The sequence below is a fragment of the Janthinobacterium sp. BHSEK genome (genome assembly GCF_056174685.1).
Genome location: NZ_JBWBYV010000051.1, coordinates 1 through 53,827, shown reverse-complemented (window position 1 = coordinate 53,827; position 53,827 = coordinate 1). Strand labels below are relative to the sequence as shown.

Annotated in this window: 47 protein-coding genes; 26 read left to right on the top strand and 21 right to left on the bottom strand. The window is 65.0% G+C overall.

What is annotated here, in order from left to right:
* Window positions 1-169: 169 nt before the first annotated feature.
* The gene (locus tag AC0V2Y_RS18385; RefSeq protein WP_475416420.1) at window positions 170-1,093 is read right to left on the bottom strand and encodes a LysR family transcriptional regulator; all 924 of its coding nucleotides are present in this window, start codon (window positions 1,091-1,093) and stop codon (window positions 170-172) included.
* A 151-nt stretch (window positions 1,094-1,244) separates the two neighbouring features.
* Here AC0V2Y_RS18385 and AC0V2Y_RS18380 point away from each other — a divergent pair, with 151 nt between their 5' ends.
* From AC0V2Y_RS18380 to dcd, 4 genes are all read left to right on the top strand, one after another.
* Complete coding sequence (locus AC0V2Y_RS18380; RefSeq protein WP_475416481.1) at window positions 1,245-2,006, top strand: sulfite exporter TauE/SafE family protein; 762 nt, start codon at window positions 1,245-1,247, stop codon at window positions 2,004-2,006.
* A gap of 20 nt (window positions 2,007-2,026) precedes the next feature.
* Complete coding sequence (locus AC0V2Y_RS18375) at window positions 2,027-2,722, top strand: HAD family hydrolase (RefSeq protein ID WP_475416421.1); 696 nt, start codon at window positions 2,027-2,029, stop codon at window positions 2,720-2,722.
* Between the two features lie 58 nt (window positions 2,723-2,780).
* Complete coding sequence (locus AC0V2Y_RS18370) at window positions 2,781-3,581, top strand: alpha/beta fold hydrolase (RefSeq protein ID WP_475416422.1); 801 nt, start codon at window positions 2,781-2,783, stop codon at window positions 3,579-3,581.
* A 132-nt stretch (window positions 3,582-3,713) separates the two neighbouring features.
* On the top strand, window positions 3,714-4,283 hold the full coding sequence (dcd, locus tag AC0V2Y_RS18365) for a dCTP deaminase (RefSeq protein WP_034755486.1): 570 nt from the start codon (window positions 3,714-3,716) through the stop codon (window positions 4,281-4,283).
* Between the two features lie 34 nt (window positions 4,284-4,317).
* On the opposite strand, the gene AC0V2Y_RS18360 is transcribed toward dcd, so the two are convergent.
* Window positions 4,318-5,556 carry a PrpF domain-containing protein gene (locus tag AC0V2Y_RS18360; protein ID WP_475416423.1) on the bottom strand — a complete coding sequence of 413 codons (1,239 nt, stop codon included), beginning with the start codon at window positions 5,554-5,556 and terminating at the stop codon, window positions 4,318-4,320.
* A 168-nt stretch (window positions 5,557-5,724) separates the two neighbouring features.
* Between AC0V2Y_RS18360 and AC0V2Y_RS18355 the strand changes: the two genes are divergently transcribed.
* Window positions 5,725-6,075, top strand: a complete 351-nt coding sequence (locus AC0V2Y_RS18355; RefSeq protein WP_475416424.1) for a FlxA-like family protein — start codon at window positions 5,725-5,727, stop codon at window positions 6,073-6,075.
* Window positions 6,076-6,115: 40 nt separating this feature from the next.
* On the opposite strand, the gene AC0V2Y_RS18350 is transcribed toward AC0V2Y_RS18355, so the two are convergent.
* Complete coding sequence (locus AC0V2Y_RS18350) at window positions 6,116-7,606, bottom strand: sensor histidine kinase (RefSeq protein ID WP_475416425.1); 1,491 nt, start codon at window positions 7,604-7,606, stop codon at window positions 6,116-6,118.
* Window positions 7,607-7,608: 2 nt separating this feature from the next.
* Window positions 7,609-8,298: a response regulator transcription factor gene (locus AC0V2Y_RS18345; RefSeq protein ID WP_475416426.1), complete on the bottom strand. Its 690-nt coding sequence runs from the start codon at window positions 8,296-8,298 to the stop codon at window positions 7,609-7,611.
* Between the two features lie 192 nt (window positions 8,299-8,490).
* Between AC0V2Y_RS18345 and AC0V2Y_RS18340 the strand changes: the two genes are divergently transcribed.
* Genes AC0V2Y_RS18340 through AC0V2Y_RS18330 form a run of 3 tightly spaced genes read left to right on the top strand, consistent with a single transcriptional unit; the run spans window position 8,491 to window position 9,944 of the window.
* Window positions 8,491-8,946, top strand: a complete 456-nt coding sequence (locus tag AC0V2Y_RS18340) for a Spy/CpxP family protein refolding chaperone (RefSeq protein WP_475416427.1) — start codon at window positions 8,491-8,493, stop codon at window positions 8,944-8,946.
* Between the two features lie 30 nt (window positions 8,947-8,976).
* Complete coding sequence (locus AC0V2Y_RS18335) at window positions 8,977-9,147, top strand: hypothetical protein (protein ID WP_191909705.1); 171 nt, start codon at window positions 8,977-8,979, stop codon at window positions 9,145-9,147.
* Complete coding sequence (locus tag AC0V2Y_RS18330) at window positions 9,105-9,944, top strand: dioxygenase family protein (protein WP_475416428.1); 840 nt, start codon at window positions 9,105-9,107, stop codon at window positions 9,942-9,944. Before AC0V2Y_RS18335 ends, AC0V2Y_RS18330 begins: the two co-directional genes overlap by 43 nt.
* Here the strand turns inward: AC0V2Y_RS18330 and AC0V2Y_RS18325 are convergent.
* Together AC0V2Y_RS18325 and AC0V2Y_RS18320 are read right to left on the bottom strand one after the other, a co-directional pair.
* Complete coding sequence (locus AC0V2Y_RS18325) at window positions 9,941-11,380, bottom strand: DUF1501 domain-containing protein (protein ID WP_475416429.1); 1,440 nt, start codon at window positions 11,378-11,380, stop codon at window positions 9,941-9,943. The genes AC0V2Y_RS18330 and AC0V2Y_RS18325 overlap by 4 nt on opposite strands.
* Before the next feature lie 10 nt (window positions 11,381-11,390).
* Window positions 11,391-13,196 carry a DUF1800 domain-containing protein gene (locus tag AC0V2Y_RS18320; RefSeq protein WP_475416430.1) on the bottom strand — a complete coding sequence of 602 codons (1,806 nt, stop codon included), beginning with the start codon at window positions 13,194-13,196 and terminating at the stop codon, window positions 11,391-11,393.
* 413 nt (window positions 13,197-13,609) lie between these two features.
* Between AC0V2Y_RS18320 and AC0V2Y_RS18315 the strand changes: the two genes are divergently transcribed.
* The 8 genes from AC0V2Y_RS18315 to AC0V2Y_RS18280 all read left to right on the top strand — a co-directional run bounded on the left by AC0V2Y_RS18315 (window position 13,610) and on the right by AC0V2Y_RS18280 (window position 21,832).
* Entirely contained in the window at window positions 13,610-14,176 is a 567-nt protein-coding gene (locus AC0V2Y_RS18315; RefSeq protein WP_475416431.1) for a hypothetical protein, read from the top strand.
* Window positions 14,177-14,239: 63 nt separating this feature from the next.
* Window positions 14,240-14,971 (top strand): hypothetical protein, encoded by a 732-nt coding sequence (locus tag AC0V2Y_RS18310; RefSeq protein ID WP_475416432.1) that lies wholly within the window; start codon window positions 14,240-14,242, stop codon window positions 14,969-14,971.
* Between the two features lie 4 nt (window positions 14,972-14,975).
* Entirely contained in the window at window positions 14,976-16,331 is a 1,356-nt protein-coding gene (locus tag AC0V2Y_RS18305) for a hypothetical protein (protein ID WP_475416433.1), read from the top strand.
* 10 nt (window positions 16,332-16,341) lie between these two features.
* Window positions 16,342-18,492 (top strand): hypothetical protein, encoded by a 2,151-nt coding sequence (locus AC0V2Y_RS18300; RefSeq protein ID WP_475416434.1) that lies wholly within the window; start codon window positions 16,342-16,344, stop codon window positions 18,490-18,492.
* 20 nt (window positions 18,493-18,512) lie between these two features.
* Entirely contained in the window at window positions 18,513-19,559 is a 1,047-nt protein-coding gene (locus AC0V2Y_RS18295; protein ID WP_475416435.1) for a PLP-dependent aminotransferase family protein, read from the top strand.
* Complete coding sequence (locus tag AC0V2Y_RS18290) at window positions 19,543-20,397, top strand: hypothetical protein (protein ID WP_475416436.1); 855 nt, start codon at window positions 19,543-19,545, stop codon at window positions 20,395-20,397. The genes AC0V2Y_RS18295 and AC0V2Y_RS18290 overlap by 17 nt, the downstream gene beginning before the upstream one ends.
* A 46-nt stretch (window positions 20,398-20,443) precedes the next feature.
* The gene (locus AC0V2Y_RS18285; RefSeq protein ID WP_475416437.1) at window positions 20,444-21,094 is read left to right on the top strand and encodes a hypothetical protein; all 651 of its coding nucleotides are present in this window, start codon (window positions 20,444-20,446) and stop codon (window positions 21,092-21,094) included.
* 9 nt (window positions 21,095-21,103) lie between these two features.
* Window positions 21,104-21,832 carry an amidohydrolase family protein gene (locus tag AC0V2Y_RS18280; protein ID WP_475416438.1) on the top strand — a complete coding sequence of 243 codons (729 nt, stop codon included), beginning with the start codon at window positions 21,104-21,106 and terminating at the stop codon, window positions 21,830-21,832.
* A 6-nt stretch (window positions 21,833-21,838) separates the two neighbouring features.
* Here AC0V2Y_RS18280 and AC0V2Y_RS18275 read toward each other — a convergent pair whose 3' ends face one another.
* From AC0V2Y_RS18275 to AC0V2Y_RS18260, 4 genes are all read right to left on the bottom strand, one after another.
* Window positions 21,839-23,227 (bottom strand): sigma-54-dependent transcriptional regulator, encoded by a 1,389-nt coding sequence (locus tag AC0V2Y_RS18275; RefSeq protein WP_475416439.1) that lies wholly within the window; start codon window positions 23,225-23,227, stop codon window positions 21,839-21,841.
* Window positions 23,228-23,481: 254 nt separating this feature from the next.
* Complete coding sequence (locus tag AC0V2Y_RS18270; protein ID WP_475416440.1) at window positions 23,482-25,737, bottom strand: Orn/Lys/Arg family decarboxylase; 2,256 nt, start codon at window positions 25,735-25,737, stop codon at window positions 23,482-23,484.
* A 238-nt stretch (window positions 25,738-25,975) separates the two neighbouring features.
* On the bottom strand, window positions 25,976-26,461 hold the full coding sequence (locus AC0V2Y_RS18265; protein WP_475416441.1) for a dihydrofolate reductase: 486 nt from the start codon (window positions 26,459-26,461) through the stop codon (window positions 25,976-25,978).
* Window positions 26,462-26,469: 8 nt separating this feature from the next.
* Window positions 26,470-27,228 (bottom strand): alpha/beta fold hydrolase, encoded by a 759-nt coding sequence (locus tag AC0V2Y_RS18260; RefSeq protein ID WP_475416442.1) that lies wholly within the window; start codon window positions 27,226-27,228, stop codon window positions 26,470-26,472.
* A gap of 224 nt (window positions 27,229-27,452) precedes the next feature.
* Here AC0V2Y_RS18260 and AC0V2Y_RS18255 point away from each other — a divergent pair, with 224 nt between their 5' ends.
* From AC0V2Y_RS18255 to AC0V2Y_RS18240, 4 genes are all read left to right on the top strand, one after another.
* Window positions 27,453-28,028, top strand: a complete 576-nt coding sequence (locus tag AC0V2Y_RS18255) for a TerD family protein (RefSeq protein ID WP_034784423.1) — start codon at window positions 27,453-27,455, stop codon at window positions 28,026-28,028.
* 79 nt (window positions 28,029-28,107) lie between these two features.
* Window positions 28,108-29,361 (top strand): TerD family protein, encoded by a 1,254-nt coding sequence (locus tag AC0V2Y_RS18250; protein ID WP_475416443.1) that lies wholly within the window; start codon window positions 28,108-28,110, stop codon window positions 29,359-29,361.
* Window positions 29,362-29,370: 9 nt separating this feature from the next.
* Window positions 29,371-30,708, top strand: coding sequence for a VWA domain-containing protein (locus AC0V2Y_RS18245; protein WP_475416444.1), 1,338 nt, complete (start codon window positions 29,371-29,373; stop codon window positions 30,706-30,708).
* A gap of 197 nt (window positions 30,709-30,905) precedes the next feature.
* Window positions 30,906-33,176, top strand: coding sequence for a TonB-dependent receptor domain-containing protein (locus tag AC0V2Y_RS18240; RefSeq protein ID WP_475416445.1), 2,271 nt, complete (start codon window positions 30,906-30,908; stop codon window positions 33,174-33,176).
* Here the strand turns inward: AC0V2Y_RS18240 and AC0V2Y_RS18235 are convergent.
* Both AC0V2Y_RS18235 and AC0V2Y_RS18230 read right to left on the bottom strand, forming a co-directional pair.
* Window positions 33,173-34,213 carry an SMI1/KNR4 family protein gene (locus AC0V2Y_RS18235; RefSeq protein WP_475416446.1) on the bottom strand — a complete coding sequence of 347 codons (1,041 nt, stop codon included), beginning with the start codon at window positions 34,211-34,213 and terminating at the stop codon, window positions 33,173-33,175. The two genes, AC0V2Y_RS18240 and AC0V2Y_RS18235, sit on opposite strands and share 4 nt — an antisense overlap.
* On the bottom strand, window positions 34,213-35,187 hold the full coding sequence (locus AC0V2Y_RS18230) for a thymidylate synthase (RefSeq protein ID WP_475416447.1): 975 nt from the start codon (window positions 35,185-35,187) through the stop codon (window positions 34,213-34,215). The genes AC0V2Y_RS18235 and AC0V2Y_RS18230 overlap by 1 nt, the downstream gene beginning before the upstream one ends.
* A 263-nt stretch (window positions 35,188-35,450) precedes the next feature.
* Here AC0V2Y_RS18230 and AC0V2Y_RS18225 point away from each other — a divergent pair, with 263 nt between their 5' ends.
* From AC0V2Y_RS18225 to AC0V2Y_RS18210, 4 genes are all read left to right on the top strand, one after another.
* Window positions 35,451-38,156, top strand: a complete 2,706-nt coding sequence (locus AC0V2Y_RS18225; protein WP_475416448.1) for a bifunctional diguanylate cyclase/phosphodiesterase — start codon at window positions 35,451-35,453, stop codon at window positions 38,154-38,156.
* A gap of 198 nt (window positions 38,157-38,354) precedes the next feature.
* Window positions 38,355-39,797, top strand: a complete 1,443-nt coding sequence (locus AC0V2Y_RS18220; protein WP_475416449.1) for an OmpP1/FadL family transporter — start codon at window positions 38,355-38,357, stop codon at window positions 39,795-39,797.
* A gap of 275 nt (window positions 39,798-40,072) precedes the next feature.
* Complete coding sequence (locus AC0V2Y_RS18215; RefSeq protein ID WP_475416450.1) at window positions 40,073-40,408, top strand: phage tail protein; 336 nt, start codon at window positions 40,073-40,075, stop codon at window positions 40,406-40,408.
* 49 nt (window positions 40,409-40,457) lie between these two features.
* The gene (locus AC0V2Y_RS18210) at window positions 40,458-41,075 is read left to right on the top strand and encodes a glycoside hydrolase family 25 protein (protein ID WP_475416451.1); all 618 of its coding nucleotides are present in this window, start codon (window positions 40,458-40,460) and stop codon (window positions 41,073-41,075) included.
* A gap of 25 nt (window positions 41,076-41,100) precedes the next feature.
* Here AC0V2Y_RS18210 and AC0V2Y_RS18205 read toward each other — a convergent pair whose 3' ends face one another.
* The 9 genes from AC0V2Y_RS18205 to wrbA are packed head-to-tail and all read right to left on the bottom strand — an operon-like array spanning window position 41,101 to window position 51,308.
* Window positions 41,101-42,186 (bottom strand): threonine aldolase family protein, encoded by a 1,086-nt coding sequence (locus AC0V2Y_RS18205; RefSeq protein WP_475416452.1) that lies wholly within the window; start codon window positions 42,184-42,186, stop codon window positions 41,101-41,103.
* A 10-nt stretch (window positions 42,187-42,196) separates the two neighbouring features.
* Window positions 42,197-42,871 carry a leucine efflux protein LeuE gene (leuE, locus tag AC0V2Y_RS18200; RefSeq protein ID WP_326456075.1) on the bottom strand — a complete coding sequence of 225 codons (675 nt, stop codon included), beginning with the start codon at window positions 42,869-42,871 and terminating at the stop codon, window positions 42,197-42,199.
* Between the two features lie 2 nt (window positions 42,872-42,873).
* Window positions 42,874-44,745, bottom strand: a complete 1,872-nt coding sequence (locus AC0V2Y_RS18195) for an ABC transporter transmembrane domain-containing protein (RefSeq protein ID WP_475416453.1) — start codon at window positions 44,743-44,745, stop codon at window positions 42,874-42,876.
* Between the two features lie 46 nt (window positions 44,746-44,791).
* On the bottom strand, window positions 44,792-45,868 hold the full coding sequence (locus AC0V2Y_RS18190; RefSeq protein ID WP_475416454.1) for a lipocalin-like domain-containing protein: 1,077 nt from the start codon (window positions 45,866-45,868) through the stop codon (window positions 44,792-44,794).
* Window positions 45,868-48,456 carry an FtsX-like permease family protein gene (locus tag AC0V2Y_RS18185; protein WP_475416455.1) on the bottom strand — a complete coding sequence of 863 codons (2,589 nt, stop codon included), beginning with the start codon at window positions 48,454-48,456 and terminating at the stop codon, window positions 45,868-45,870. The genes AC0V2Y_RS18190 and AC0V2Y_RS18185 overlap by 1 nt, the downstream gene beginning before the upstream one ends.
* Entirely contained in the window at window positions 48,444-48,866 is a 423-nt protein-coding gene (locus AC0V2Y_RS18180) for a DUF4124 domain-containing protein (RefSeq protein ID WP_475416456.1), read from the bottom strand. Before AC0V2Y_RS18180 ends, AC0V2Y_RS18185 begins: the two co-directional genes overlap by 13 nt.
* A complete protein-coding gene (locus tag AC0V2Y_RS18175; RefSeq protein ID WP_475416457.1) occupies window positions 48,863-50,293 on the bottom strand; it encodes an FAD-binding oxidoreductase in 1,431 nt (476 codons plus the stop codon). Before AC0V2Y_RS18175 ends, AC0V2Y_RS18180 begins: the two co-directional genes overlap by 4 nt.
* On the bottom strand, window positions 50,290-50,703 hold the full coding sequence (locus AC0V2Y_RS18170; protein ID WP_475416458.1) for a DUF2069 domain-containing protein: 414 nt from the start codon (window positions 50,701-50,703) through the stop codon (window positions 50,290-50,292). Before AC0V2Y_RS18170 ends, AC0V2Y_RS18175 begins: the two co-directional genes overlap by 4 nt.
* Window positions 50,700-51,308 (bottom strand): NAD(P)H:quinone oxidoreductase, encoded by a 609-nt coding sequence (gene wrbA / locus AC0V2Y_RS18165; RefSeq protein ID WP_475416482.1) that lies wholly within the window; start codon window positions 51,306-51,308, stop codon window positions 50,700-50,702. Before wrbA ends, AC0V2Y_RS18170 begins: the two co-directional genes overlap by 4 nt.
* Before the next feature lie 67 nt (window positions 51,309-51,375).
* Between wrbA and AC0V2Y_RS18160 the strand changes: the two genes are divergently transcribed.
* Window positions 51,376-52,752, top strand: coding sequence for a YihY family inner membrane protein (locus tag AC0V2Y_RS18160; protein WP_475416459.1), 1,377 nt, complete (start codon window positions 51,376-51,378; stop codon window positions 52,750-52,752).
* A 120-nt stretch (window positions 52,753-52,872) separates the two neighbouring features.
* A partial coding sequence (locus AC0V2Y_RS18155) for an esterase-like activity of phytase family protein (RefSeq protein ID WP_475418354.1) occupies window positions 52,873-53,827 on the top strand: 955 nt, incomplete at its 3' end.

Here is a 53,827-nt window from a genome sequence, read left to right as displayed (position 1 = left end):
GGTTCCTCGGGTTATGTGGAAACCTTTATTTTGCATGGCACCGTGACGCCGCTGGAGCTCATCGCGATATCGTTTCGTGGCAACGCGCCCATCTATGATGTGGCGTGGGTCCTGGGCACGCCTGTTTCTGTGCGCATCGGGCCATAGCGGCCGTTCACGGGTGCAGGCGTCAGCTGTGCCGCTCGTCCGGTATCTCCATGCCCCGCTGCCGCACGTATTCCAGGAACAGCCTTGCCCCCTTGGCCATGCGTGACGTGCCGTACACGGCATGGATGCTGGGATCGAGCTCCTTTGACGAAGTCAGCCGGTACGCCGTGCAGACGCGGCGCAAGGTGCCTGCAGCTACGGCCGGTTCCGCCAGCCAGCTGGCCAGGCGCACGATGCCGGCGCCTTCCAGGGCCGCCTGGAAGGTGGCGATGCCGGAAGTAAAGCGGAAACGGGGCTGCACCTGGTAGCGCACGTTGCGCGTAGCCGAGACGAAATGCCAGTCGCGCAGGATGCGGGGAGCCGAGTGCATGATGATGTCGTGGCCGGCCAGCTCTTCCGGTTCGTCCGGCGCGCCCATGCGGGCGATATAGCCGGGCGAGGCGTACATGTAGCGGCGGTAATTCCACAGGGGATAACCGATCAGCTCGCTCGACTGGGGGAAGGCGCCGCGGATGGCAAAGTCCAGCTTTTCCTGGATGGGGTCGATCGATTTGTCCGAGAAATGGATGTCCACCGACACATTCGGGTAGTCGCGCGAAAATTGCGCCACCACTTTCGGCAGGAAGCCCAGCGACAGGATTTCCGGCGCCGAGATGCGCACCCAGCCTTGCGGCGAGTTGCTCAATTCCGCCAATTGCTCTTCCGCCTCGGCCTGCGTTTCCAGCAAGTGCCTGGCCGACGCGTAATACGTTTCGCCGGCCGTCGTCAGGGTGAACTGCTTTTGCGTGCGCAGGATCAGCTCGGCGCCGATGGCGTCTTCGAGGAACTGGATGGCGCGCGTGACGGCCGACGGCGAGCGTCCCAGCATGCGCGCCGCGTGGATGAAGCTGCGCTTTTCCACCACGGTGCAAAAGGCGCGGATCTCCCACATCAGTTTCATCGACATCGCGTCACTCCCGGCAAAAGAGGCCAGTAGACCGCACGGGGCGCATTCCGTCAAGCGTTACGCCTGATTGCGTTTTCCGCAATTTGAAGTTGCATCGGAAAAAATGCCTGACGCCTATACTGCCGCTGTCGCCCATTCCCCACTGTCTATCATGCTGACCATCTCGCTGCTGTGTTTATTTGCCTTCTTTGCCGGCCTGATCGATGCCGCCGTGGGCGGGGGCGGGCTGATACAGCTGCCGGCCCTGTTCAACCTGATGCCGAACATGGCGTCGACCTCCCTGCTGGGCACGAATAAACTGGCGTCCGCCTGCGGCACCACATTTGCCGCCCGCTCCTTCGTTGGCAAGGTGCACATCCCCTGGCTGCTGGTGCTGCCCGCCGTGGCCAGCGCCTTCGTCATGTCCTTCATCGGCGCGGCCGCCGTGTCCTACGTACCGCAGCAGGTGGTGCGCCCCATGGTGCTGGTATTGATCATCATCATGGCGATTTATACCTTCATGAAGAAGGATTTCGGCACGACGCGCGAAGCGCGCCCCATCGGCCCCCGCGAACGCATCCTGGCCATCGTCATCGGCGGCGCCATCGGTTTTTATGACGGCCTGTTCGGGCCGGGCACGGGCAGCTTCCTGATTTTCCTGTTCATCCGCGTCTTCGGCTTCGATTTCATCCTCGCCTCGGCCTGTTCGAAACTGGTGAATATCGCCACCAACGTGGCCGCGCTGGCCTTCTTCATTCCCGCCGGCCACGTGGTCTACGCCGTGGCCGCACCGATGGCCGTGTGCAATATCCTGGGCGCCCTGACGGGTACCTGGATCGCCGTGCGCCGCGGCGCCGCCTTCGTGCGCATCCTCTTCCTCGTGCTGCTGGTGTTGCTGATCGTGAAATTGTCCTACGACATCTTCTTCAAGTAAGTTTTTGAACGACACTAGCCATGAAAACCATCCAGGGCGTGCTGTGGGACAACGATGGCGTGCTGGTCGATACCGAACAGCTGTTTTACGAAAGCAACCGCGACTTGCTCTTGCCTTATGGCATAGAGCTGACGCCGAAGCAATTCTTTGACTGGTTCCTGGACAATAACTACGGCGCCTGGCATCTGCTGCTGGGGCAGGGCCATGCCATCGAACTGGTCGAGCGCCTGCGCGCCGAGCGCACCGTGCTGTTTGCGCAACGCCTGCGCCAGGCGCGCCAGCTGGCCATCCCCGGCATCGCACCGGTGCTGGCGGCGCTGCGCCCGCACGTGGCCATGGGCGTCGTCACCAGCGCCTATGAGCAACACTTCCGCATCAGCCATGCGGCCACGGGCTTGCTCAGCCATTTCGACTTCGTGCTGACGCGCGAAATGTATGGCGAAAGCAAACCGGCGCCCGACGGCTACCAGCTGGGCTTGCAGCGCCTGGGCCTGGCCGCCGCCGACTGCGTGGCCGTGGAAGACTCGCCGCGCGGCTTGCGCGCCGCGAATGCGGCCGGGCTGGAATGCATCGTCGTGCGCAATCCCATGAACCGTCACCACGCGTTTGACGAAGCGTTTTGCGTGGTCGATTCCAACGCCGAGCTGGGCGAAGTGCTGGCCTCGTTCGTGCCCGGCATGGCGCCAGCGCGGCGGCAATTAGAGGCCTTCCTCTGATCCGTCTTGCCGGCATGCCATTACAATTGCCTATCGCATTCACCGGCACCGTTCCACGATGACCCTCCCGCAACTGCACTTTGCCCACGCCAACAGCTATCCTGCCGGCACCTACCGCAAGCTGTTCGGCTTGCTGGGCCAGCACTACACCGTGCAGGCGCTCGACATGCATGCGCACGACCCGGATTACCCCGTCAGCACGGGCTGGCCCGAGCTGGTGCGCGAGTACATCGACGAGCTGGAGCGCCGCTACAGCGCGCCCGTGATCCTCGTCGGCCATTCGCTGGGCGGCATGCTCAGCGTGATGGTGGCCAAGCAGCGGCCGGACCTGGTGCGCTGCGTGGTCTTGCTCGATTCGCCCGTGGTGGCGGGCTGGCGCGCCTTGCTGGTACGCCTGGCGCGCAACACGGCGCTGGGCGAGCGGTTTTCACCCTCGCGTTTTTCCGCCCGGCGGCGCAAGCTGTGGCCCGATGCGCAAGCCGCGTATGAACACTTCGCGGCCAAGGACATGTTCGCCATCTGGGCCCCGCAAGTCTTGCGCGACTACATCGACAGCGGCCTGGTCCCCCATCCGGAGGGGGTGCAGCTGCGTTTTACGCGCGAAGTGGAAACGCAGGTCTACCGCAGCCTGCCGCACCATATCGGCGGCCTCGTCAAGGATGGTTTGCCGGTGCCCATCGGCTTTATCGGCGGCACGGAATCGGTGGAATGCCGCCAGGCGGGCTTGACGGCCACGCGCAAGCTGGTCGGCAAGTTTTTCCGCCAAGTGCCGGGCGGCCATCTATTTCCCATGGAAAACCCGGAACTGACGGCGCAAGTGGTGCGCGAGATGATCACGGCATTGTTGGCGAAACAATAGCCTTCCGCCAAGGATTTTCAGGGGATGGGGGCCAGCAGCGGCGGATTTTCGCGTAAAATCCTGCCATTCGGGCCGCGCCTGCACCTGGCGCGCCGCCCCAGCCATTCGATATTCTAGAAAGATACCCCTGCGATGACGATTAAAAGCGATAAATGGATACGCCGCATGGCGGAAACAACGGGCATGATCGAGCCGTTCGAACCGGGCCAGGTCAAGGAACGCGACGGCAACCGCATCGTTTCCTACGGCACTTCCAGCTATGGCTATGACATCCGCTGCGCCGACGAGTTCAAGTTGTTTACCAACATTAACACCACCATCGTCGACCCGAAGGATTTTGACGCGAATAACTTCGTCGACGTATCGGGCAAGGGCTATTGCATCATCCCGCCGAATTCGTTCGCGCTGGCCCGCACGGTCGAGTATTTCCGCATTCCCCGCAACGTCTTGACGATTTGCCTGGGCAAGAGCACGTATGCACGTTGCGGCATCATCGTCAACGTCACCCCGTTCGAACCGGAATGGGAAGGCTATGTGACCCTGGAGTTTTCGAATACGACACCGTTGCCAGCGAAAATCTATGCCAACGAAGGCGTGGCGCAAGTGCTGTTCTTCGAATCCGACGAAGTGTGCGAAACCTCGTACAAGGACCGCGGCGGCAAGTACCAGGGCCAGGTGGGCGTGACCCTGCCGAAGACCTGATGATTGCTTGAACGGGCGGGGCGCCAGTCCTGCTCTAACATTGTTTCAGCAGCCACGCCTTCAGCGCCGTTGACGGCTGGTACAGGGGAACATGGCCGCGCAGCAAGATTTGCGCGCTGCGCCGGTAGGCCGCGCCGTCGATGGCGATGTTGCCAGTCGCCCCGTCCTGGCGCGCCACGATGGTGGTATCCAGGATGCCGGCCGGGTTGGCTATGCCCAGTTCAATCTCCGTATCGGTCTGCCCGACAGGCGGCAAGCCGCTTGCCAGCGCATGCGCCACCGTGCCCGGTATCAGGCAGGCGGCCGCCAGGCAGCAGCCGCCCGAAACGGCCAGCGAGGCGTGGCCCGATTGCGGCGTGAAGTAACGCACCGCAATATTTCCCTCTCCCACGGCTGGTCCCACGATGCAGAACTTGGGGATGGTTTCGCTGCGTTCCAGCTCTTCCAAGGTCATCAACCGGCCATCGCGCTTGCGCAAGCCCATCAGCAGTCCCGCCGCGCTCCACACCTGGCGGATCGCCTGCATGAACGCGGTATCCGCTTCCAGTTCCGCGATGGACTCGTGCGCCGTCTTGCCGAACTGGCTCGCCAGCGCGATGACCATGGGCACGGCCACGTCCACGCACGAGACCGCATAGCCGTGCACCACATCCTGCGCATTGCCTGTTGGTAGTAATTTGCCCGTCTTGGCGCCGGCCGGCTGCCGCAGGAACAGGTCCACGCGGGGGAAGCTGCCGGTCACGCCAGGAATGCTGGCGGCCGTAAAGCTGCCATCGAGTTCGCGCGCCATGCGCGAGGTGGTGATGACGCCCGTGTTGGTGTTGCGGATATCGACGTCGTGCGCGCCGATGGCCAGGGCCTCGATCACGCCGCTGTCCAGTCCCCACAGTTGCAGCGCGGACGACATATTGCCGCAGTTCACGCTCCAGTCGATATCGCCGTGCTCGCCCGCCAGCTGCGCCAGGGCGCTGACCAGGCGCGGCTGGCCCGCATGCTGTTCCACCCCGGCGAGGAAGACCTTGTTGCTGGTGGGCGCGCCCCGTCCCAGGCCCGTGATTTGCCGGTTGCCCGGCTGCCGGCCGGACTGGGGCGCACCCATCAGGTGGCGCAGCAATTCCTCGCGCAGCGTCTGTTCGGCCGGCACGGAAGCTGCATGTAAGACCAGGCCCGTCGATGTGCCGCCGCGCATGTGGTGGACAGGAAACTCGATCATGCCGCAGCGCAGGCGGGGCACGAGGTCGGGCAGGGCGGGCAGCAGGGGCGTCATCATCATGGATCGTGGTCAAGGCAGGAAGCGCCAGTGTGCCAGTTTTTCTTGCTGGTGTGCAATCGGATGGTGTGCGCGGCGTCTTTACATGCCTTTACCCGCCTTTACACTTGCCGCCCTGTATTGAGTACCTTGCGCGCCGATAATAAGGTATTGAATGATCAAGGAGGCAGTATGGTAGCGGCAATCGGTTCAGGCAGCGCAGTCGGTACAGTCGGTGCGGCCGCCAGCGCCAGTGCGGGCAGCAGTGCGCAGATCGCGGCGCTGCAAAAGCAGATCACGGCGGCGCAAAAGCAGTTGACGGAGTCACAGAAGGGCGAGCAGACGGAGGCGTCGCAAAAGCTGCAGCAGCAGCTGGCGCAGCAAATCCAGGCCTTGCAGGCGCAAATTGCTCAGTTGCAAGCTGCTGCCGCGCAGCAGGCGGCGCAAGACGATTCTCAGGCGGCCAGCAGCGCCGAGTCGGCGTCCAGTCCCGCCAGGTCAAGCGCGTCGACCCTGGGCAGCATCATCGATACCCAGGCGTAGGCAGGTCGCCGGCAATTCCCGTCGGCAGGCTCGCGGCAGCTCAGCCTGGCGTTTTGACGGGCAACAACATTTCCACGCACAGCCCGCCACCGCTGCGCAAGCTGGCGCCGATGCGGCCGCCATGGGCGCCGATGACGTGCTGGGCGATGGCCAGGCCCAGGCCGTGGCCGTCCGTGCTGTGCTGGGTGTTGCTGGCGCGGAAGAAGGGTTCAAAAATGCTGGCCAGGTCGGCGCTGGCCACGCCGGGGCCGCGGTCCAGCACGGCGATGCGCAGCAGATCCTGCCTGCCGTCATGCAGGCGCGACAGCTTTACTTCCACCGTGCCGCCATCGGGACTATGCTTGACGGCATTGCGCACCACGTTCTCCACGGCGCGCGCCAGCAGTTCGGGCCGGCCCGTGACAGCGGCGTCGGCGCTGGCTGCGTCGCCCTCCAGGGCGATGTCCACCTGGCGCGCCTTCGCTTCGTAGCGGGCGTCTTCCAGAATGTCGTGCAGCAGCTCGGCAATGTCGACGTCTTCGCTGAGCGGGGAGCCGGCACCGGCTTCCAGCCGCGACAGGGTCAGCAGCTCGCCGATCAGCTTGTCCATGCGTTCGCTTTCGCGTTCGATGCGCTGCATCGAGGCGTCCATCTTGTCCGGCTGCTGGTGCGCCAGGCCGATGGCGGCCTGCAGGCGCGCCAGCGGCGAGCGCAGTTCGTGCGACACGTCATGCAGCAAGCGCGTCTGGCTCTCCATGAGATGGCGCAAACGGCCCGTCATGCGGTCGAAATCGCGGCCCAGGTCCGTCAACTCGTCGCCGCGCTTGCCGCTGGCGTGAAAACGGGGCGCCAGGTTGCCGTGCGAGGCGGCCTCGAACGCCTGCCGCAGGTCGCGGATGGGGCGCGCAAAATACCAGGCCAGCAAGAAGGCGAACAGCAGGCTGGCGGCGATGGCGGCGCCGAGGGGAATGAAGGTGCGGTAGGGAGTGTCCATGCGCGGGCCGGGCGGCATGCCGCGGCCGAATTCGCCGCGTGGCGGCGCAGTGCCCGCTTCGCTGGGCCGTGGACCGGGTCCCATGGCGCGCGGGCCGCTCAGGGTGACGGCATTGAGGGTGTCGCGCGCGGCGCCTGCCTCGGCATTGCGGAAGCGTTCGGACGAGGGCAGGAACAGCAGATAGCGCTGGCCGTCGCTGCCGGTGACCGTGCGCACGACGGGATGGGGCTGGCTCTGCTCCAGCATGGCGCGCGCCTTGCTCAGCATGGCGGGATGCACCGCGCGGCCCATCAGTTCGTGTCCGCGCGCATCGACGGCAAACACGCGCATGCGCTCGAGCTTGCCCAGAAATTGCCGCAAGGCCTCGCTGCCGCCCGCTTCCAGGGTGGCGCTGGCGGCCTCGATGATCATTTGCGCGGGCGGACTGGTGTCGATGTCGAGCGCCCGCTCCTGCTGCGCCGCCCGGTTTTTCAGCCAGAACGTGCCGCCGATGCCGATGGTGGCCGTCACCTGCGCCAGCATGATGCACAGAAAGAACTTCCAGAACAGGCGCCCCACGCTTACTCCTTGATCAGCTGGTAGCCGAGACGGTACACGGTCTGCAGGCAGGAGCGGCCGTCGGCCAGGGTGCCCAGTTTGCGGCGCAGGCTGCTCAAGTGCACGTCGATATTGCGGTCGAAGCGGGCCATGGGCCGGCCCAGGCCCAGTTCGGACAGTTGATTCTTGCTCACGGGCTTGCCGGCATGGCGCACCAGCACTTCCAGCAGGTTGAATTCCGTGCTCGTCAGCTCCAGGTGCGTGCCGGCCCAGGAAACGCGGCGCTGTTCCGGCCACATCGTCAATTGCCCCACGGTCAGCGGCGCCATGCCCGAGTTGTCGTGCGGCGCCGCCTGCGAACGGCGCAGGATGGCGCGGATGCGCGCCGTCAGCTCGCGCGGCGTGCACGGTTTCGTGACGTAATCGTCGGCGCCCAGCTCCAGCCCCACGATGCGGTCCGTGTCGTCGCCGCGCGCCGTCAGCATCAGGATGGGCAGGTTGCTGCCGGCGCGGATGCGGCGCAGGGTTTCCAGGCCATTCATGCGCGGCATCATGACGTCGAGGATGGCGATGGCGTACAGGCCCGTCAGCGCTTCGGCCGCGCCGCTTTCGCCGTCATGCACGGCGCGGGCGTCAAAACCTTCCTGCGTCAGGTATTCCTGGAACATGCCGACCAGTTCCACGTCGTCATCGATTAACAAAACCTTGCTCATGCCTGTGCTTTTTCGGGTGAATATCGCCCGATGATAGCAGTCAACAGGGGCGCTTCAGGGCCCTTTTACCCGCTTTTACATACGTCCGCTTACATTTGCGCAGCTTCCTTTACACGCTTTTACGCGGCCCTAACGTTGCTTTACACGCCAGACGCCGACAATCAGGGCTGATCGCCACGAAAGGAAAGCCCGATGAAACACCTGAGTATTGTCCTGTCCCTGTTGCTGCTGTCCGCCTGCAGCATGCCGCTGGTCGCCCTGGCCCAGCAGGAATTCGCCCCGGACGGCCCGCCGCCGCGCGCCATGCCGGGGCCGCCGCCGTTCCTGCACGGCATCGCGCTGAGCGAAGCGCAGCAGGACAAGGTCTTCGCCGCCACCTACGCCCAGGCACCCTTGCTGCGGGAACAGGAAAAGATCGCCTTCCAGGCCCACGCGCAGCTGCGCGCGCTGGCCGCATCCGATGCCTACGACGATGCCAAGGCCAGCGCGCTGGCCAGCACGGCGGCGCAAGCCCTGGCGGCGATCAGCTTGCAGCAGGCGCGGCTGGAGCAGCAATTGCTGGCCGTGCTGACGCCGGAACAGCGCAAGCAGGCGCGGCAGCGGCGCGACAGCCGCCAGGGTCCGCGCGACCTCCAGCGCTCCGAGTAAGCGGCAGGCGCGAACACAGGGAGAGTCAGCATGCGCATCCATGCCTTGCGTCCGGGCAGCAGCTTGCAGGCGCTCTCGCGCCATGCGACACAGGCGCTGTTCCTGTGCGCCAGCCTGAGCCCCGCCTTGGCGGGCTTGCCCCACTTGATGGAGTATGTATGGAATTACATGATCACGGTCTGGCATCCGACCTCGAAATGATGCGGCAGGCGGCCGAGCGGCGGCAAGTCCTGCGCTGGCTGCTGGCCGGCGCCGCCACCTTGCCTTTGATGAGCTGCGGCGGCGGGTCGGACCCCAGCGGCGCGGCCGCAGGCAGCGGTGCCGCTGCGGGCGCGACACCCAGCACGGGCGCCTGCACGGTGATTCCCGAGGAAACGGGCGGGCCGTATCCGGCCGACGGCACGAACACGCATGGCGGCAGCATCATCAACGTGCTGAACCAGTCGGGCGTGGTGCGCAGCGATATCCGCGCCAGTTTCAACGGCGCCACGGGCGTGGCGGCGGGCGTGCCGCTCACCATCAAATTGCAGCTGCTCAATGCCAGCGGCGGCTGCGCCAGCCTGGCTGGCTATGCCGTCTACCTGTGGCATTGCGACCGCGAAGGCCTGTATTCGCTGTATTCGAGCGGCGTGACGGCGCAAAATTACCTGCGCGGCGTGCAGGAAACGGATAGCGCCGGCAACCTTTCCTTTACGACCATCTTTCCCGGCTGTTACGCGGGGCGCATGCCGCATGTGCATGTCGAGGTCTATCCCAGCCTGGCCAAGGCGGCCAGCGCCGCGAGCCGCATCAAGACCTCGCAGTTTACCTTCCCGATGGCAACGTTGAACGAGGCCTATACGGCCAGCGGCTACACGGCCAGCGTGCGCAACCTGGCGCAGATCAGCTATGCCGCCGACAATGTCTTCAGCGACGGCACCAGCCTGCAGATGGCCACCGTGACGGGCAACGCCACGGATGGCTACGTCGTCACCCTGACGATCGCCGTGAACGGTTAAGCTGCCGTCATGAAACCCAGGTCGCGCCGGCTGAAGTTGCCGATGTTCGGGAAGACCTCGGCCAGTTGGCTGTCGGCCACGCCGAACCACTTGGCCAGGGTGGCGCCATACTGGTCGACGGAGGTGGTCGGCAGCAGGGCGCCGGAACCGACGTCCAGCTCATGGCCCACGCCCGTGACGGGGAAGGCGCCGTAGATGTCGCGGCCCTTCACGGCGCCGCCCACGACAAAGTGGTGGGCGCCCCAGCCGTGATCCGTGCCGTCGCCGTTGCTGCTGAAGGTGCGGCCGAAGTCCGACGCCGTAAACGTCGTCACCTGGCGCCGCAGGTCGGCGCCCTGCAGGGCCGCCAGGGTCGTGTCGAAGTAGGCGAGCGCATGGGCCAGGCGCGCCATCAGGTCGGCGTGCAGCACTTTTTGCCTGTCATGCGTGTCGAAGCTGCCCAGGGTCACATAAAACACTTGCCGTTTCGCCCCCAGGGGGCCGCGTCCGCCGATGATGCGCGCCACCGTCTGCAATTGCACGGCCAGCGGATTGACGCCGGATACGCCCGTGTTCGGATTGACATAGGGCGGGGGATTGGGCACGCCGCCCGCGCCGGCCGCCAGCATGGCGCCGCTGAGGATGCTCTGGCTGGAAATGGCGCGCTGGACCACGGCCACGTGTTCCTGTTCGATCAGATCGCTGCCCGCATCGTTGATGATGGCTTGCAGCGCGCCCGCGCCGCCCGTGCTGCCATACAGGCTGCCGCTCAGGCCGCGGATCGGCACGGCGCCCGACTGGCCCACCTGGAACTGGCGCACCTGGCGCCCGCTGAGGAAGACGGTATTGCCCGCGGCGGAAATGGCCGTGAACATGGCATTCGTATTGCCCGCGCCGGCCACGTCGCCGATGCGCCCGCCCCAGCCCGTGCTGGCCCCTTCCGGCGAACCCGATTGCCACGTCGATTGCTGGTCGTTGTGCGAAAACAGCTTGGGCGGCAAGGCCACGCTGCCGGCCTTGTACTGCGCCAGGGTGGCGGGCTGGATCAGGGTGCCGACATTGGCCACGACGGCGGCGCGGCCATTGTCGAACAGGTCTTTCAGGGGCGCCAGCTGGGGATGCAGGGCGAAGGCGCGGCCCGTTTGCGCAGTGGCGGGCACGATGGGCAAGACGCCGCCCGTCTCGCCCACGCCGGGCAGATGGATGGAGTCGGCGGCGCCCGTGTTGCGCAGGCGCGTGTATTCACTCCATGACGTGGGATCGGTGGCCAGCACCGTGTTGAAGGCGTCGTTGCCGCCTGCCATGAACAGGCAAACCATGGCCTTGTAGTCGCCTGCCGATTGCGCGGCGGCATTGCCCATGGCGGCCAGATTCATGGCGAACGGCGCGGCCGTGGTGCCGGCCAGGCTCAGCATGGAACCGAGGAAGCGGCGGCGGGAAAAGGGGAAGTTTTGCATGTGATCACTCTTATTTTTGTACCAGGTAGGCCGGCGAGGCCATGGTCAGGAAAATGGCCAGCTTGACGCGGTTGGCCTGGGCCGTGGCGACCTGCGCGGCATTGCTGGCCGTGGCTGCGGGGATGCTGATGCCATTGACGGCCGTCAGGATTTGCCCGCGCAGCCTGGCGGGCATGCTGCCATGCATCAGGAGCAGATCGATGCGGTCGAGCAGGGCGCCCGTGTCGGCGGCCAGTGCCAGTTCGCGCGTGTAGTCGGGCTTGACTTCACGGCCATCGCCGACACCGCTATTGATGGCTTCCTGCATGAAGTTCAGATAGCCGGTCACCGATGGTTCCGCCGTGATTTGCAGTTCCGGCGCCACCAGGCCAGCGCTGGCCAGGGCGGAATTGGGCGGCGTATAGGCGGGGCGGAAAAAATTGAACACGGACGGCGGATTCAAGGGGTTCTGGCCCAGACCGCTCAGTGGGTCGTCCAGATAATAGATGCGGTAGCGCCCGCTGGTCGCTTTTGCATCGAAGGCGCGCATCCAGCCGGCCAGGCGCAGCAGTGGCTCACGCAGCTTGCCGGTGCGCAAAGTGGTGCCGCTTGCGGCCAGCGCCTCCGGATCGAGCAGCACGGCGCGGATGACGGCTTGCATGTCGCCGCGCACCCCGCTGCCATTGTTGGCAAACGCGGCGGCCACACGGCCCACGTAGGCTGGGCTGGGATTGCTGCTGACCAGGCGCTGGATCAGCTGGCGGCCAAAGAACGGTCCCGCATTGGGATGGTTGAACAGCGTGTCGAGCGCCAGCTTCAGGTCGGCCTGCCCGCTGCTGGCGCCGGAGATGCTCTGGCCCAGGAAACGCTTGTCGCCGCTGGAATGGAAGGCCGCGTAGTTCTGCATCGGCTTCCAGTCGCGGTCGGGATCGGCCGTACCGCCATAGAAGCGTGTGGCGCTCTGGTCCGGACCGGCCCAGCTCCAACCCGTAAAGACGCGCGCCAGGCCCGCCACGTCGTCGCGCGTGTAGGTGTCGATGGGCTTGCCACCGGACAGTTTCAGGCTGCCATCCGCATTCAGCTGGTACAGGCCGATGCTAAACAGCTGCATCACTTCGCGGGCGAAGTTTTCATCGGGTGTGCGCGTGGCCGATTCCTTCTGGTTGCGCAGGTGGGACAGGTACAGTCCCATCATCGGATGCAGGGCCACGCCTTCCAGCAGGTCGCGGAAGTTGCCAAAAGCATGCTGGCCCAGCATGTCGTAGTAGCTGGCCACGCCACGCAGCTGCGGCTGCACGGACTCGTTTTGCATGGAAATGACGAAGATTTCGGACAGGGCAAAGGCCATCCGCTGGCGCAATTGGTCCTCGCCGCGGATGCCTTGTTGCCAGAACGTTTCATAGAACGTCCTTAAACTGGTGCGTTCCCCGCCGGCAGCCTGCGCCGCCAGCATGGCGTCGATATATTTCCGATGCAAGGTTTGTGGCTTGGAAAACTGTGCGCGGAACCAGGCGTCGCTGTCGCTGGCGGCGAGCGCCTCGATGGCGGCCATGTCCGGTCCGAACGTGGCGCGGCCCAGGTAGCGCGATGCCTGCTGGCGCGTGAAGGTGGTGGCCGCCTGGCCGGCCGGGGGCGTGGTCAGGGGCGGCGGCGCGATGGTGTCGCCGGGCGTGCTGCCGGGAGCTGCCGGATCGCCGGGGGCGGTGGTCGCTGGCGGCACGACCGAGATGTCCGGGCTCTGGGTGGAGCCGGTCTTGCTGTCGCCGCCACCGCCGCAGGCGGAAAGCAGGCTGAACAAAGTGACGGCCAGCAAACGGCGCAAAGTAGAGTCAGTCATTTAGTTTCTTTCAAGCAATCAAATTCTAGCCGCTTAATTGTAGGGCTTAACTACCAAAATCCTGTTTTCAATTAAGTATTTACGTGTTGGCCACGTTTATTTTTGCCGGCCGTTGGCATGGTGTTGAGATTGTTTTCGAAGCGGTAGCGCGAACTTTATTTTTTAAAAATAGAAAATATTTTTTGCCGTTCGCGGGCATTGTGGCGGATAGGCGACGTAATCATTCCTGCCAATTAAGCTTGTTTGAAAGCTCATCTTGACAACGAAACTCGCTTCGCCGGAAACCATGGTTTTTATCGCATCGGCGAAACGGCGTTCGCCGTCGCGTCCCGTTCTTCTCCCGCGCCCGGCTGGCATGGCCCTTGCGTCAGGGAGGCATGGGCCACCCCGCCCGTCTTTCACCGGAGCTTGCCATGACCAGCCGTCTGCTCGCCTATCGTCCCGAAATGGAATTGCCTGAGGCGCCCGGCATGCTGCCGCTGCAGCAGGAAGATGAGCTGGCCTTGGCGGCGCAATTGCTGGAGTTGCAGGCGCCATCCCAGTTCGATGCTTTCCTGGGGCACCAGCTGGACGCCACCGCGGCGGGCCAGCAGGTGCGCGGCACGCCGCTGGAAGGGCCGTTGCGCCAGTTGCTGGGCAAGGTGGTGGCGCCCCTGCTGCCCTTGCATGGCGGTTCGCCGCAGGCGCTCAAGCGGCGCGCCGCAGGCATCTTCGGCATGGAATTGGAAGGATTGAGCCCGGAAGACAAGGAATTCGAACTGGCGCGCCAGGTCGTGCATCTGATCGACGCCGTCAATACGGCGCTGGCGCAGGATGCCGGCACGGGCGCGCGCGCGCCCAGGGCGCAGGTGGAAACGGCCCTGTTGCAAGTGGCACGTACCGTGGCGCCAGGCTTGCTCAGGCAGGCGGCACAAACGCCAGGACGGGCCGGTGGCCGCTGGCGCCGCGAGGGCGGGCACATCGTCGTGCTCGATTGTTAGCCGGACGGCCAGTTCGTCCGGCACTGTAGTGTCAACCGAGGTGCTAACTTTTAGGAGCTCATCATGCATGACTTAGATCGTACGACCCTGGAATACGGCCAGGAGATGTCCGGCTTTGAAGCGGAACAGTTCGAGTTTGGCCAGGGCGAGTGGAGCGGCGAGGGCGGCGCGAACGCCATGTTTTCCGAAGCCGAGGAGATGGAACTTGCCAATGAACTGCTGTCGGTCAGCAATGAAGCCGAACTGGAACAGTTTCTTGGCAATTTCCTGCGCAAGGCCGCCTCGGTGGCGGGCGGCATCATCAAGTCGCCCGTGGGCCAGGCCGTCGGCGGCGTGCTCAAGGGCGTGGCGAAAAAAGCGATTCCCCTGGCCGGCGGCGCCATCGGCGGCTATTTCGGCGGCCCGCTGGGGGCCAAGATCGGCAGCGGCCTGGCCTCGGCGGCTGGCAATGCGCTGGGGCTGGAAGCGGAAGCCTCATCGAACGAAGACCGCGAATTCGAGGGCGCCAAGCAGTTCGTGCGCCTGGCCGCCGACACCGTCAACCGCGCCGCGCAGGCACGCGGCTCGGGCGACCCGCGCGCCATCGCCCAGGCGGCCGCCAGCGCGGCGGCGCGCCAGTTCGCGCCTGGCTTGCTGGGACGCCCCGGCAGCCAGGTCGCCACGCAGAACGGCAGCGGCGCCGCTGCGGGCGGCGCCATGGCGCAGGGTGGCGCGGCAAGGGGCTCGGCGGGCATGCGCCCGTCCAGCGGGCGCTGGGCGCGCCAGGGCCACAAAATCGTCCTGTACGGCGTCTGACATCATGGCCATCGGCGCTTATGCTGCCTGGATGCTGGCGCAGGAGGCGCGCTCGCTGCTGACGCGGCTGGCGCGGCTGGAGCCGTTCGCGCTGATCGAGCCGACGGTGCTGGCGGCCGCCCTGATGCCCAGCGCCCAGTCGGCCATCGAAAGCCAGCTGGTGCAGGGACGGCGCGCATTGCGGCGCATGGTGGCCCAGTTCCAGCGCTGGCTGCGGCGCGAGCACGCCGATGGGGCCAGCATGGCCACCGCCGCTGAGGCGCAGCGCCGCTTCACCTTCCTGCGCCTGAAATTCAATGCCGCGCTGACCCAGTTCGACCTGTTCAACGAGGTCATCACGCAGCGCAGCGAGCACAAGACGGGCGTCTGGCTGGCCGGGCTCGACATCGTTGCCGCCGACGCGCTGGCGCTGCCCGGCAATGTGTACCAGGCGCCGCCCGTGATCTGCTACCTGGACCGGGGGCCGGGCGCGGCCATCCGCCGCGCGCGCACGCGCCTGCCGGGCGGCGGCGACAATCCCGTCGCCATCATCCGCCTGCCGCGCGAACGCATGATCGGCAGCAGCATCGCCTCGTCGCTGGTGCACGAGGTGGGCCACCAGGGCGCCGCGCTGCTGGACCTGGTGGCGTCCTTGCGGCCCGTGCTGCAAGCCATGCAGCATGGCGGCAGCGGTCTGGTGCACGTGTGGCAGCTGTGGGAACGGTGGATTTCCGAGATCGTGGCCGATTTCTGGTCCCTGGCGCGGGTCGGCGTGGCCGCCACCCTGGGCCTGATCGGCGTGGTCAGCCTGCCACGCGTGTTTGTCTTCCGCCTCAATATCGACGATCCCCATCCGGTGCCATGGCTGCGGGTGCGCCTGAGCTGCGCCATGGGGCGGGCCTTGTATCCGCATCCGCAATGGGACCGGCTGGAGCAGCTGTGGCTGTCGTACTACCCGCTGACGGGCCTGCCGCCAGCCCGGCAGCGGCTGCTGGAACAGCTGCAGGCCAGCATGGCGGCCCTGGTGGGCTTGCTGGTGCAGCACCGGCCGCCCGCCTTGCGCGGCGGCTCGCTGGTCGAAGCCATGGCCGTGCACACACGCCAGCCGGCCATGCTGGCGCAGCTGTTTCGCAGCTGGACCCTGGCGCCGGCGCAGATGTACCAGGCCGCGCCGACCCTGGTGTTCGCCGTGCTGGGCCAGGCGCGAGCCAGCGGCATCCTGAGTCCGGAAGACGAAAGCGAGCTGCTGGGGCGTTTGCTGACCCATTGGGCCCTGCGCAGCACCCTGGACACGTCGGAGCTGTGCGCCGACGTCGTGCGGCATGGCCGCCAGTCCGGCAGGCCGCTGCCGCCCCTGGCATCCCGTTTGATTATCCATTGAGGAGAATGACATGAGCAGCAAGATGAGCAGCAAAAGCAGAGGGGTGGGCCAGGCGGGCCCGAAACACCAGGGCGGCAGCATCGCTGTCACCGTACACGAGCAGGAAAGCGGAGCCATGGTCGTCAATGCCGCCATCAGCCTGTACCGGGGGGCCGAGGCGGATTGCCATCTGTTCAATGCCGCCACCTGGGTGCCCGATCCCGCCATGCTGGTGGGCGTGCGCTGGACGGATGGGCGTGGCAGCACCGTGTTTGCCGACTTGATGACGGGCAGTTACGTGGGGGTGTATGGCAATTTCCCCGCCACGGCGCCCCAGTGCGTGACGGTGCAGGCCGGCTGCAGCGCCGTGCTGTGCTTCAAGCCCCAGCTCAATCCGCAGGTGGCGCTGGCGTTTGAAACGGCCGACTGCCATCCCAGCGACTGTCAGTTCGGTAGGGTCGGCGACCGCGCCATCGCCACCGTCTCGTTTGACGGCGATCAGAGCGCCGACGGGCGCGACCAGGTGCAAGTGCTGGCCGCCGCGCCGTGGGTGCCCATGCGCGGTACGGCGAATGCGTTTTCCACGCCCGTGCGGCGCGCCGGCATGCACCGCTTCATGGGACAGATGATGCTGGCGCAGCGCCCCGAACTGCGCAGCGCCTTGCCCGTGCCGGAAGGGCTGAGCCCGAACGCCATGCTGGCCGTGGACGCGGAATACGAGACGGAAGAGCGCCAGCCGCAGCCCATCACCGGCAACGTGGGCGTATCGCTGACGCGCACGGAAACGGAGCCGACGGAAGACTTGCCGCTGTGGACCTTGATACGCAACAGTACCGAGGCGATGTCGTTTACCAATTATCTGCATTTCATGGACAGTCTGTTTTGCGGCGACCTGGCCAGTGTACGGGGCTTCGAGCAGGAGCGCTTCGTGAAAAAGGCCGACATGTTCCAGCAGCTCAAGCAGCGCCGCGCGCTGCCGTTTTCCGATGCCGATTCCTACCGCGTGCTGAAAGTGGCGACGGAAGCGTTCGTGATGGTCAATTGCGGCGTGCTGAACCAGCCGCTGGCCTTCAATCCGGCCGAGGACAACGCCTACCTGGACCGGCGCGACATACCGCAAGGACGCGACCTGGAAACCGTGCTGCGCAACGATTACCTGGAAAACATCGACGGCTTCCAGACCTTGCCCTACCTGGCCGTGATCCGCCGCAAGCTGCCCGATATCCCCATCAGCATCCCGCGAGGCCAGGAAGGCGAAGTCGACCTGTGCTTTGGCATCATCCAGGAAAAGCTGGCCAATCCTTGCCTGCTGGAACTGATCTGGTCGTACTGGCACGAAGAGGGCATGCTGGTGCAGACCATGAACGCCATCGCGCAGCGCTTCCAGAACCTGCGCTCGCCCGGCAACCATCTCGATCCTTTGTCGAACACGGAAATCGACATGCTGCGTCCGTTGAATAATTTACTGTGGGGATACACGCAGGATGAACAGCATCGGCTGACCGTGATGCGCCGGAACTATGAGTATGACCATCACTACGGTGTGCGCCTGGACGGCAAGGCAGTGCAGCACTTCCGGCCAGCCGACAGCCGCTCCAAATTCCTGGAGGCTTTCCACCACTTGCTGCGCCTGCTGACCTCGTTCTACAAGCAGGATGACGACACCACCGTGAAGGCGGACGCCTTCCCCGTGCTCAATGCATTGAAGGAAATCCACCTGATCCTGTCGCAGGGCGCGCACAACCAGTTCGGCGATTTGCCGTCGACGGCGCGCATCGAGATGCTGATGCAGCAATGGATGCTGGCGCGCCCCGAGTTCCGTGAATTCTTGCCTACGCGCGTGATGGTCGCGTATCCGGAACCGTGGATGGACCGGGTCGACGCCATGAAGAAACTGCAGGGCTGGACGGACACGAGCGTCATGCATTTCCGTAACCTGGCCATCTTCGGCGAGCAATTGCTGCTGTCTGTGCGCTACGGCAACTGGAGCGATATCTATGAACCCACGCAGGCATTCAACTGGGCGCGCTTCTGGCGGCCGCAAGTGCAGGGCTATATCCATGGCTACCGCGCCGCCACCGGGGTCGATTTGTCCGTCGACAGCAGCGACCCGGTGGTCGAATCGACGATGCCTTCGGTGTTGCTGCGCCAGCGCCTGAGCCAGCAGCTGCGCAGCGTCTAGGGCGGGGGCGGGGCGCGTGCATGCTCGACTTTACCAGTGCCCTGTACCTGGGCATGCGTCATCCGGCGGCCTCGCTGGCGCCGTGGAGCAGCCTGACCCTGGGCCAGCCGGCCGCGCTGCGGGAGCCGCCGGGCGCGCAAGCGCTGGCCGCGGCCCTGGCTGCGCTGCAAGGCTGCGAGGCCGCCTGCGTGCTGCCGTCGACCTTGCACCTGTTCTGGGACCTGTTCGGCATGCTGGCGGCCGAGCGGCTGGTGATCCTCGTCGATGGCGGCAGCTACGCCATCGCGCGCTGGGGCGCGGAGCGGGCGCAGGCGCTGGGTTTGCCGCTGCGCATGTTTCCCAGTGGCGAGATGGACGCGCTACGGCGCCTGGTGGCGGCCTGGGGCAAGCAGGGGTGGCGGCCCCTGATCCTGGCCGATGGCTATGTGCCGGGCAGCGAACAGGCCTTGCCGCTGGCCGGCTATGCGGCCCTGGCGCGCCAGGGGGACGGTTACCTGCTGCTGGACGACACGCAGGTGCTGGGCGTGGCGGGCGCGCACGGCGGCGGTTCGGCGCGGCTGCACGGCTTGCGGGGCGCTTACGACAAGGCGGGTGGCCACCTGATCGTCGGCGCCTCGCTGGCCAAGGGCTTTGGCGTGCCGCTGGCCGTGCTGGCGGGCAGTGGCGGCCTGTTGCGGCGCTTCGCGGCGCACAGCCAGACGCGGGTGCATGCCAGCCCGCCGTCGGCCGCCGTGCTGGCCGCCGCGCGGCGGGCCATGGCGCTCAATGCGCGCCATGGCGACGCGCTGCGCGCGAGGCTGGGGGACAGGGTGGCGCAATGGAGGAGGGGGATGGCTGCGGCCGGCATCGTCTGCCGGGGCGGCAGCTTTCCCGTGCAGCGCCTGCCCGGGCGCGCCCATTTGCAGCCAGCCTTGCGCGCAGCGGGCGTGCTGGCGCTGGCGCAAGCGGGGGACGGTTGCGGCGCGCTGACTTTTCTGCTGCGGGCCGACCAGACGCCCCGGCAACTGGAGCAGGCGATGGATTTGCTTGAACATCACACGAGGAGGCGATATGAACGAAGCGTTTGAAATGCTGCCCTTTGCGAGGCAGCCAGCAGCTGCCGGCGAGCAGGAGTGGCTGGGGGAGTGGTCGCAGGAATGGTCGCAGGAGTGGCAAGGGGAGGACGAAGCCGAGGCCGAATGGGAGGGCGAACGCCCGCGCCCCGGTGGCGCTCGCGGCGCCATGCGCGGCGGAGGGCTGCGCGCACGGCCGCCCTTGCGCGGACAGCGCCGTCCCGCGCCGCCGCGCTACCAGGCGCCGGGCCGCCGGCCGCCCCGCTATGCGGCCCAGCCCTTGCCCTACCTGCCGCCGCGCTACCGGGGCTGGGGCGGCTATGCGCCCATCTATCCCACGCTTTATCCGGCACCCTATCCCGTGGCGGAACCCGCGTTTGGAGACCAGCAGGAGCCGGAACCTGACCAGGACCAAGGGCAGGACCAAGGGCAGGACGACGGCCAGCAGCAGGGCGAGATCCCGCCCACCCTGGCCGGCACCATGGGCCGGGTGCCGGAAGCGGCCGCCCTGAATTACCTGGCGCTGGGGACGCTGGCCAATGCCCTGCGCGACCCGAATGGCCGGGGGCCGGGCCTGTATGTGATCGAGTTCGATGCGGGCGGGCGGCGCCGCGCCTACAGCGGCCAGACGGACGATCTGCACCGGCGCCTGCTGCAGCACCGGCTGTGCGGCCAGATGATGGGCGTGGACGTGAGCGGGCATCAGGTGTACGTCGCGCCCCTGTCCTCGGCGGCGCAGCGGCGCCGCATCGAGCAGCGCATCCACGACGACATGTTTGCCAACCAGCGCGGCGTGCTGACCAACCAGCGGCGCGAACTGGAACTGGCCGTACTCGGTGAAATGTGGAGCTGAATGTGGGCCTGACGGCCACGCCTTGACCATTGCGAAGGAGAGCATCATGCACCAACTCGAATGCGCATGCGCGCAATGCCGGCAACGGGCCGGCGCCGCGTTTGAAGTGCTGGAATTCGGCCCGGACTGGCCCGGCAAGGGCGCGGCGCCGGCCGTTTTCAGCGAAGAGGAAGAATTGCAGCTGGCCATGGAATTGCTGGAAGTGGCCAGCGAGGAGGAGCTGGAGCAGTTTCTCGGCAATATCTTCAAGAGCGTGTGGAAGGGCGTCAAGAAGGTCGGCTCGACTATCGCCAAGGTGGCCAAGCCCCTGGGCGGCGCCTTGAAGGCCGTGGCCAAGACGGCCTTGCCCTTTGTCGGCGGCGCCCTCGGTTCGATGATCCCGATACCGGGCGTGGGCACGGCGCTCGGCTCGGCCCTGGGGCGCGCGGCCAGCAATGCGCTGGAGCTGGAAATGGAAGCCGAGGCGCCGGCCGACCGCGAACTGGAGCTGGCGCGCCGCTTCGTGCGCATCGCGGGGCAGGCGGCGCGCCTGGCGGCCGACGGCGATGGCAGCGCACGCGCCGTGGAAAGCGCGCTGACGCGGGCCCTGCACCAGCAATTGCCGCATTTCCGCTCGCCTGCGCCGCAGCAGGAAGAGGAGAGCGGGCGCTGGCGCCGGCGCGGCAACCGCATCGTCGTCATGGGCGACTGGCAATAGCGCGACTAGATGATCATCGATTGTCATTGCCATGCGGGACCCGGCGACGGCTTGAGCGGGCCGTGGGACAGCGATGCGCCGCTGCACGCCTATCTGCGCCGGGCTCAGGCGGCCGGCATCGCCCGCAGCGCGCTGTTCGCGACCTTCCACTCCGATTACGCCATCGCCAACCACGGCGTGGCGCGCCTGGTCGCCTCCGATCCGCAGCGTTTTTATGGCTTTGCCTTCGTGCATGCGCGGCGCGACCGGGGCCGCATCATGGACCTGGTGCGCACGGCTGTCGAGCGCTACGGCTTTGTCGGCATCAAGGCGCACCGGTTTGACGCGCGCATCAGCGGCGAAGTGTGCGACGCGGCGCGTTTCTTCGGCTTGCCCGTGCTGTACGACCCGGCCGGCGAAGTGGCCGTGGCCGAACTGCTGGCGCAGCAGTATCCTGACGTCAACTTCATCCTGCCCCACCTGGGCAGCTTCGGCGACGACTGGGCGGCCCAGCTGGCGCTGATCGACCATCTGGTACGCCACCGCAACATCCATACGGACAGCTCCGGCGTGCGCCGCTTTGATTTGCTGGAGCAGGCCGTGCGCCGCGCCGGACCGCACAAGGTCTTGTTCGGCTCGGATGGCCCCTGGCTGCATCCGGGGCTGGAATTGCACAAGATACAGCTGCTGGGACTGCCGCCGCTGGATGCGGCGCTGGTCACGGGCGGCAATTTTTTGCGGCTGGCCGGTCTGGCTTGAGGCAGATCACAGGGCGGCAGGCGTGGCCGGCGGTGCTACGGCAGTAGCGGCTTGCGCCGCGCAGGCGGCCGCCTTGCGGCGTATCTGCAGGGCGCGGTCCGTCACGCCCAGGCGGGCGGCGGCGCGCTGGTTGTTGCCGTGTTCCTCGGCCAGCACCAGGCGGATGGCCACGTCGGTGGCGCAGCGCGTGATGTGCGACAGCTTGCAACCCTGGGCCAGGGCGCGCCGCACGGCCGCTTCGAAATGCTGGTCGGGCCAGCGCGGCGCCAGCAGCCGTTCGTCGGGGGGCAGGGCGCCGATGGTGATGGGGCCGGGGCCGCAATGGCGGTGCCAGATGCGCGTGACGGTCTGGCGCAGTTCGCGCACATTGCCCGGATAGTCGCGCAGCAGCAGGTATTCGCGCACGGCCGCGTCGAGCGCGGGCGGCTGTTGTTGGGCCAGTTCGGCGAGAAAATACCGGGCCAGCGGCAGGATATCGTCCTGGCGCTCGCGCAGGGGCGGCGTCCGGCAACGCCAGCCGGCGATGCGGTAATACAGGTCGGCGCGGAAGGCGCCGCGCGCCACTTCGTCTTCCAGTTCGCGGTTGGTGGCGCACACCAGCCTGAATTGCGTCGGCTGCCAGGTATTGCCGCCCACGCGCTTGTATTTGCGCTCCTGGATGGCGCGCAGCAGCTGTGCCTGCAGCGGCAGCGGCAGTTCGCCCACTTCGTCGAGGAAGAGCACGCCGCCGTCCGCCAGGGCAAAAGCGCCGTCGCGCGCGGCCGCCGCGCCCGTAAAGGCGCCCCGTTCATGGCCGAACAGTTCGCTGCCAGCCAGTTCCGGCGACAGGGTGGTGCAGTCGAGGACGATGAAGCCGCCGCTGCAGTTGCCGAGGCGGTGGACCAGTTGCGCCAGTAAATCCTTGCCCGTGCCTGTTTCACCCGTGATCAGCATCGACGCCTGGCTGAAGGCGGCCATTTCCACCACCTGGTGCAGCAAGGCGGTCCAGGCTGCGCTGTCGCCCACCAGCTGCTGGCGCACGGCGCTGGACGCCAGCAGCTGCGCCACGGCTTGCCAGCGCTGCAGGCGCGCCAGCACCTGGCCCGCATCGACGCTGCCCGCCGGCCACAGCAGGACATCGAGCGCGCCTGCCGCCATCAGCGCGCGCTTTTGCGCGCAGCTGGGGGACTGGCCGCAGGCGGCAATGGCCAGCACGCGGGCATGGCCGCACAGCGCCGGCAGTGCTTGCAGCAGCGCGGCATCGGCCTCGGCAAACAGCACGATGCCCGCGCCGTCCTCCTCGCCATCGTGCCGCCGGGCTATAGTTACCTGAGCCTGCTTCAAGGCCGCCATCAGCAAGGCGCCACTGCCAGCCGCCGCCTGCTGCACGATTTCCAGCCACACCTTGAGCGTCATAGACGGGCCATCCCAGTACGCGAGTGGCCCATCTTAGGAGTCCGATACCCCAGCCGTTTGATCTGGCGCAAGCGTGCGCGGGAGGCGCACAATGAAAAACGCCGCCTGACTCGCATCAGGCAGCGCTATTTTAATGAAGTTCAATGAACGTCACGAGAGTGCCTAGAAACGTTCAGGGCAAGGCGCGTTGCCGAAGACAGTACGAATAGTACGGCGAGGCAATGCAACGCCGCCATGGACGTTTTCTAGGTGCTCTAGTCCTGACGGACGCAGTCGACGAAGTAACCACGCTTGCCATCGACTTCGCGTTTCACCAGACCATGCACATCCGTCTCGAAGCCGGGGAAGCGCTCGTTGAAGTCGCGCGCGAAGCGCAGGTAGTCGACGATGGTCTTGTTGAAGCGCTCGCCCGGGATCAAGAGCGGAATGCCCGGTGGATACGGCGTCAGCAGGATGGACGTGATGCGGCCTTCCAGTTCGTCGATGGCCACGCGCTCGATTTCGCGGTGCGCCATCTTGGCGAACGCGTCCGACGGCTTCATGGCGGGGATCATGTCCGACAGATACATTTCCGTCGTCAGACGCGCCACGTCATAGGCCTTGTAGAAATCGTGGATTTGCTGGCACAGGTCGCGCAAGCCCATTTTTTCGTAGCGCGGGTTGGCCGCCGCGAATTCCGGCAGGATGCGCCACATCGGCTGGTTCTTGTCGTAGTCGTCCTTGAACTGCTGCAAGGCGGTCAGCAAGGTATTCCAGCGGCCTTTGGTGATGCCGATGGTAAACATGATGAAGAACGAGTACAGGCCGCATTTTTCAATGATGACGCCATGCTCGGCCAGGTATTTGGTGACGATGGACGCGGGGATGCCCGTGTCGCCGAACTGGCCGTCCAGCGACAGGCCCGGGTTGACGATGGTCGCCTTGATCGGGTCGAGCATGTTGAAGCCGGCGGCCAGGTCGCCGAAGCCGTGCCAGTCATCCTCGGCGCGTATCATCCAGTCTTCCTGGCGGCCCATGCCTTCGTCATTGAAGCTGGCCGGGCCCCACACCTGGAACCACCAGTCCTGGCCCCATTCCTGGTCGATCTTCTTCATGGCGCGGCGGAAATCGAGCGCTTCCATGATCGATTCTTCCACCAGGGCCGTGCCGCCCGGCGCTTCCATCATGGCCGCGGCCACGTCGCACGAGGCGATGATGGAATACTGGGGCGAAGTCGAGGTGTGCATCAGGTAAGCTTCGTTGAAGGCGTCCTGGTCCAGCTTGACCGTGTCCGATTCGCGCACGAGGATTTGCGAGGCTTGCGACAGGCCGGCCAGCAATTTGTGCGTGGACTGGGTCGAGAAGATCATCGATTCCTTGGCGCGCGGACGGTCCTTGCCGATGGCGTGCATATTCTTGTAGAAATCGTGGAAGGTGGCGTGCGGCAGCCATGCTTCGTCGAAGTGCAGGGTGTCGATCTTGCCGTCCAGCATTTCGCGCAGGGTTTCCACGTTGTAGATCACGCCATCGTAGGTCGACTGCGTGATGGTGAGGATGCGCGGCTTCTTGTTCTTCGCTTCGCGCGCGAACGGGTTCGCTTCGATCTTGCGGGCAATGCTTTCCGGCGTGAATTCATGCAGCGGAATGGGACCGATGATGCCCAGGTGATTGCGGGTCGGCATCAGGAACACGGGAATCGCGCCGCACATGATGATCGAGTGCAAGATCGACTTGTGGCAATTGCGGTCGACGACGACGATGTCGCCCGGTGCCACGGTCGAGTGCCATACCATCTTGTTCGAGGTGGACGTGCCGTTGGTGACAAAATAGCAATGGTCGGCATTGAAGATGCGCGCCGCATTGCGCTCGGACGCGGCGACAGGACCCGTATGGTCGAGCAGCTGGCCCAGTTCCTCGACGGCGTTGCAGACGTCGGCGCGCAGCATGTTTTCACCGAAGAACTGGTGGAACATCTGGCCGATCGGCGACTTCAGGAAAGCCACGCCGCCCGAGTGGCCGGGGCAGTGCCACGAGTAGGAACCGTCGTTGGCGTAGTGCACCAGCGCGCGGAAGAACGGCGGCGACAGGCCGTCCAGGTAGGATTTCGCTTCGCGGATGATGTGGCGCGCGACGAATTCCGGCGTATCTTCGAACATGTGGATGAAACCATGCAGTTCGCGCAGGATGTCGTTGGGGATGTGGCGCGAGGTGCGCGTTTCGCCATACAGATAAATGGGGATGTCGGCGTTCTTGTAGCGGATTTCCTCGACGAAGGCGCGCAGGGACTTGAGCGCGTGGTCCGTTTCCTCGATGGAACCGCCACCGAATTCCTCATCGTCGATCGACAGCACGAAGGCCGATGCACGCGATTGTTGTTGGGCAAATTGCGACAAATCGCCGTAGCTGGTCACGCCCAGCACTTCCATGCCTTCTTTTTCCATTGCGGCGGCAAGGGCGCGAATGCCCAGGCCGGACGTATTTTCAGAACGGAAATCCTCGTCAATGATGACGATGGGGAAACGAAATTTCATGCATGTCTCCAAAAAAGCAAGCCGCCCCTGACAGATGTGAAGGGGCGGACTAGGGCGCGACGGTCAGGCGGTGGTACAACCCGGCAGCCGCAGAAAAAAAATAAGAACGGGATTCTCGCAGAAATGCGGCGTCTGCGGGAAAAAAATATCACCCGAAAGCGTCACAAGCGTACGCTAGCGTGACGCAACGGTGTGACAGGGGTATTACAGCAACATTCTGGCTATCAATATAACCTTATCAGGCTTTGCGTTGCAGCGTGACAAAGGCGTAAGGCAGGCCGGATTTCTCCGAAACATGGGCCTCGCGCGCGGTTTCTTGCCACACGGCATGGTCAACGGCAGGGAAAAACGCGTCGCAATCAAAGGTCTGGCCGATTTCCGTGATGATCAAGCGCTGCGCCAGGGCCAGCGACTGCCGGTAAATCTCGGCGCCGCCGATGACGTAGCCTTCGGCGCCATCGAGCAGGGCGATGGCCGCTTCCACCGACGGCACCGCTTCCACGCCTTCATGGCCCCAGTCGGCATTGCGCGTGATGACGATGTTGCGGCGGTTCGGCAGCGGCCGGCCAATGGAATCGAAGGTCTTGCGGCCCATGAGGATGGGGTGGCCCGTCGTCAGGCGCTTGAAATGCGCCAGGTCTTCCGGCAGTTTCCACGGCAAGGTGTTGTTGATGCCGATGCCGCCTTGCTGGTCGGTGGCGACGATGATGGTCAAATGGCTCATTGCTTCTGTCAAAGTAGTTGGGGCATGGCCCGATGCCCGTCATTATCGTTGAAATTGCCGGCAGCCTCCAGATGCGCACGCATGGCGTCGGCCAGCGGACCCGGCGCTTCCAGCGGAATCATGTGGCCGGTGTTGTCTTTTAGTAAGTGCAGGGCGGCTTGCGGCAGGCGGGCGGCCATGGCGCGCAAATCGTCGGGGTGGACGAGCTTGTCGTCTTCGGCACCCACGATCAGCACGGGACAGCTGAGTTCCGGCAGGCGCGCCATCAGGTCGGGGCGATCGATCGTGGTGAGAAATTGCGCCAGCAGCACGTCCTTGCCCAGGTCCAGGCCCATTTGCTGGATCAGGCCGGTGATGGCGGGATCGTCCAGGTGCGACGGGTGCAGCAATTCGCGCAGGCGCTGGCGCGTGATGCCCCCATAGGCAGTGCGTTCGAGCATGGCGACGATGCGCTGGCGTGCTGCGATTTCCGCCGGCAGCAAACCTTTGGCCGAATTGGCGATCAAAGTCAAGGACTGCACGCGTTGCGGCTGCGCCAGCGCGTGTTCGAGCGCCAGGTAGGCACCCAGCGAAAAGCCCACCAGGTGGGCTTGCGGCGCACTGTGGCTGGCGATGATCGATTGCATCTGCGCGCGCGTGCGCGCCTCGTGCAGGGGCACGTGCCGTAGATCAAAGACGCCGCCCAGGGCGGGCACCAGGCGCGACCACAGGCGTTCGTCGCACAGGGTGCCGGGGATGCAGTCGAGTTGTATCTTATTCAAGGACATCCCGGGTTCAGGTCGCTCATGAGGGGGAAAATTTTCGTCGAGCGGCATTATCCGTCATTTTGCGCATCGGGGCGGCCGTACGGTATTTTCCGCATGGCATTATTTTCAATAGTGCGCGGCTGACAAGCAGGAACTTTATGGTAGGCTCATGGCTCATCAAGCCGGCGTGCCGGCGACGTGAGCTGAAACACCGAATACAACCCACACATTAAAGAGGAATTACCATGGCGATCAGTTTGCAAAAAGGCGGCAATGTCAACCTGAGCAAGGAAGCTCCTGGCTTGAAGAAAATCGTGATTGGCCTGGGCTGGGACCCGCGCGCTACCGATGGTGCCGCTTTCGACCTGGACGGCAGCGCCTTCCTGTTGAAAACGGATGGCAAGGCCCGCTCCGATGCTGATTTCATTTTTTATAACAACCTGAAATCGGCTGACGGCTCCATCGTCCACGCGGGCGACAATACCACGGGCGGCGGCGACGGCGACGACGAGAAAGTCGCCGTCGACCTGGCCAACGTACCCGCCGACATCGACAAGATCGCCGTGGCCGTCACTATTCACGATGCGGAAAACCGCAAGCAGAACTTCGGCATGGTGGGCAAGGCTTACATCCGCTGCCTGAACGGCGACAACGGCGCGGAAATCGCCCGCTACGACCTGTCGGAAGACGGCTCGACGGAAGCGGCCATGATCTTCGGCGAAATCTACCGCGCCGGCAGCGAATGGAAATTCAAGGCCATCGGCCAAGGTTTCAAAGGCGGCCTGGGGCCACTGGCACGCTCCTTTGGAATTAATGCGTAATCAGCAAATTTTTGCGTAAATGTGCCGGGTGGCATCGCTGCCCGGTTCTGTATCCCCCCTTCTTATCTACCCTGATTCCATGGAAAACCTGATCAAGGGGCAGCGCCTGGCGCTGTCCGGCCTCGTCACGGGCAACGTCGTGCAACTGGGACTCGCCAGCGCGGGCGTGCCGCTGGATTTTGCCTGTTTCGGCCTCGATGCCGCCGGTAAATTGTCTGACGACCGCTACATGACTTTCTTTAACCAGCCGCGCACGCCATGCGGCGGCGTGGAAACGGCCGCGCCGTCCGGCGATGCGGCCGGCTTCAGCTATCAGCTGGAGCGCTTGCCTGCCGCCATCGAGCGCCTCGTCGTCACGGCCGCCATCGATGGGGCGGCCACCATGGCGCAGCTGGGCAGCGGCTACCTGCGCCTGCTCGACGGCGGGCGCGAGCTGGCCCGCTTTGCGTATGCGGGATCTGATTTCGCGCAAGAAAAAGCCGTCATGCTGGGCGAGTTCTACCGCAAGGACGGCGGCTGGCGCTTCATGGCCGTGGGCCAGGGTTTCAATGGCGGACTCGACGCCCTGGTCGCGCATTTCGGCGGCGAAGTGGCGCAGGCGGACGCGGCACCGGTGCCGGCGCCCAAGATTTCCCTGTCGAAGATCTCGCTGACCAAGGCGGGGCAGACGCACAAGGTGTCGCTGGAAAAGGGCGCGGGCGCGCCGAACAAACTGACCGTCAAGGCCACCTGGGTCGACAACGGCGATGGCGACGACGATAACGACGATCTCGATTTGCGGGTCGGCATCCTCTTGCCGAACGGCCAGATGCGCTTCATCCAGGCGCCGGACACGGCCGGGAACTTCGACCGCATGCCTTTCGTGCGCCACCTGGGCGACGTGGCCGGTGCGGCGGGCAAGGAACCGGCCACGGAAACGGTGGAAGTCAATCCTGCGCTGGCGCAACATTACGGCGGCACGGTGGGCCTCGTCTTCAGCGTGTATTCGGCGGTGGCCAATGGCGCCGTTTCCGTCGCCTCCATGCGGCCGAAGATGGTCATGCAGTATGGCCAGCAGATCGTCGAGTGCGACTTCGATTTCCGCCTGTCCAAGGCTGCCGACGACGATTCCGTCTACACCTATGTGATCGGCATGGCGCGCGTCACGCCCGACAGCATCATCCTCGAGCCGTCCGGCAAGACGTCGGAGCCCGGCAGCGAAGCGACGCCGTGGCTGAGCTGGCAGGGCGAGAACCTGCAACTGGCCTTCAACGGTCCCGTCGTCTTCAAGGGCGAGGACAAGGAAGACGAAGAAGATTGCAACGCGGACAATCCGCGCCGTTACATTGTCTAGGAGATACTGATGGAAACCTTGAGCAAGGGTCAGCGCTTGCCGCTGGCCAATCTCGTTCCCGACGGCGTGCTGGACATCGGCGTCGCCGCGCAGGGCCTGGCGCTGGACGTGGCCTGCTTCGGCCTCGATGCCGGCGGCAAATTGTCCGACGAGCGCTACATGACCTTTTTCAACCAGCCGCGCACGCCGTGCGGCGGCGTGGAAGCGCGCGCGGGCAGCGGCGGCGACATGGCCGAGTTTGCCTTGCAACTGGCGCGCTTGCCGGCCGGAATCGATCGCCTTGTCGTGACGGCCTCCATCGATGGCGGCGGCGTGATGTCGCAGTTGCAAGCCGGCCACGTGCGCCTGCAGGCGGGCGGGCGCGAGCTGGCACGCTTTGCCTTTGCCGGGTCTGATTTTGCGCAAGAAAAAGCCGTCATGCTGGCAGAAATTTACCGCAAGGATGGCGGCTGGCGCTGCATGGCCGTGGGCCAGGGTTTCAATGGGGGACTCGATGCGCTGGTGCAGCATTTCGGCGGCGAAGTCGACCAGGCAACCCCTGCCGCTCCTGCCGCGGCGGCTTCGGCCGTCATGCAGGCGAAGATCAACCTGGAAAAGCGCGTCGAACGCGAGGCGCCGCAACTGGTCAGCCTGGTCAAGCAGGCGGGCGTGTCCCTGCAAAAAGTGGGTCTGTCCGAGCACCGCGCCAAGGTCTGTCTGTGCCTCGATATCTCCGGCTCCATGGGACGGCTATATAAAGAGGGGCTGGTGCAGCGCTTTGCCGAGCGCATCCTGGCCCTGGGCTGCAAGTTCGACGACGATGGCGAGATCGATGTTTTCCTGTTCGGCAAGAACGTCCACCATCCGGCACCGATGGCCTTGAGTAATTGCAATACCTATGTGGGCCAGGCCATACAGCGCCATCCGCTCGAGGGCGACACGCGCTACGGCGCCGCCATGCAGGCGATCCGCGCGTTTTATTTTCCTGATGCCCGTGGCGGCGAGCGCACGCGGCCCGTCGCAGCCGAGCTGCCCGTGTACGTGATGTTCGTGACCGATGGCGGCACCAGCGACCAGGCGACGACGGAAAAGCAATTGCGCTGGGCGAGTAACGAGCCCATCTTCTGGCAATTCATGGGCATCGGCAAGGGGCGCAAGTCGAAAAGCAAGTTCCTCGCCGCCTTTGCCGATTCGGACTTCCCTTTCCTGGAAAAGCTCGATGAATTGCAGGGGCGCCTGGTCGACAATGCCAACTACTTTTCCGTCAGCTCGCCCGACGAGCACAGCGATGCGGAACTGTATGATTTATTGATGACGGAGTATCCGGGCTGGCTGAAACTGGCGCGCGGCAATGGCTTGCTGAGGTAACGTAAAGATAGCGCAAAGGTCATCGGATGAGGCTGTACGGCCACAAGTGCAAGAGATTTGTAAATTGAAGTAAATAACAATGGTTCGCATTTGCTTTGCTCCTTGCAATCGTGGCATGCTTGAACTGTGCCCACACATGTGCTCTCACGCTGCGGCGTAGTGCCTCATCCGTAGCGTCTCGATGATCTTTTAGCCAAATGCATAAACTTCTTTTCCATTGCCTGGCGGGCGGCAGCCTGCTCGTCTCCGGCGCCGCTGTCCAGGCGCAAACCGTCACCGGCGACAATGCCGTCAAGCCGGCGCCGGCCGCCGGGTCTCCGCCTTCCGTCAGCGTGACGGCCGAACGTCCCACGGGCCGCATCGACCGGCAAGTCTACGACGTCAAATCCGACGTCGGCAGCAGCAATGGCACGGCGGCCGATGCCTTGAACAATGTGCCGTCGGTGGCCGTCGATCCCGATGGGTCCGTGTCCCTGCGCGGCAGCAGCAATGTGCAGATATTGATCGATGGCAAGCCATCGGCCATGCTGCAGGGCGATTCGCGCGGCGCTACCCTGAACGCCATGGCGGCCGACGATATCGAATCCGTGGAAGTGATCAACAATCCCGGCGCCCAGTTCGGCAACGAGGCCGGTGGCGGCCCGATCCTGAACCTGGTGATGCGGCGCAACCGCAAGCCGGGCGGTTTTGCCACCGTCAACGCGAATGCGGGCATCGCCGGACGCTACAACAGCTCCGTCTCCGGCACCTATAACGAGGGGCCGTGGGGCTACCAGGGCGGCATCAATGTGCGCCATGACGGCCGCAATTCCGTGGCCGAGGTCAGCCGCGAGCGCCTGGAGCGTGGCACGGGCGCGTTCGCCCCCAGCAGCCAGCAGTCCACCAGCAATGGCTTGAACGACTCGCTGGGCTTGCACGGCACCGTCAATTACAACCTGAACGCCAACGATACCCTGGCCGCCAGCGTGTCGTATAACGGGCGCAGCAACGACCAGCGCTCGCTCGACCGCTACATCAATGGCGACAGCACGGGCAGCACCATCGGCGACTATGTGCGCAGTACCGTGCGCAACGGCGACAGCCGCAACTACAGCTGGGGCGCGCGCTACGACCACAAGGGAGAATTGCCGGGCGAAACCCTCAAGATTGACTTGCGCGTGTCGTCGTCGACCAACGAGAGCGACAGCGATTACGCGAATACCTACGCGGTCGCGCCCGTGAATGCCTTCGACAGCCGCGCGCGCCAGCACAGCGAGACGGGCAACCGCATCGTCGACTTCAGCGGCGACTACGAGCGCCCGCTGGCGGGCGGCACGGCCAAGCTCGGCTACAAGGTGGCCGACAACAAGAGCAGCTTCGACACCCTGTACACGGACATCAACCCGGCCAGCCTGGCCGAGACCGTCAACCCCATGCGCAGCAACCGTTTCGAGCTCGACGAACGCACCATCGCGCTGTACGGCTCCTACCAGATGCGCCTGAGCGAGCGCTGGGGTGCGCTGGCCGGCTTGCGTGCCGAATACACGGACTTGAACGTGCGCCAGATCACCAGCGGCGTCGAGGCCGGCAACAATTACATCAACTATATTCCCAGCCTGTTTGCCACGTATAAGGTCAGCGACGAGAGCAATTTGCGCTTCAGCTATGCGCACCGCCTCCGCCGCCCGAGCGCGGGCGACCTGAACCCGTACGTGATCTACCGCGACGAGTTCAATGTGTCGGCCGGCAACCCGAAGCTGAAACCCACGCAGACGGATTCGTTCGAGGTCGGCTATGAAACGAAATTGTTTGGCCTGGAAAGCAGCTTGCGCGCCTACCACCGCCGCGACACGGACGCCATCGTCGATTACCGCTATTTCATCAGTGACAATGTGCTGCTGACAACGCGCGAAAACGGAGAGGGCAGCCATTCGAGCGGTCTGGAGTTCAGCGTCAGCGGCAAACTGACGCCATCGTTGACCCTGAACACGAGCGGCAATCTGGCGCGCAGCCAGCAGACCAGTTCCGACGACCTGGGCAACCGCAGCACGCGCACGGCGAATGCCCTGAGCGGCCGCGCGCGCCTCAATTACCAGATCAATCCGGCGAACCAGCTGCAGCTGGCCCTGCAAATGCAGGGCAAGATGCTGTCGGGACAGGGCTACCGCTCGCCGAACAATACCTTGAACGTGAGCTGGCGCCACACGGTGACGCCGCAGCTGAGCCTGGTCATGAATGTGACCGATGTGTTCAGCAGCAACAAGATGGAAACCGTCATCAACAGCGCGTCCCTGCGCGAGACGAGCACGCGGCGCTTCGATGGACGCATGATTTACGTGGGGCTGTCGTACCGCCTGGGCGGCGCCACGTCGGCGGCGAAAGAGGGCGAGCGGGAACCGCGCTTCGGTCCGCCGGGCGGACGGGGGCCGGGCGGACCCGGTGGTCCAGGCGGTCCCGGCCCGGGCGGGCCGGGAGGCGAAGCAGGCTAGGCCGCTGCCGCTATCTGGTTCAGGAAGTCGATGAAACTGTCCGCATGGCGCTCGAAGCGCCATGCGCCCATGCCGTGTTCGGCCGTGTACACGGGCGCATCGCCGCCGGCAATGGCGCCCAGGTCCAGGCAATACGGATCGGCGCCCGCGTCGGCAATCACCAGGTACTGTTCCGGCCAGCCGGCGATGGCGGCGCTGCTGACGGTATCCCAGGCATAACCGTGCTGGGCCTTGACCAGCTCGGCCGCGCCGTACAGGCTCAAGCCCTGGAAATACTGTGGGCTGTCGATCAATACCCGCAGCGGCGAATGGCAAGCGAGGAAGCGCCGGTACTGCTCCGGCAAGGCCCAGCGCTGCGCGATGCCGGCCATGTCGGCGGCGCTGGCGATGGTCAGCCAGTTCGATGGCTGCGCCAGGTCCTGCTCCTTTTTGCGCCGGGCCGCCAGTTTTTTCTCCAGCCTGGCGGCAGCCTTTTCCAGCGGCGTGCGCGGCTCATCGAGCGCCGCGTGGGTGGCGGGCGCCGCATGGCCTGCGCCATCCGGGTAGCCGTCCGCTTGCCAGGCCAGCACGGCGTCGAGCGGCAGGCTGTCGGGCTTCCAGTGGCCGGGGTCATGCGGCAAACCCGTATCGAAAGGCTGGCGGCTGAAGACGGCCAGGCTCTTGATCGCCCTGGCGCGCACTTCCAGGCGCGCGGCGCCGGACGCTGCCAGCGCCGCCAGCGGCGCATAAGCGTCCTTGCCTGTGCTTTTCAGCATGCCATCGACGGCCCGGTAGGCCAGTTCGGGCTGCGTCAATGCCCATGCAAAAAATGCCGTCTGTTCATTGGCTTCCGCCAATTGCACGATATTGCTCATCAGGAAGGCGCGCCAATGCAGCAGCTGGCCTTCCCTGGCGTAGGCGGTCAGGATGGCGAGCACGGCTTGCCGCTCGTCGGCAGCATGCTTTTTCAGCAGCCGGTCTTTCAGGCTGGAAAACTTCACGCCGTCCGTTTCGTCAAACAGCTTGCGGTGCAACGCCGCCAGCGGGGCGACCGCCATCAGACGGCCATCGCCGCCTTGATCGGCGCATGGTGTTCATAGCCTTCCAGCGAGAAATCCGACGGCTCGATCTTTTCCAGCCATTCCGGCTCGTACTTGCCCGTCTTGGCGTAGTCGGGCACGCGGTCGGAAATGACAAACTTGGGCGCCGGGAACGGCGTGCGCTTCAATTGTTCTTCCACCATGTCGAGGTGGTTTTCATAGATGTGCGCGTCGCCGATGAAGTAGGTGAACCAGCGCGGCGTGTAGCCCGTCAGGCGCGCCACCAGGTGCAGCAGGGCCGCGCCTTCGGCGATGTTGAACGGCGTGCCCAGGCCGATATCGTTGCTGCGCACATATAGACACAGCGAGATCTCGCGCGTGCTGGCGTTCGGGATGAACTGGTACAGCAAATGGCAGGCGGGCAGGGCGACGGCGTCCAGCACTGCCGGGTTCCAGCCGTGGAAAAGGATGCGCCGGCTGCCGGGATTGGTCATGATGGTGTCCAGGCATTCGCGCAGCTGGTCGACGGCCTTGTACAGCAGCACTTTTTGCACGCCGTCTTCTATCATTTTATCAACGATCTTGAATCCTTTAGATTCGGCATCGCTAATTTGCGCATGCTTACAAGCGTCAAGTAGTTTGTATGCTGGCCAGTTGCGCCACTGTACGCCATATATTGGACCAAGGTCATCCTCGCCTTCGCGATAAGGATTAGATAGCCATTGTGCGTTTTCGTTGGCATTTTGATCCCATACTTTACAGCCCAATGCACGGAACTCTGCTGCGTTGCGCGAGGCGCGTAGGAAAGCGCATAATTCCCCGATCACAGATTTGAAAGCCAGTTTCTTGGTTGTCACGGCAGGAAATATACCATTGGCCAAGTCGAAACGCATCATGGCGCCAGGCACGCTCAAGGTGCGGATGCCCGTGCGATTGTCTTGCCAGCTGCCTGTTTTGAGAACGGTCTTAATCAAATCTTGGTATTGCTGCATCTATTTCTCCAACGGGACAGGGCCCAGCTAGCGAAAGAGGACGTCGATCACCAGCCGGATATGGATTGTAACCAACACAAGCCTATGCGACTAGCATAATTTGATTAGACAAAGTGAAACCTATTACACGTATCGATATCCGTGTGGTAACTTCTATGTCTCCGTGGAAATTCTTCCTGTTTTGACACAATAAATAGACGGTCCTGTTAATCCTCATGTTCTTGCGACAATTTGTAAATAATAATAACGCCGCCGTGGTGGAGATGAGCAGGGCCGATTTTCTCAAGGCCAACCTGCGCCTGATCCTGGCCTGGCCCTTGCTTGGCCTGGTCCTGTGCGCGGTGCTGTGGACGGCCACCCTGCTGCAGCTGGAGGCGGAAAAGAAGGTGGCGCAGCAGCAGGCGCTCGACAGTGTGTCTTCGCAGGCCAAGGCTTACAGCCAGTATCTGCTGCGCACCCTGGAGCAGATGGACCAGCTGACCTTGCAGCTCAAATATGAGTGGGAAAACTCGCGCGGCCGCTTGCGCCTCGACCAGTTGAAGACGCAGGGCATGTATGCCTTGCCGCAATTTGCCATCGTCGCCATCCTCGACCGCAGGGGCCATGCCGTGACGGCCACGGCGCCGCTGCAGCGCTTGCGCGTCAACGAGCGCAGCGATTTTTTGCTGCGCCACTGGCGCAGCAATTCCAGCGCGCTGCGCATCGCGCTGGGCAAGGCCAATGCGGCCAGCGAGGCGGCAACCCCGGGCGCCGGCGAAAGCCTCGTGCATTTCACGCGCCGGCTGGAAGACGAGGATGGCAATTTCGACGGTGTGCTGCTCATCTCCATCCATTCCAGCTATTTTTCCGAATTCTATAACAGCGTCAATTTCGGCAAGTTCGGCATGTCCGCCATGGTGGGCGAGGAGGGCGAGCTGTTCAGCACGCGCCTCGGGTCGCGCGTGCTGCCGAGCCAGAGCGGCGAGGGTACGCCGTTTCTCGACACGAGCTTTCTGGAAACGGAGAGCGGCGCCCTGCATTCGGGCGGCAGGATCGCTTTTTCCGACAAGCAAAGCCGCTATGTGGGCTGGCAGGCGCTGAAAGCCTATCCGTTTACGGCCGTGGTCGGCCTGTCGGATGGCGAGATGCTGCACCCCTACGAAGAAACGCGCACCATTTATATCGGCATCGCGCTGGCCGTCACCGTGCTGCTGCTGGCTTTTGCCGCCGTCGCCACCATGCTGTCGCTGCGCCTGGCGTGGCGCCACCACCAGTCCGAAGGCGTGCGCAATGCCTACCGCATGGCCACCGAAGGCACGAGCGACGGCTTTTATATCATCGCCGCCCTGCGCGGCACCGATGGCAGCATCCTCGACTTCGAGATCGTCGACTGCAACGAGCCGGGCGCCGGTTATTTTGGCGTGCGGCGCGAGCAATTGCTGGGCATGCGCCTGCAGTCGCGCGCCCACGAGCCGTATTTCCGCGACCTGATCCACAATTACCGGGCCGCCATGGAGTCCGGCTTTTCCGAGGAAGAGATCGAGCTGCCGGAAGGTAACCCGTTCAAGCTGCGCTGGATACGCCGGCGCCTGGTGCGCAGCGGCGACCGCCTGGCCGTCACCCTGCAAGACATCAGCACGGCCAAGGAGCACGAGCGCGACTTGCGCCGCCTGGCCAACGAGGACGGCTTGACGGGGCTGCCCAACCGCTACTGGCTGCAGCAATTCCTGCCCGGCGCCCTGGGCCGCGCCGCCATCGCGCGGCACATGCTGGCGCTGCTGTTCATCGACCTCGACGGCTTCAAGGATATCAACGATACGCAGGGCCACGCCGAGGGCGACAAGGTGCTGCGCGCCGCCTCGCTGCGCCTGAAGGCCGTGCTGCGGCCGGGCGACCACGTGGTGCGCCTGGGCGGCGATGAATTCGTCGTCGTGCTCGACCCGGTGGAGGACGACAGCCGCGCCGAACAGGTGGCGCAGCGTATCGCCATCGCCTTCGACGAACCGTTTTACCTGGGCAGCGAGCGCCACAAGATGGGCGCCTCGATCGGCATCAGCCTGTATCCGCGCGATGGCGCCGAGACGGAAGTGCTGCTGAAGAACGCCGATATCGCCATGTACGCCGTGAAAGTGGCGGGCAAGGGCCATCACCGCTTCTTCCAGCCCGAATTGTTCGAAACCATCCGCAACCGCCGCGAACTCGAGCAAAGCCTGGTGGCGGCGCTGGAGCAGGACCAGTTCCTCGTCGTCTACCAACCGCGCGTCGACGCCATGAGCGGGCAACTGTGCAGCATGGAGGCGCTGGTGCGCTGGCACCACCCGCAGCACGGCATGGTGCCGCCGCTGGAATTCATTCCCGTGGCCGAGAGCAGCGGCCTCATTTCGCAGCTGGGCGAAGTCGTCATCGAGAAGGTATGCCTGCAGATGGCGCGCTGGCAGGCCAGCGGGCTGGAACTGGTGCCCGTGTCCATCAACGTCTCGGCGCGCCAGTTCGGCCGCGGCGACGTGCACCAGGTGCTGGCGTCGGCGCTGACGCGCCACCGCATCGATGCGCGGCTGATCGAGGTGGAAATCACGGAATCGGCCATGATGGATGAACAGAACCGTGCCGTGGAGCAGCTGTCGGCCATCCGCGCGCTGGGCGTGCGTCTGCTGGTCGACGATTTCGGCACGGGATACTCCTCGCTGTCGCAGCTGCAGAAATTCGCCATGGATGGCTTGAAGATCGACCGCGCCTTCACCATGGAGCTGGGCCGCTCGGAGCAGGGCGAAGTGTTCGTGCGCGCCATCCTGTCGATGGCGCATGCGCTGGGCATGAGCGTGGTGGCCGAAGGGGTGGAGACGCGCGAGCAGCTCGACATCCTGCGTACGCTGCAGTGCAATGAAGTGCAGGGCTATTTCATCTCGCGCCCCGTGCCGGCCGAACAGATGCTGGCGCTGATGCACCAGCGCTTCCTGATACCGCTGCCAGCCCCGGCGCTGGCACTGTAAAACGTCGTGACTGGCGTGGAAAACAACGCCGTTTCATAAAAAGAGCGAACGTTCGCTTTTTTCTAAGAAATATTATATGCTTCGCTCATGCCGTCAGTGAATTGGAGTTCACGGCGGCAAGAACAGTGCAGGACGGGTGAGGTTGAGCTACCCGGGACAATGTGACGAAGACACTTCATATAATAAAGAGAGACCAACTTGAAACATAAATATCTGCCCCTCCTCATCGCCGTCGCATGCGCCGGCTTCGCATCCACCGCCCAGGCATCGGGCTACCGTTTCGGCTCGCAAAGCGTTTCCGCCCAAGGCACGGCCGATGCCAGCGGCGCCGAAGCGGCCGACGCCTCGACCATTTTCTATAATCCGGCCGGCATGTCGCGCCTGGAAGGCACGCAATTCGTGGGCGGCGGCACCCTCGTGGTACCGCATTCGACCTACACGGATTCGGGTTCGAAGCCTTTCTTCCCGGGCAACCGCACGCCTTACGCGGCAACCAAGGACTACGCGCCGGATGCCGTGTTTGCGCCGGCGCTGTATGCCAGCAAGAAAATCAATGAGCAGTGGACCGTCGGCGCTGGCCTGTTCGTGCCGTATGGCGCCAAGCTCGACTACGGCAACGACTGGTTTGGCCGCTATGCGATCACCAATATCAAGCTCGAAGCCATCGCCCTGAATCCTTCCGTCTCGTTCAAGCTGGACCAGCACCACTCGTTCGGTTTCGGCGTGACGGCCGAATACATGAAGGCGGAACTGGGCCAGGGCGTGGACGTGCCGGGTTCGGTCGCCTACCTGGGCAAGTATGCCCCTGGCGCCTCGCAGGCCTTCCTGGCCAATATCGCCAAGACGCAAGGCCTGGCCGCGGCGCAAGCTGCGGGCGCAGCACTGCAGGGCCCGATCAAGGATGGCCACGCCTCGATGGACGGCCATGACTGGGGCTTCGGCTTCAACCTGGGCTATCTGTACCAGCTGAACGAAGGCACGCGTTTCGGTATCGCTTACCGCTCGTCGATTTCGCACAAGCTCAAGGGCAGCACCATCTGGGACTTCTCGCAGGTGACGGGCAATCCGGCCGTGAACGCCTTCATCGCCAAGGCGTCGAACAAGGTCAATTCGGAAGCGCTGGTGGAATTGCGCACGCCGGAAACCCTGTCGGTCAATGCCTTCCATCAGATGGATGACAAATGGGCCTTGATGGGCGACGTCACCTGGACCCGCACTTCGCGCCTGCAGAACCTGGACATCCAGTTCCCGCCGACGGCCGAAGGCGCCGAGCGTATCCGCCAGAACTGGAAAGACACCTACCGCGTGTCGCTGGGTACCAACTACAAGTACAGCGAAAGCCTGATGCTGCGCGCCGGTATCGCCCACGACCAGGCGCCGGTCCGCAGCGCCGAACTGCGCCACCCGGCCTTGCCGGACAGCGACCGCATGCAGTATTCGATCGGCGCGAACTGGAAGCTGAACGCCAATTCCTCGATCGACCTGGCTTACAGCTATATCGACTTCAAGGATGCTGAAGTCAACTACAAGAATGACTGCTCGCCCGTCATGACTGGCTGCACCGGCAACGGTGAAACCACCAAGGGCCTGTTCAAGACCCGCATGCAGTTGATCGGTCTCGCTTACAACTACAAGTTCTAAGCAGGTAGTGGCGACCGACCCGGCCGCCATGAAAGGAAAAAAGCGCCTTCGGGCGCTTTTTTTTTATGCCGCGCCGCACGAAACTTGCTTTTCGAAAAATGTTGATTCATTATTGGAATGAAACCGGATGCAGGTCTGGATGGACATGAAAACCGACAAGGGCATGACATGCGAATTGACATTGATCAAAGCGGCGATGCCGCATTACTGAAGGCGCCGGCAGGCGCCAGCCCGTGGCCGCCATGCGGCGCCACCCGCGGCGGAAAGGCCTGGCCATGAGCGCCACGTTTCCTGCTTTGCCGCCGACTTTCGTCCGGCCTGGCTTCGGCGACGTGCCCGTCGGTGCGGTGGTCGCCTTTGCCGGGGACAGCGCCGGTGCGCATATCGAGGCGAGCGGCTGGATGCCGTGCGACGGCCGCACGCTGGCCGCCGCCAGCTACCCCGAGCTGTTCGTCGTGCTCGGCTATCTGCATGGCGGTTCGGACGAACAATTCTGCCTGCCCGACTACCGGGGCAGCTTTTTGTGCGGCCACGCTGCCGGTGCTTCCGCGCCGACAGATATCGGCGTCAACTATCTGATCAAATTTACCTACGGTTTGCGGACACGGTAGCCATTCCGGCGTCAATCACGACCCTTTACCAGGAGACCAGGAGCGCGGCATGGCAGATTATCTTCAAGGCATGGATGTATCGGACAATAACGGCGTCATCGGATGGGACCAGGTCGCCAGGGGCGCGGCGGCGCCGGCATTCGTCTATCTGAAAGCCACCGAAGGCGGCAGCCGGGTCGACAGGCAGTACGCCAGCAACCGCGCTGGCGCCAACGCGCAGGGCCAGTTGTGCGGCGCCTATCACTTCTTCTCGCCCTCCACGCCGGTGGCGCAGCAGGTGGCCAACTTTTGCGGCACGGTGGGCAGCGTCAAGGGCGACTTGCCGCCCATGCTCGATGTCGAACAGCCCGGACTGGCCCAGCCTGCCTATGCGGCGGCTGTGGCGGACTGGCTGCAGCAGGTCGGCGACAGGCTCGGCTGCATGCCAGGCATTTATACCAATGCCAACTTCTGGAGCAGTTGCGTGGGGGCGTTTGCGCCGTTCCTTGCCGATCCGCTATGGATCGCGCATTACACGTCCGGGCCCGGTCCCGCGCTGCCGCCTGGTGCCTCCAGCTACACGTTCTGGCAGTTTGCGGATACGGGCAGCGTGCAGGGTGTCGCCGGACCCGTGGACGTGAGCCGCTTTGCCGGCTCGCTGGCGCAGCTGCGGGCGCTGCGCTGCTGACGCCGGCCTGGCGGGAAGCCGGGGTCTAGATGCGCATGGCCTGGTCCAGCAAGGTCAATGCCAGCCGCACGCTGTCGTCCGGCAGTTCCAGCAAGTTGTCTCCCACATACCACTCCACCACGCTGTGCCCGGGCAGGGCCGCGTGGCTGGCGCGGCCGAACAGCCAGATGCCGTGGTCCTCGGCCACCTGGTTGCGGATGGCGATGGCCCGCTCGCGCGACACGGGCAGGTGCAGGTGCAGCATGTTGGCCTGCGGCTGGGCGGGGTTGACGGCGATGCTCGGAAAGTCGCGCAGCAGCGCGTACAGCCACTGCGTGCGTTCGAAATACTGCGGCATGGCGGCGAGGCGCGCGTCGAACTGCATGGCGGCGGCCACCACGTAGGGCGTGCGGTGCACGATGTTGCCGCCCTGGCGGCGGAACCATTCGCGCGCCCGTTCGACAAAGCTGCGGCTGCCGGCCAGCATGGCGCCGCCGATGCCGCCGATGCCCTTGTACAGCGACACGTAGACGGAATCAAAACCGCCGCAGATGGCGGGCAGGGGCTGCTGGAAGCCGGCCTGCGCTTCCCACAGGCGCGCGCCATCCATGTGCAGGTGGATGTTGTGCTCGCGGCAATGCCGCTTGATGTCGTTCAAGGCATCCCATGACGGGCGCTGGCCGCCGATCTCGCGCATCGGCAGTTCGACCTGCGCGGCGCCCAGCGCATCGGGCACGGCGCGCAGGTCGTCCGCCGTCCACGGACGGTGCGGGTCCCCCAGCATCAAGCCCTGGAAGTGATCGAGCAGTTCATGGTTGCCCCGCTCGTGGCGCAGGATGTGCGAGGTCGGATGCAGCGCCACCAGGCGCGAGCCCCGGTCCTGGCACGCCAGGCGCAGGGCGGTGACTTGCGTCATGGTGCCCGTGATGCAGAACACGGCCGCCTCGAAGCCGAGCAGGCCGGCGATCTTGTTTTCGAACTGTTCGATCAGCGCGCCCTCGCCATAGGTATCGTGCGCAATGTCGTTGGCCTCGCACCAGGCGGCCATGGCGGCGAAGGTGGCCGCCGGCGTCGGCTGGCGGTGGCCCGGCAGGACGGTATGGCAGCGCTGGCGCAGTTCAAGCTCGTTCACGGTGTTTTCCTTACAGGGTGGCCGTGGCCAGTTTCGCGCCGAAGCCGATGAACATGGCGCCCACGCCGCCGCCCATGCCGGCCGACAGGCGGCGACGGCGGCGGAAGGTCTCGGCCAGGCGGACGCCGACAAAGATGATGGCCGTCAGGTAGGTAAAGCTGATCACCTGGCAGATCAGGCCCAGGCCGATGAAGGACAGCACGGGGTTCGGGAAGGCCGGGTCGACGAACTGGATGAAGAAGGAAATGAAAAACAAAATCGCTTTCGGGTTCATCAGGCTGATGATCAGGGCCTTGCGGAATGGGTCGCTTTCCTTGACGGGGGCCGGCACGGCTGCCGCTTCGCCTTCAGCGGGAGCGGGCGCGCGCAGCTTGCGCCAGCAGCCTATCAGCATCTGCAGGCCGATCCAGCCCAGGTAGGCCGCGCCGATGTATTTCACGACATAGAACAGGGCCGGGCTGGCTTTCAGCAGCGAAGCGACGCCGCAGGCAGACAGCACCATCAGAATCAGGTCGCCGGCGAAGATGCCGAAGGCGCCCTGGTAGGCGGGCCGCACGCCGCGCTGGGCGGCGACCGACAGCACGTACATGGAATTGGGGCCGGGCAGGATGACGATGAAGATGGTCCCCAGTAAGAAGGTCCAGAAATCGGTGATGCCCAGGTTGGCGTGGAAAAGTGCGTTCATGATTATTCCGCTGGATTGAGCTGTACGTGATGGAATTGCAGTGCGGCAAGATTCGCATAGATGCCCCCGAGCGCCACCAGCGACGCATGCGTGCCCGTCTCGACGATCCTGCCGTCTTCCATGACGATGATGCGGTCGGCCCGCTGCACGGTCGCCAGACGGTGCGCGATGATGACGGTGGTGCGGCCCAGCATGGCCGCTTCCAGCGCCTTCTGCACCAGGCGTTCCGATTCCGCATCCAGCGCGCTGGTCGCTTCGTCGAGCAGCAGCAGCGGCGGGTTTTTCAGCAGGGCGCGGGCGATGGCGATGCGCTGGCGCTGGCCGCCGGACAGGCGCACGCCCCGTTCGCCGAGGAAGGATTTGTAGCCGTTCGGCAGGCGCTCGATGAATTCGTGGGCGGCCGCCATCTTCGCGGCGGCGATGACTTCCCCGTCGCTGGCGCCGGCGCGGCCGTAGCGGATGTTTTCCATGGCGTCGGCCGAGAAGATCACGGTATCCTGCGGCACGATGCCGATGGCGTCGCGCAGGGTGTGCAGGTCGAGCTGCTTGATGTCGACGCCGTCGAGGCGGATGCTGCCGCTCTGCGGGTCATAGAAACGTAAAAACAGCTGGAACAGCGTGGTCTTGCCTGCGCCCGACGGGCCGACGACGGCCACCGTTTCGCCGGCGCGGATATCGAGGCTGACGTGGTTCAGGGCGTGCGTATCGGGGCGCGACGGATACGAGAACATGACGTCGTCCAGCGACAGCGCGGCGCCATTCGCGGCGCGCGCGGGCAGCGGCAGCGGCGTGACGGGCGATTCGATTTCCGATTTGACGGCCATCAGTTCCAGCAGGCGCTCGGTGGCGCCGGCGGCGCGCTGCGCTTCGCCCATGACTTCGGACAGGGCGCCGATGGCGCCGGCCACGATGGAGGCGTACAGGATGAACTGGCCCAGATCGCCGCCCGTCATCGAGCCTTCCAGCACGGCGCGCGCGCCCAGCCACAAGACAAACACGATGGTGCCGAAGACCAGCAAAATCGCGATCATGGTCAAGAGGGCGCGGGCGCGGATACGGCGCATGGCCGTCATGAAGGCATTTTCGACGGAGTCGCCAAAGCGTTTCGATTCAATTTTCTCGTGCGTAAACGCCTGCACGGTGGGCATGGCGTTGAGGATTTCGCCGGCCATGGCCGAAGCGTCGGCGATGCGGTCCTGCGAATCGCGCGACAGCTTGCGCACCTTGCGGCCAAACACGATGATGGGCACGACGACCAGGATGAGCAAGCCGATGATGATGCCGGCCAGCTTGGCGCTGGTGACGAACAGCATCACCAGGCCGCCGAGGAACAGCAGCACGTTGCGCAGCGCCATGGAGATACTGGTGCCGACCACGGCCTGGATCAGGGTCGTGTCGGTGGTGATGCGCGACAGGACTTCGCCCGTCTGCGTCGTTTCAAAGAATTCCGGGCTTTGCGTGACGACGTGCCGGTACACGGCGCTGCGGATGTCGGCCGTGACCCGTTCGCCCAGCCACGACACGGTATAAAAGCGCGCCGCCGTGGCCAAGGCCAGAACGGACGCCACGCCGAACAGGGCGAGGAACACCAGGTCGACGTGCTCGATGCTCTTCGAGCCGGCCGCGCCGCCGAAACCGAGGTCGATCATCTGCTTGAAGGCGGCGGGAATGGCCAGGGTCGAGGCGGCGGCCACCACCAGCGCGATACCGGCCAGGAAGAACTGCTTGCGGTACGGCGTCAGGAAAGGCATCAAGCCCTTGAAGGCGGCCAGACTGCCTTTTTTCAGTTCGCGGCTGCTGCCGGTATCGGGCGTTGGTGCGGTGCTTGCGGCGGTTGCTTTGCTGGTACTGCCTGTTTCTGTGCTGGTTGTCATTGTTTTTCGCTTAGGATTTACTGTATTTCGGCATTTTATGCATTGCTTATAACTTCATCGGCTGGACATAGCCCGTCATCTCCAGGTAGGCGCGGCCGACCGGCTGGCCGTCGCGCTCCACCGTCACGGCGCCTTCCCAGTACACTGCCCCCGTCGAGCGGCGCGAATCGAGCTCCTGGTCCGCCTGCAGGGGCTTGATCTGCCAGCGCGTGGGGCCAGTGCGGATCTCGGTGGCGACCGGGTATTCGGCCTGCGTGCGGGGCGAGCGCCACAGCTGCGTGGGCGTGAAATCGACGTCGCCGGGCGCGTACTGCGTCATCTTACCGGACGCGTCGCGCCATGTCGCGTGCGCCCATAGTTTAGCACCTGTCTTGCTGCGGATCTGGAAGGCCATCAGGGCGCCGCCGTCGTCGAGGTTGGCGCCTATCCAGTTCCAGCCGCTGGCGTCCGCATCGAGCACCTGGCTCGACCACTCGTGATCGAGCCAGGTGGTGCCCGTCACGGCTTCTGCCTTGCCGCCCGCGCGGGCGATGGTGCCCGTGGTACGCAGCTGCGGCTCGCTGTAGTAGTAACTCGATTGCGCGGGCCGCGCGCCCTTGCGCGAGTAGCCGCCGACGCCCTGCAGCAGCACGGCCTGCGTGGGCGCCAGGGTCAGCTGCAGGCTGAAGTCGCGCGCGGCCAGGCTGACCTTGTAGCTGCCGTCGGTCTGGCGCTGCATGCGCCAGTCGTCGAGTTTGACGTCCGTGTCGCCCACCTTGGCGTAGGCCAGGCCGAAACCCTCGCGCGCGCTTTTCTCGTCGTGCAGCAGCTTGCCCACTTTTGGGTCGGACAGGGCAGCATGGCCGATGATCAGCTGTTTCGGCGCGAAGGCGCTGGGGTTGTCCGCGTCGGCGGCCGTGGCGCTGCGAAAGAAGGTCACCTGATAGCCCAGCTGCTCGCCGCCGCTCGTTTTTACCCATCCGGTGGCGTACCACCATTCCGTTTTATAGGCGGGGTGGGCGCCGAAATCGTGCGGCATGCGCAGGGTCTGGCCGGCCGGCAGCGGCGTGACGGGGGCAAAGGCGGGCGGCGCGGCGATGGCGGCGGCGCTGCAAAACAATAGTAAACAAGTCAAGCGGCGCATTACCAGTCCTCCCTGACGGCGCGGATGGGGCCAGCGGACAGCGCCTGGCGCCCCGCGATGAGGGCAGTGAGGGCAGCGGCCGTCAGCAGGGCGCCGGCCACGGTGGCGATCAAGGGCCAGGGCAGGTGCAGCTGCATGGTCCAGTGGAACGATTGCGGGTTGACGATGAAGACCAGCACAAAGCTGATCAACAGGCCCAGGACAAAGCCGGTGGCGATGCCCAGCGCCGTCAGCGCGCCGCCCTCGAGCGCCAGGATGGACAGGATCTGGCCGCGCGTCACGCCCACGTGGCGCAGCATGCCGAATTCGCGCGCGCGCGCCAGGGTCTGGGCCGAGAACGTGGCGGCCACGCCGAACAGGCCGATGACGATGGCGATGGCTTCCAGTAAATACGTGACGGCGAAGCTGCGGTCGAAGATCTGCAGGCTCAGGGCGCGGATGGCCGACGGGTTCGACACTTCCAGGCTGGCGCCGAAGGGAAGGGCTTTCAGGCGCTGCTGCAGCTGCTCGCCCGTGGCATCCTTGGCCAGCCACAGGGCCGCGTCGCTGACGTCCATGTCGCCGGTCAAGGCGCGGTAGTCGGCCAGCGGCATCTGGATGGCGCCGGAAGAACGCGCATAGTCGCGCCAGATGCCGGCGACGAAGAACTGGTGCAGGCCGCCCGCCAGCGGCAGGGCCATCTGCTGGCCAGGCTTGACGTTGTACAGGTCGGCCGCCGCCTCGGACAGCCACACGGGCCGGCTGCCTGCCGGCACGGCTAATGTCTCGCCCACCAGCACCATGCTCTTGCCCGGGTCCTGCAAGTTGATGGGGCGCGCCAGCAAGATCACGTTCGGGCGTTCTGCGGCCAGCGACAGGCTGCGCACGCGCTGGAAATCCACCCTGGCCACGCCGGGCAGGGCGAGGATGGCGGCCTGCTCGCGCGGGTTCAGGGCCGTCGTGCCGCTGGCCGAGGTGCGCGCGTACACGTCGGCCGGCAAAATCTGCAGCAGCCAGTCGTCGACGGAGACGCGAAAGCTCGACACCATGATGGCCATGGCCACCATCAGGCTAAAGCTCGACAGCACGCCGCCGAGCGCGATGCCGGCCTGGCCCGCGGCGTTCGCCAGGCGCGCCACGGTCAGGCTGCGCACGGGCGCGTGCTGGCTCGATTGCGTGCGCAGCCAGGCGGCTTGCAGGGCGCGAAAGACGACGGCCGCCAGCTGCGGCATCAGGGCGATGGCGCCGATCAGCAGCAGCGCGATGGACAGATAGCCGAACAGGGGCAGCTCGAACACGGGCGGCAGGAACGTCAGGGCGCCGGCCAGCAGTAGACAAGCCAGCGCGGGCCACGTCTTGGCCAGGCGCGTCGTCACGATTTCCTCGCTGCCCGATTTCAGGGCGATGGCGGGGGCGGCGCGCGCCGCTTCCAGCGCGGGCGCTGCGCAGCCCAGCAAGGCCACGCCGAGGCCCAGCGCGAAATACACGCAGGCGGCGACGGGCGTGAACTGCACCTGCGGCTGCACGCCCGCGAAATAGCCGGCGCCCAGGTCGCCGCCGAAGAAGTGCAGGGCGACGGCCGCCATGGCGTAGCCGCCGGCGATACCCAGCCCAGCGCCGACGATACTGAGGCTGGCGCCCTCTAACAGCACCTGGCGCAGCAATTGTCCCCGCTCCATGCCCAGCACGCGCAGCAGCGCGAACTGGCCGCGGCGGCGGATGACGGACAGGGCCTGCGTGGAAAACACGAGGAACGCCCCGGTAAACAGGGCGACCAGGGCCAGCACCGTCAGGTTGACGCGGTAGGCGCGGCTGAGGTTATTGTTGCGGCTATTCTGGTTCTCGTCGTTGGGCTGGCCCACGTGGAAGCGCCCCGGGTACTGCGCTTCCAGCGCGCTGCTCAGCGCGGCCTGGAAGGCGTCGCGGTTGACGCCCTGGCGCAGTTTCAGGTCGATGCGCGACAGCTTGCCCAGCTTGTTGAAGCGCCACTGCGCCGCGCCGATATCCATCACGGCGATGCGCTGGCCGGCGCGCGCCCGCTGCAGCGAACCGGCCACGCGCAGGCTGACCGCACCGGTGCCCGATTGCAGCGCGACCTGGCCGCCTTCGGTGACATCGAGCCAGCGCAAGGCGGCCGGCGATAAAAAGAGGGCGTCGTCGGCCAGGGTGTCGAAAGGCTGGCCTTCGGCCGGCGCGCCGATCAGGTCGGGCGAGATGAAGCCGGCGCGGAAGACGTCGAGCGCCAGGATCTGCAGCGGGCCGCCATCCTTCTTGCCGCTTACGCCGGCTTGCAGTTCCAGCACGGGCGAGGCCACGGCCACGCCGTCGCGCTGCGCCAGCCACGGGTAGATGGCTTCGTCGAACAGCGCTTCGCGCCCGGCCACCTGCACGTCGGCCTGGCCGGACAGGCTTTTCACGGCCGTGGAAAATTCATTGAAGGCGGCCGCATTGATCAGGTGGATGGCAAAGCCCAGCGACACGCCGATGGCGATGGCGAGGATGGCGACGAAGGCGCGCACGGGGTGAAAGCGCCATTCGCCCAGCAGCAGCCAGCGCGACAGCAGGCGCGTACCCGCGGGATTGGCTGCCGGCGCACTCAATTCAGACATTCGACGGCCAGGCGTTCGCCGGCGCGCCGCGCTTTCAGTTGCGCCGCATCGCGGTTTTTATCGCCCGCGCCGACGGCGTCCTGCGCCGCCCATTTCTGCTCCAGCCGCAGCTGGGCGCAATGCTTCTCGTGCATTTCCTTCTGTTTGGCGGCCCGTTCGCGCGCCTGGTCTTCCAGCTTCTCGCGCTGCTTGCGCGCCGCTTCCATCTGGCTGGCCACCCGTTCCTGGCGCGTGGCAGCGCCCTTGTCTACGGCAGGCGGCGGCGAGGGCACTTCCAGGATCTGCAACTGGCCGCCCGCGCAGGGTGTGGCGCTATAGCTGGTCCGGCCATCCTGCACGCATTTGTAGACGTCCTGCGCGCTGGCGGAAGCGGTCAGCAAGGCCATGAGCAGGAGGGGCGGCAGCTTCACAATATCTTCCCCGGATTCATGATGTTCTGCGGGTCCAGCGCCTGTTTGACGGCGCGCATCAGCTGCAGTTCCAGCGGCGACTTGTAGCGCGCCAGGTCATCCTTCTTCAGCGCGCCGATGCCGTGTTCGGCCGATATCGAACCGCCGAAACCGTGGACCTGGTCGTGCACGATGCGGTTGATGGCATCCTGGTTGGCCAGGAAATCCCGGTCCGTCATGCCGGCTGGCGGCGCCACGTTGTAATGCAGGTTGCCGTCGCCCAGGTGGCCGAAGCACACGAGCTGGCAGCCGGGGAAGGCTGACTCAAGGGCCGCATCCGTGACGGCGATGAAGTCGGCGATGCGGGAAATGGGCAGCGAGATATCGTGCTTGATGTTCTTGCCCGCCTGCGCCTGCGCCAGCGGAATGTGCTCGCGCAGCTGCCATAGTCCTTCGGACTGCGCCACGGAACTGGCGACGACGGCGTCTTCGATCAACTCGTCTTCCAGGGCCGCGCCGATGCTCGCTTCGAGCAATTCCACGGCATGCGCCTCGGACTGGCTGCTGGACAGTTCCAGCAACACGTACTGCCCGTGCGCGTCGGCGAACGGACGCGGCAGTTGCGGGAACTGTTCCGCCACCAGTTGCAGACAATACTGCGACATCAATTCAAAGCCCGTCAGGCTGGCGCCGCAATGGTCCTGCATCAGGCTTAGCAAGCGCAGGGCGTGGGCGGGCGAGGGCATGGCGGCCAGCGCCGTGATGCAGGCCTTCGGCTGCGGGTACAGTTTCATCACCGCGCCCGTGATCACCCCCAGGGTGCCTTCGGCGCCGACGTACAGGTCGCGCAAATCGTAGCCCGTATTGTCCTTGCGCAGGCCGCGCAAGCCGCTCCAGATCTCGCCCTGCGGCGTGACCACTTCCAGGCCCAGGCACAGTTCGCGCGTGTTCCCGTAGCGCAGCACGGCCGTGCCGCCCGCATTCGTCGCCAGATTCCCCCCGATGGTGCAGCTGCCTTCGGCCGCCAGCGACAGGGGGAACAGACAGCCGGCGGCGCTGGCCGCTTCCTGGATGGTTTGCAAAATGCAGCCCGCATCGACGGTGATGGTGCGGTTGACGGGATCGAGCGCGCGGATGGCGTTCAGGCGCGCCAGCGACAGCACGACGGCCGTGCCGGCGGCATCGGGGATGCTGCCCAGTACCAGGCCCGTATTGCCGCCCTGCGGCACGACGGGAATGCGCCATTGCGCGCAGGCGCGCAGCACGCCCGCCACCTGTTCCACGGTGGCGGGGCGCAGCACGGCCAGCGCCTTGCCCGTAAACCGGTCGCGCCAGTCGGTGAGGAAGGGCGCCGTGTCGGCATCCTGGGTGAGGACGTAGGTGTCGCCCAGCAGGTCGCGGCAGGCGGCGAGGAAGTCGGCTTGGTCATGCACGGGCTGTACACTCATTTCTTGATGCTCACTTTATTCACTTTTTCAAGCAGCTCTTTGGCCATGCGCTTGGCGGCCTTTTTATACGGGCGCAGATACAGCACGGCGCAGATGAAATACAGGCAGACGATGGCCGCCTCGCCCCAGGCCATCAGGGCCGAGGTGGGGTTCGTGTCGCTGTAGCCGCGCACCACGCCTTCCGTAAAGTACAGCAGGATCACCATCGACGACCATTGCAAGGTGTAGACGTCGCGCTTGATGACGCCGTACAGGGGAATGAGCAGGGGCGCCGCCTTCAGGACGACCCAGGAGCCGCCCGGCTGCAGCGGCGCGACCACGGTTTCCCACAGCAGGCACCAGACGATCAAGGTGACGAGGCTGGCGATGGCGCCCCAGTGAAAATACCTGTGCAGTGTGCCGTGCATCATGCGCCTGCCAGTTTCGCGGCGTTTTCCGCCAGGCGCCGGCCCAGGGCGATGGCCAGGCGTTTTTCATCGTCGCTCAAGGCCTTGTCGCCGGCGATGCCCGACCAGTGCGTGGCGCCATACGGCGAGCCGCCCGTGGACGTCGTCATCAGTTCCGGGTGCGTGTAGGGCAGGCCCATGACCAGCATGCCGTGGTGGAAGAGGGGGATCATCATCGACAGCAAAGTCGACTCCTGGCCGCCGTGCAGGCTGCCCGTGGACGTGAACACGCAGGCGGGTTTGCCGGACAGGCTGCCGGCCAGCCAGTCGCTGGCCGTGCCATCCCAGAAGTACTTCATGGCGGCGGCCATGTTGCCGAAGCGCGTGGGCGAGCCCAGGGCCAGGCCCGCGCATTCCTGCAGGTCGTCCAGTTCCACGTAGGGCGCGCCGTCCAGCGGCACCTCGGGCGCCGTCGCTTCCGTCACGGTGGAGACGGCGGGCACGGTGCGCAGGCGCGCATCGCAACCGGGCACGCTTTCCACTCCCTGGGCTATCAGCTCGGCCAACTGGCGCGTGGCGCCATGGCGTGAATAAAACAATACGAGAATAATCAGATTGGTTGGCTTCATCATTGGTATTATAGGGCGCTTTACAGCCTGATACGACTGCTGTCATGGCGCCGTTCTGATTTTGCACATGTTTTCAAAATATATATTCCCGTTCTTCCAATACCTGTGGCGCACCCTGAGCATGGGGCTGGACGTCGTGCGCGGCCTGACGTGGTCCGAAACGCGCGACCTGCTGCAGTTCGCGCGCCGCCGCGTGCGCGAGGAAAGCCTGCCGCAAGTGGCCGGCAGCCTGACCTTCGCCACCGTGTTCGCGCTGGTGCCCCTGCTCACGCTGGCCCTGGCCATCTTCACCACCTTCCCCCTGTTTAATACCTTCCGCCACGCGCTGGAAGACTATTTCGTGCAAAGCGTGATGCCGAAGGGGATATCGAACACCATCCTCGGCTACCTGACCACATTCGCCTCGAAGGCGACGCGATTGTCCGCCATCGGCGCGGGCGCCCTGATCGTCACCTCGGTGGGCATGATGGGCTTGATCGAGCGCGTCTTCAACCGCATCTGGCGCGTGCGCCAGGAGCGCCGCTGGACCAAGCGCCTGCTCGTCTACTGGGCCATCGTCACCCTTGGACCGCTGCTGGTGGGCGTGTCGCTGACGGTGACGTCGCGCCTCTTCATGGCCACCAGCGGCGTGGTGGGCGCCGTGCCTTTCATCGGTGCCGTGTTTTACACGCTGGTGTCGATCGGCCTGACCATGCTGGCGTTTACCTTGCTGTATATCGCCGTACCGAACCGCGACGTGGACTGGCGCGACGCGGCCTGGGGCGGCTTGCTGGCGGCGCTGGCGTTCGAGGTGGCCAAGCGCGGTTTCGGTGAATTCATCCAGGAGTTCCCCACCTATTCGCGCATCTACGGCGCGCTGGCCGCCTTGCCGCTGTTCCTCGTGTGGATTTACCTGAGCTGGATGATCACCCTGGTGGGCGCCTTGCTGGTGGCCGCCTTGCCCGTCGTGAAATACGAGCGCTGGTGGTACGAGGCGGCGCCGGGCAGCGAATTCGTCGACGCCGTCGCCATCCTGAAAGTGCTGCACCGGGCTTGCCACTGCGCCGATTCGGCCCTGGTGGGCGCGGCGGAAATTCGCCGCAGCACGCGCCTGGGCTTCGAAGAGATGGAAACCCTGCTCGACAAGATGGTGCAGCAGGGCTGGGTGGGACGGGTCAACGTGGAAGGCGCCGTGCGGGTGCAGTGGGGCAAGCGCGTGGCCGACAGTTCCGATCACTGGGTCTTGCTGGGCAACGTCAACCGCATCAGCCTGGCCGATGTCTACCGGCTGTTCGTCTTCGGCGGCATGCGCGTGAACTCCGGCTACCCCGCTGGCTCCACCAATGAACGCGACATCAGGGCGGCGGAAGAAGCGGCCGCGTTGGCCGCGCAGGTGGAAAACGCCGTGGAAGAGGGCCTGGGCCTGAGCCTGGCGCAGCATTTCGGGGAAGTGCGCTGCAATTGACGGGCCGGGGCAGTGCGCTTCCTGCCGGCATCCGCCCCGCGCGATAGGGACGCATGTCATAAACTGGTCACCGAAGGCCGGTAAGCTTTCCTCTCCATTCATCTTGTAGAGGAAGCAAATATGCGTTGTCATTTGAGCGGTTTGAATTTGTGCCGCGGCCTGGCCATCGTGATGGTCAGCGGCGTGCTGGCTGCCTGCGGCGGCAGTTCCTCTGCCGCTCCCGACGCGGTGCCCAAGGAGGGGGAAGGACTGCCGCACCAGCTGGTCGGCTGGGCAGCGTTGCCTGACACGGCGCGCTGGCCGGGGCCGGTTTCCGGACAGTTTACGGCCGCGGTGCTGGGCGTCAGCCCGCCGTTTGTCAACGGCGTGCCGATTCCGGGCTTCTCCGCGCTGCTGAGGAATGACGACGGCAGCTGGACCGCCATGGCCGACAATGGCTACGGCGCCAAGGGCAATTCGGCCGATTTCGTGCTCGGCCTGTATAACGCCAGCATCAACTTCCGCACGGCCGCAGACGCCAGCAAGACGCCGGGCAGCATCAAGATCAACAGTTTTCTCGCCTTCAACGACGCCAGGGGTTTCTTAAACGACGGCAAGGGCATCGACCTGAAAATCACGGCCGACCATGTCAACTACCCAAGCAACACCTCCGGCGGACTGGTCTTTTCCGACAGCGGTATCGCCGTCGATGCGCGCATTCGCGCGGGCCGCCTGCTGACCGGTTTTGACTTCGACATTGAATCGCTCGCGCGCGCCGCCGATGGCACCTGGTTCGTGGGCGAGGAGTTCGGCCCGTATATTCTGCACTTCGACAAAAACGGCACGCTCATGGGCGATCCCGTTCCCCATCCCTTCCTGCGCAGCCCGGCCAATCCGGAAGTGCTGGGCAAGGGCGCCAGCATCACCGTGTCGGGCAGCCGCGGCTTCGAAAGCCTGGCCTATAACGCCGACCGCAGCCTGCTCTACGCGGTGCCGGAAGCGGCACCTACCGACCCGTCGCTGCGGCCCGTTGCCGCGGATGAGCGCTACCTGAATATCTTCGAGTTCGACCCCGCCGCCATGCGCTACACGGGCA

Coding starts and splice junctions, on each gene's coding strand:
- AC0V2Y_RS18380 (WP_475416481.1), top strand. CDS start 1,245: ATGCTGACCATCTCGCTGCTGTGTTTATTTGCCTTCTTTGCCGGCCTG.
- AC0V2Y_RS18245 (WP_475416444.1), top strand. CDS start 29,371: ATGGAAACCTTGAGCAAGGGTCAGCGCTTGCCGCTGGCCAATCTCGTT.
- AC0V2Y_RS18285 (WP_475416437.1), top strand. CDS start 20,444: ATGCACCAACTCGAATGCGCATGCGCGCAATGCCGGCAACGGGCCGGC.
- AC0V2Y_RS18320 (WP_475416430.1), bottom strand. CDS start 13,196: ATGACTGACTCTACTTTGCGCCGTTTGCTGGCCGTCACTTTGTTCAGC.
- AC0V2Y_RS18265 (WP_475416441.1), bottom strand. CDS start 26,461: ATGAGCCATTTGACCATCATCGTCGCCACCGACCAGCAAGGCGGCATC.
- AC0V2Y_RS18195 (WP_475416453.1), bottom strand. CDS start 44,745: ATGACAACCAGCACAGAAACAGGCAGTACCAGCAAAGCAACCGCCGCA.
- AC0V2Y_RS18330 (WP_475416428.1), top strand. CDS start 9,105: ATGGAATTACATGATCACGGTCTGGCATCCGACCTCGAAATGATGCGG.
- AC0V2Y_RS18360 (WP_475416423.1), bottom strand. CDS start 5,556: ATGATGATGACGCCCCTGCTGCCCGCCCTGCCCGACCTCGTGCCCCGC.
- AC0V2Y_RS18375 (WP_475416421.1), top strand. CDS start 2,027: ATGAAAACCATCCAGGGCGTGCTGTGGGACAACGATGGCGTGCTGGTC.
- AC0V2Y_RS18280 (WP_475416438.1), top strand. CDS start 21,104: ATGATCATCGATTGTCATTGCCATGCGGGACCCGGCGACGGCTTGAGC.
- dcd (WP_034755486.1), top strand. CDS start 3,714: ATGACGATTAAAAGCGATAAATGGATACGCCGCATGGCGGAAACAACG.
- AC0V2Y_RS18310 (WP_475416432.1), top strand. CDS start 14,240: ATGCATGACTTAGATCGTACGACCCTGGAATACGGCCAGGAGATGTCC.
- AC0V2Y_RS18385 (WP_475416420.1), bottom strand. CDS start 1,093: ATGTCGATGAAACTGATGTGGGAGATCCGCGCCTTTTGCACCGTGGTG.
- AC0V2Y_RS18345 (WP_475416426.1), bottom strand. CDS start 8,298: ATGAGCAAGGTTTTGTTAATCGATGACGACGTGGAACTGGTCGGCATG.
- AC0V2Y_RS18240 (WP_475416445.1), top strand. CDS start 30,906: ATGCATAAACTTCTTTTCCATTGCCTGGCGGGCGGCAGCCTGCTCGTC.
- AC0V2Y_RS18175 (WP_475416457.1), bottom strand. CDS start 50,293: ATGAGTGTACAGCCCGTGCATGACCAAGCCGACTTCCTCGCCGCCTGC.
- AC0V2Y_RS18250 (WP_475416443.1), top strand. CDS start 28,108: ATGGAAAACCTGATCAAGGGGCAGCGCCTGGCGCTGTCCGGCCTCGTC.
- AC0V2Y_RS18335 (WP_191909705.1), top strand. CDS start 8,977: ATGCGCATCCATGCCTTGCGTCCGGGCAGCAGCTTGCAGGCGCTCTCG.
- AC0V2Y_RS18305 (WP_475416433.1), top strand. CDS start 14,976: ATGGCCATCGGCGCTTATGCTGCCTGGATGCTGGCGCAGGAGGCGCGC.
- AC0V2Y_RS18325 (WP_475416429.1), bottom strand. CDS start 11,380: ATGCAAAACTTCCCCTTTTCCCGCCGCCGCTTCCTCGGTTCCATGCTG.
- AC0V2Y_RS18160 (WP_475416459.1), top strand. CDS start 51,376: ATGTTTTCAAAATATATATTCCCGTTCTTCCAATACCTGTGGCGCACC.
- AC0V2Y_RS18300 (WP_475416434.1), top strand. CDS start 16,342: ATGAGCAGCAAGATGAGCAGCAAAAGCAGAGGGGTGGGCCAGGCGGGC.
- AC0V2Y_RS18225 (WP_475416448.1), top strand. CDS start 35,451: ATGAGCAGGGCCGATTTTCTCAAGGCCAACCTGCGCCTGATCCTGGCC.
- leuE (WP_326456075.1), bottom strand. CDS start 42,871: ATGAACGCACTTTTCCACGCCAACCTGGGCATCACCGATTTCTGGACC.
- AC0V2Y_RS18340 (WP_475416427.1), top strand. CDS start 8,491: ATGAAACACCTGAGTATTGTCCTGTCCCTGTTGCTGCTGTCCGCCTGC.
- AC0V2Y_RS18185 (WP_475416455.1), bottom strand. CDS start 48,456: ATGTCTGAATTGAGTGCGCCGGCAGCCAATCCCGCGGGTACGCGCCTG.
- AC0V2Y_RS18255 (WP_034784423.1), top strand. CDS start 27,453: ATGGCGATCAGTTTGCAAAAAGGCGGCAATGTCAACCTGAGCAAGGAA.
- AC0V2Y_RS18370 (WP_475416422.1), top strand. CDS start 2,781: ATGACCCTCCCGCAACTGCACTTTGCCCACGCCAACAGCTATCCTGCC.
- AC0V2Y_RS18290 (WP_475416436.1), top strand. CDS start 19,543: ATGAACGAAGCGTTTGAAATGCTGCCCTTTGCGAGGCAGCCAGCAGCT.
- wrbA (WP_475416482.1), bottom strand. CDS start 51,308: ATGAAGCCAACCAATCTGATTATTCTCGTATTGTTTTATTCACGCCAT.
- AC0V2Y_RS18230 (WP_475416447.1), bottom strand. CDS start 35,187: ATGCAGCAATACCAAGATTTGATTAAGACCGTTCTCAAAACAGGCAGC.
- AC0V2Y_RS18355 (WP_475416424.1), top strand. CDS start 5,725: ATGGTAGCGGCAATCGGTTCAGGCAGCGCAGTCGGTACAGTCGGTGCG.
- AC0V2Y_RS18260 (WP_475416442.1), bottom strand. CDS start 27,228: ATGTCCTTGAATAAGATACAACTCGACTGCATCCCCGGCACCCTGTGC.
- AC0V2Y_RS18210 (WP_475416451.1), top strand. CDS start 40,458: ATGGCAGATTATCTTCAAGGCATGGATGTATCGGACAATAACGGCGTC.
- AC0V2Y_RS18190 (WP_475416454.1), bottom strand. CDS start 45,868: ATGCGCCGCTTGACTTGTTTACTATTGTTTTGCAGCGCCGCCGCCATC.
- AC0V2Y_RS18215 (WP_475416450.1), top strand. CDS start 40,073: ATGAGCGCCACGTTTCCTGCTTTGCCGCCGACTTTCGTCCGGCCTGGC.
- AC0V2Y_RS18315 (WP_475416431.1), top strand. CDS start 13,610: ATGACCAGCCGTCTGCTCGCCTATCGTCCCGAAATGGAATTGCCTGAG.
- AC0V2Y_RS18275 (WP_475416439.1), bottom strand. CDS start 23,227: ATGACGCTCAAGGTGTGGCTGGAAATCGTGCAGCAGGCGGCGGCTGGC.
- AC0V2Y_RS18270 (WP_475416440.1), bottom strand. CDS start 25,737: ATGAAATTTCGTTTCCCCATCGTCATCATTGACGAGGATTTCCGTTCT.
- AC0V2Y_RS18170 (WP_475416458.1), bottom strand. CDS start 50,703: ATGATGCACGGCACACTGCACAGGTATTTTCACTGGGGCGCCATCGCC.
- AC0V2Y_RS18295 (WP_475416435.1), top strand. CDS start 18,513: ATGCTCGACTTTACCAGTGCCCTGTACCTGGGCATGCGTCATCCGGCG.
- AC0V2Y_RS18235 (WP_475416446.1), bottom strand. CDS start 34,213: ATGGCGGTCGCCCCGCTGGCGGCGTTGCACCGCAAGCTGTTTGACGAA.